This is a genomic window from Desulfuromonas acetexigens, assembly GCF_900111775.1.
In the GTDB taxonomy this organism is placed as follows: domain Bacteria; phylum Desulfobacterota; class Desulfuromonadia; order Desulfuromonadales; family Trichloromonadaceae; genus Trichloromonas; species Trichloromonas acetexigens.
Genome location: NZ_FOJJ01000012.1, coordinates 230,687 through 288,357, shown reverse-complemented (window position 1 = coordinate 288,357; position 57,671 = coordinate 230,687). Strand labels below are relative to the sequence as shown.

The window sequence follows — 57,671 nt, the reverse complement described above, 5'->3', positions numbered from 1 at the left end:
TCTACCGGAAAGAAGGTGCCAGTCTTGAGGTTCGTACTAAACGTGTAAGAGTAGCTGCCGTTGCCGTTGTCAACCAGGGTGCCGTTGCTTTCGGTGGTTGCCTGGATCGCCTTTTCATAGACCGGGGCACCACCGGGGCCGACATTATTCGGCTGTCCCCCCGAGGTGCCGGCGGCACTGGCGTCTTCAACCCGGTTGATATAGCTCTGCCAGAAGAAGGGATCTTGCGCATCTTGGGCCCCACTGATTAGATCCCCGGAAGGGACCAGTTGAGCGGCAATGAAGCTGAAGCCTGTCAATCCCGTCAGAGGGGCACCCGACTGGTCGGCCAAGGTGAAGTTGACCGTGAGCTTGCCGTCGTCAGCGACTGTTGCGTCGGCAATGTCCAACTGCGGCACAACAGCCCAATTGGTCCGGGCCACGGCGGAGTTCACCGGAACGGTCGGGGTGGGATCGTTAACGGCGGCGCTATCGTCTTCCACAGGGACAGAAACCGAGCTGCCACCGCCACCGCTGCTGCCGCACCCCCAAAGCATGATTGAGGAGCAGAACAGCGCTACAAGCAAAACAAGCATCCTTCGGTACATAAAGTGCCTCCTTTTTTCTTTCTCCATGAATGGTCCGGAAAGCGCTAGTGACATCTTCTGCACGTCTTACCGTTGCTGGCGTCATTAAGGCTGCCCTTGCGATCACCCCAGTCGTTACCATGGGGGTTGATTTTCAGTCCCCCGCGGGCACTGTGACACTTGAGACAGACATCACCATCGGGATGGCAGGCCTGGCAGGTCGCCAGTGAACGCCGGGCCTCGCGGGCATGCCCGATCGACCAGGTATGGTAACTAGGGGAGACGGAATCGGTCAGATGACAATCGTCACACATGGCTTCGGTAAAGTTCTCATGCCCGACAGCAACATCCAAACCCATGTCGAAAGTGCGCCGGTGCGAGGGGCTGCCGATGTCGCTGCCGCGCATCTGGAAGCGGTCGTGGCACTCGTTGCAGTAATTGGGCTCGTGACAGCTGGAGCAGAGGTTCTGGTCGGTGCGGGCGGCGATGGGGTGGGTGACGTGGAAGTCGCTGCGGTGCACGTTGACCATGTTGTTGCTGAAAGCGCCCTGCTCGTGGGAGAACCCGGCCTTGTGGCAGTCGAGGCAGTCGCTCTGCTCGTGGCAGGCATTGCAGTCGATGGCGTTGCCCTTGGCTTCGGCGCGGTGGTTGAGAGCCCAGAGCGGCCCGTGGGTCTTGGGCGCGGGCAAGCTGATGCCGCCGACTTCCTCTTGCCCGTGGCATTCGAGGCAGACGGCGATTTCGGGGATGATGGAAGGCGCGCCGGCAACGTGGCAGGCCGCGCAATCACCGCCGTCGACGTACTCCTTGACGTGAGCCTCGTGGTCGAAGCCCGCCGCCCAGGCCAGCAGCGCGCCGGCGGCCAGCATCGGGATCAGTGCGAATAATATTCTGCGGGTCATATGGGATGCTCCTTGTCAGAAGAGAAGGTTCAGGCGCAGGGTGCCACGATTGTAGTAATCCCACAGATCGCTATCCACCCGCTCGATCTTGCCTTCCAGGTTGAGCGTATCGGTCAGTCGCCAGGAGATGTCGGCCCAGTAGCGGCGGCTGGTGGTGTCGTCGGTATCGGTATCGCTGTCGAAGTAATCGATCTCCCGCTCGAGCACGTCGAGATTCAGGCCGAGCCCGGCCTCGATCGCCTTGGTGATGCGGTAGGCGCCGCGCACCTTGAAGCCCTTGAGATCCTGCCCGTCATCATCAATACGGTAAATGCCGGTGAGATAGCCGGAGAAGTTGCCGGTGCGCAGTTTCTCGATCCCCGCCTCGAAGACGTCGGCATCCTTGTACTCTTCGTAGATCTCCCGAACGTACCGGCCAAAGAGCTGGATATCGCGGCGGATGTTGTAGGTGACTTCGGCCAGCACTTCTTCGTACTCGGCGACAGCAAAGACCGAATAGATCGAGGTGGAGGAGAAGACCGGCAGGCTGTAGAGGTATTCGAGGCGGGCGGTCAGGGGGAAGTCGAAGCGGTATTTACCGCCGACCTGGGCATAGCTAAGCCGCTCGGAGAGGATGTCCCACTGCAGTTCGTTGTAGAGCCAGAGCTTGCCGTTCAGGTCGTAACTGGCGTCGAAGCCGAGCAGCTCCTGGCCGAGCAAACCTTCGTCCCACTTCTGCAGATAGCTCAGGGAGAGGTCGAGGCTGTCGAAAAAGTTGCCGGAAACTTCAACGCCGGTGACCACGTCCTTGGCGTTGTAACCCTGGTAGTAGCTGACGTCCCCGCCGCCGAAGACCTTGATCTGGTAATCGTCGAGCAGGGTGTAGTTGAGGGAAAGACCATCCATCAATGAGGCGCCGGCGGTGGTGGAGATGAACTGGCGACCGAGACGGAAATCGAAGCCCTCGAAGAGGTCTTTCTTTTCGAGATAAGCGTAATAGAGGCGGCTCTTGATATTCTCCTCGTCGTTCAGATCGTTGCCAAGCCGACCGTAGGCCTTGAAATTGTAGCCCTTGGCGCCGATATCCTTCGCGTTCAGTTGCAGGTACTGGTATACCGGCAGCGAGGTTTCCTCGTTGGCCGAGTCATACCATTCGAGCACGGTACTTGCCCGACCGGAAACCGAGGCTGCCGCCGCCGGATCAGCCGGCCACAGGGCCAGCGGCACCAACAGCACGCCCATCAAAAATCCTTGCCAGACTCTCATGCTACCTCCTGTCTACATGATTTCGTGAAAAACTCCGGGAGCGGAACCGGCCTCCCAACCAATCGCCGCCACCGATGCGAACCGACCTTACGATGCTACAAAAAAGAAAATCAGTTTTGAGCAGGATGCATTCCGCGCGCCAAAAGTGCATTCAGCTTGTTTTTTTCATCAACAATATCGATACATTAGCCCATCCTTTATCAACTATGCGGGATATTTTAATAATTGAATCAAAGCCCAACCGTCGGTTTTATCGACAATATTTCCAGTTTAAGCAAAATCCAATAGACAAGTCTTTCACTAAAGTTTCTTTCATCATTCCTCTAGAAGAACTCCCATTTATTTTCAGCGTTAAGAAATAGCTAGCAGACATTCGCCGAATGGCAAGCAAATGGCGGCACCAATTCCGTCAAAAAACCGGATCGATGACCAATTCGGAATCTACAGTCAAAAAAACCGGCAACCGGACCAGCTGGCAATCCGTCGATTCCCAGATATGCTTTAATGCACTGATGCCCCGGAGAGTGCTATCCCCGGGAGACGAATCATTCATTTCAGGAGGTGTCTACATGACCAAGGAAGAACTGGCAAAATTCGACGGCCGCGACGGTCGCAAAGCCTATGTGGCGGTAAACGAGAAGGTCTATGACGTGAGCGAGAGCCCCCTGTGGCAAGCGGGGAATCACCAGGGGATGCACCAGGCGGGGGCGGATCTGACCGAGGAACTGAAGTCGGCGCCCCATGTGCGGGCGGTGGTGGAACGTTTTCCGGTCGTAGGCCATCTGGAAGAGCCGGAGCCGCCGAAAAAGAAGAAGTGGGGGATTTTTTAAGGAAATGAAAAAGGGCGGTTCGCAGACCGCCCTTTTTTTATTCCTCCAGCATCGCCTTCATGTTGGCAAAAAAGTTCGTCGCCATCTTTTCCTGTTCGGGCTCGCCGGTGATGGGGGGGGTGTCGCCGGTCTTGCGGTCGAGAAGTTCGGCGGGAATCTCTTCGAGAAAGCGGCTCGGCACCCGGGGTTGGGGCTTGCCGTATTTCTTGCGGGCGGCGGCGTTCAGCAGCAGCAGATGATTGCGGGCGCGGGTGATGCCGACGTAGCAGAGGCGGCGCTCCTCTTCGATATCGAAACTTTCCTCGATCGACTTCTTGTGCGGCAGGTATTCCTCTTCCATCCCGACCATGAAAACCACGGGGAATTCCAGCCCCTTGCTCGAATGGAGGCTCATCAGGACAACAGCATCCTGTTGCAGTTTCTTCTCCTTGCCGTCACGGTTGGGCTGGTCCCGGTCGAGGAGCGACACCTTGTCGAGAAACCCGGCCAGGGTCGGTTTTTCCTCCCGCTCTTGGTAGGAGGCCATGGCGTTCACCACCTCTTCGACGTTGTCGGCGCGGCGGCGGGCCTTCACCGGATCATCGGTCCCCCGATAGATTTCATCCTCCAGTTTGATCTCGGCGAAGAGCTCCCGGGCGGTATGGGCCAGGTCGCGGGTACGGGCGAAGGATTTGCGGTAGCGTTCGAGCAGGGTGACGAATCCGGTCACCGCCTCGACCGTCTTATCGCCGAGATCGTTGACCCCGGCGGCGTCGGCCAACACCTCCCAGAGGGGCCGGTTCAGTTCGGCCGAGTGGCGGATCAGGCGGTCGGCGCTGGTTTCGCCGATGCCGCGCTTGGGGTAGTTGAGAATCCGCAGCAAATTGACCTCGTCCCGGGGATTAACGAGCACGCGCAAATAGGCGATGGCGTCCTTGACCTCCTTGCGGTCGAAGAACTGCTGCCCGCCGATGAGCACATAGGGAATATTCTCGTAGCGCAGCTGCTCCTCGAAAGCCCGCGACTGGACGTTGGTGCGGTAGAGAATGGCGAAGTCGCGATAGGCGAGGTTGTGCTTGAAGCGCTCGGCGTGGATGCGCTCCATCACCAGCCGCGCCTCGTCCTCCTCGTCCTCGCAGCGCAGATACTCGATGCGCCGCCCGGGCTCGCCCGAGGTCCACAGGGCCTTGTCCTTGCGCTTTTTGTTGTTGCGGATGACGGCGTTGGCGGCGGCCAGGATGTTGCCGGTGGAGCGGTAGTTCTGCTCCAGGCGGATGACCGCGGCGCCGGAAAAATCCTTCTCGAAATCAAGGATATTGCCAAGATCGGCGCCCCGCCAGCCGTAGATCGACTGATCGTCGTCGCCGACCACGCAGAGGTTGCGATGCTTGCCGGCGAGGAGCTTGAGCAGCAGGTACTGGGCGGCGTTGGTGTCCTGGTATTCGTCGACCATCAGGTAACGGAAGCGTTCCTGATACTTCTCCCGCACCTCGGGGAATTCTTGCAGCAGGCGCACGACAAGCATGATGAGGTCGTCGAAATCGACGGCGTTGAAGGCCTTGAGCGCCTTCTGATAACGGGGATAGAGTTCGGCGGCGAGGGTGGAGTATTCGTCCCGGTCGCGGGGGATGAAGCGCTCCGGCGGCACCAGGCGGTTCTTGGCGTCGGAGATGATCCACAACAGGCGTTCGGCATCGAACTTCTTGCCGTCGACCTGCAGCTGCTGCATCAGGTCGCGCACCAGTCGAGCCTGATCGGCGGTGGCGTAGATGGAAAAGTTCTTCTTGTAGCCGAGGCGTTCGATATCCTCTTTGAGCATGCGCACGCAAAGGGCATGGAAGGTGGCGACGACCATCCCCTTGGCCCGTTTGCGGCCGACCTCTTCCGTCACCCGCTCCTGCATCTCGCGAGCGGCCTTATTGGTGAAGGTGACGGCCAGAATCCGGTCCGGGGGAACGCCCCGCTCACCGACCAGATAGGCGATACGGCTGGTGATGACCCGGGTCTTGCCCGAGCCGGCCCCGGCCAGAAGGAGCAAAGGCCCCTGGTCATGGCGGACCGCCGCCTGCTGCTGGGGATTGAGCATAGATAGATTCATAAGGGCAGTGATTGGTGATTGGTGAACAGGGGCTGATGGTTGCGGAGCGGCAAACTACCATGAAAAGAAAAAAATGGGCAAGATGAGAATAAGGGAGCGATCTCCTCTTGATTCAGGCCAAGGCCTGGTGTAATGTTCGCGCCATGTTCAAGACCGTCGTCATCCTCATCAGCATCGTCTGGGCCTCGCTCCTCCTCATTTCCTGGGGCGGCGCCGGTACACCATCCCCTTCGCAGAACCCGGTCGCCTTTCAGGACAGCGTCAAGCCCTGAGTCTCGCCCCGTTCGCGTCCCCGGCCCGGATCACCCCGAGGCGTAGGGAATCGTCTATCCAAACAACTATTACAGATATTTAACGCCGTAGGGGCGCAGCATGCTGCGCCCTTTACCATATCCGCTCCCGGCGACAAGGGACGATCCCTGAATCGCCCTACGTCGGCCACCGTGATTTTGCGCCCTGCCGCGTATCGCGCCGCTCCAGCTCGGCGTCGATGGCATTGAGCACTTCCCATTTCTTCAGCGACCACAAAGGCGCCAGCAGCAGATCGCGGGGGCCGTCGCCGGTGAGGCGGTGGATGAAGGTTTCCGGGTGCAGTCGTTCGAGGAAGTCGACGGCCAATCCGACGTACTCTTCCTGGTCCAGCACCGGGATCATCCCTTCCTCGTAGAGCCCGCCCAGGGGCGTTCCTTTGAGCACATGCAGCAGGTGGATCTTGATGCCGTCGACGCGCAGCCGCGCCATCTCGTCGGCGGTGGCGAGCATCGCCGCGCGATCTTCCCCGGGCAGACCGAGAATGACGTGGGCGCAAACCTTCAGCCCACGTGCCTTGGCGCCTGCGTAAGCCTTGAGAAAAGCGGTATAATCGTGCCCGCGGCGAAGATAATCGAGAGTGGCGTCGTGGCGGCTCTGCACGCCGATCTCCAACCAGAAATCGGTGCGCCGGTGGTATTCGGTGAGCAGGTCGAGGACGTCGTCGGGCAGGCAGTCGGGGCGGGTGCCGACCGCCAGGCCGACGATGCCGGAAACGGCCAGGGCCTCGTCATAGAGAGCACGCAGGCGCGGCACAGGGGCGAAGGTGTTGGAAAAAGGCTGGAAGTAGGCGATGAAGCGTTTTGCCTTGTATTTGCGGACCATCACTTCCTTGCCCTGCTCAAGTTGTTCAGCCACGCTCAGGGCACGGTCGATGCCGACCGCCCCGGAGCCGCCGGGATCGCAGAAAAGGCAGCCGGCACCGGCCCGGTTCGAGGCGCGGTTGGGGCAGGAGAAACCGGCGTCGACGGAGATCTTGTGCACCCGTCCGCCGTACTCTTCTTTGAGGTATTCGGAAAAAACCCGATAGCGTTTAATGCTCATGTCGGGCACTATGCCATTGGTGCCGTTCCCGGGCAAGGGCATTCCCCGGAAACGGGCCTGGAAATCCCCAATGAGATTTAATCTTTCATTGCATTAGGCACTATTATTGATATAATTCGTTATATTTTTCTTGTCATGTCCCTTTGCCAAATCGCCAGGAGATCACGTGCCTTCAGGCTGCTGCTGGAACAAAGAAACCATATCTCCCGACGAGTGCCGTTTCCTGCGGCCCGGCGACGAAGAACTGCTCTTCAATCGTAAAAAACGGTTCCTGGTGCGCTGCCTCGAGTGCCCATTATTTCTCGAAGAGTTGCGACGCCTGAATGGCGACCCGGACGGCTTGCCCGCCTTCTTTTTCTACGCCATCGAAGAAATCCTGGCCCTGCGCGCCGAGATGCAGGGGCTGACCCAGCAGACCGAGGCCCGCACCCGGGAAATCCGTTTTCTGCATGAAGTCAGCCAGATCTTGCAGACTTCGGTCGCCATGGATGAAGTCCTCTCCCTGGCGCTGACCGCCATTACCGCCGGCAAGGGGTTTGGCCTGAATCGGGCGATTCTGCTGCTGGTCGACAAGGATCGCCAGCACCTCAAGGGACATATCGCCGTCGGTCCCCGCAACCGTGAAGAGGCCGGGCGTATCTGGCACGAAATCGAAAGCCACGACTATTCCCTGCAGGACATGGGACAGATTCTGCGGGAACAGAAGATGGTGGCGGAAAAGGAAAAATTCCGCGACCTGCTCGAAATCCTTTCGGTTCCCATGAACTGTGCCGAGCATCTCTTCATCGCCACCCTCAACGAACAGCGGACCCGGCACATTGTCAATCTCTGGGAAGAGCCGGGGATCGAGCGCCGCCAGACGGAAACCCTCGGCGTCGGCGAACTGCTGCTGGTGCCGCTGATCAGCAAGAACCGCCGCATCGGCCTGCTTCTCGCCGACAACATCATCAACGGCCGGCCGATCACGCCCGAGGACGTACAATCCCTGGAGACCTTCGCCCTGCCCGTCGCCTTCGCCATCGAGCGCGCTTCCCTCTACGAGCGCCTGCAGGAGGAATTGGGGAAGATCACCGAGGCCAACAACCGCCTGCGCGAGCAGCAGGAACTGATCGTGCGCATGGAGAAGATGGCCCTGGTCGGCAAGATCGCCTCGAACATCTCCCACACCATCCGCAACCCCCTGACGATTATCGGCGGGTTCGCCCGCAGCCTGCTCAAGCACACGCCGCCGGAAGACGCCAAACGCGGCCACATCGAATCGATCATCCGCGAATCCCGCCGCCTCGAAGAGGTGCTGCAGGAAGTGCTGAGCTACTCGGAGTCGCTGCATCCAACCTTCGACTGGTGGGACATCAACCAGCTGATCGCCGGGGTCTTCGCCGGCATGCGCGACGACCTGGAAATGAACCGCATCGCCTGCCGCTTCGATCTTGAACCGAATCTGCCCAAGGCCAAGCTCGACTTCAAGAAGATCTCCTACTGCCTGCGCGCTCTGGTCACCAACGCCATCGAGGCGATGCCCAGCGGCGGCGAGATCGTCGCCCGCAGCTCGCTGCACGACGAGCGCATCCACATCGAACTGACCGACAACGGCCCCGGCATGAGCGAGGAAACGATCCGCACCGTGACAGCCCCCTTCTTCTCCACCAAAGATTCAGGGAGCGGCCTGGGGCTGTCGCTCTGTACCCGGATTCTCGATGAACACGCGGCCCTGCTCGACATCGCCAGCGAACTCGGCCGCGGCACCACCATCACCATCAAACTCACTATCGCCAGGGAGGACGACCATGGCCCGCTTGCTGATCGTTGACGATGAACGGGATATCCGCCACCTCTACGCCGCCGAGCTCGAGGACGAAGGCTACGAGGTGGAAAGTGCCGGCAGCGGCGCCGAGGCGGCGGAGAAACTCAATCACCAGCACTTCGACCTGGTCGTGCTCGACATCCAGATGAAGGGGGAAAGCGGTCTCCAGCTCTTGCAGAAGATCGTCAAGGAGCGCACCGACCTGCCGGTCATCCTCTGCACCGCCTTTTCCTGCTACAAGGAAGACTTCTCCTCCTGGCTGGCCGACGGCTATGTGGTGAAGAGCTCCGATCTGTCCGAATTGAAGCGAGAAATCGACCGAGTCCTGAAGAAAAAACATTCCTAGAACGGCGGGAGGCCAATATTCATGAAAGCTGTCATCATGGCGGGAGGCTTCGGCACCCGCATTCATCCCCTGACCATCGACCTGCCCAAACCGATGATTCCCCTCTACAACCGGCCGATCATGCTGCACATCATCGAACTGCTGAAGAAGCACGGTATCGATGAGCTGGTCCTGCTCCTTTACCACCAGCCGATGGTCATCAAGAACTTCTTCGGCGACGGTAGCGAATTCGGCGTGCGCATCACCTATGTCACGCCGCTGGAAGACTTCGGCACCGCCGGCGCGGTGAAGATGGCGGCGAAACATCTCGACGAGCGCTTTATGATCATCAGCGGCGACCTCCTCACCGACTTCGACCTGTCGCAGGCCATCGCCTTTCATGAGGAGCACAAGGCGAAAGCGACGTTGACCCTGACCTCGGTGAAAGACCCCCTGCAGTTCGGCGTGGTCATCACCAACAAGGAAGGGAAAATCACCAAATTTCTGGAGAAACCGGGCTGGGGCGAGGTCTTTTCCGACACCATCAACACCGGCATCTACGTGCTTGAGCCGGAAGTTCTCGACATGATTCCCGAAGGGGAGAACCGCGACTGGTCCAAGGACGTCTTCCCGCAGATGCTCGACAACGACGATGCCCTCTACGGCTGCCATCTCGAGGGCTACTGGGCCGACATCGGCAACACCGACTCCTATCTGGAATCCTGCGAGGACATCGCCGAGGGGCGGGTCGAGATCAATCTCATGGAAAAACCGGTGACCCCGGCCCGGCAGGATGTCCGGCTCTTTCTCGGCGAAGAAGCGAGCTACGTCGATGACGAGAACACCTCCCTGAAGGGGATGGTCGTCCTCGGCGCCAACACCCAGGTGGTGGGCAAGGCCCGGCTGAGCAACTGCGTGGTCGGCCGCAACTGCATCATCGAGGACGGCGTCGAGCTGCGCAACGCCATCCTCTGGGACAACATCTACGTCAAGAAGAACAGCACCATCCACGGCGCGGTCCTCTGCGACAACGTGCGCGTCGGTCAGAAAGTCGTCATTGAGGAAGGCGCGGTGGTCGCCGAGGAGACGACTATCGGCGACGAGGCCCTGATCAAGAAGGATGTGAAGATCTGGCCGCGCAAGGTCATTGAAGGGGGGGCGACAGTCACCACCAACCTGATCTGGGGCGAGAAATGGCGCAAGAGCATCTTCGAGGGTGCGACCGTGCGCGGGCTGACCAACGTCGAGCTGACCCCCGAATTTGCCGCTAAACTCGGCGCCGCCTACGGCTCGATCCTGCCCAAGGATTCCTTCGTCCTCTCCGGCCGCGATTCGATCCGCTCGTCGCGCATGCTCAAGCGTTCTTTCGCCGGCGGGCTGCTCTCGGCGGGGATCAACGTCCGCGACACCAAGATGATCTCTCTGCCGGTGCTGCGCTACAAGCTCACCACCTTCGGCGAATCGGGGGGCATCCACTTCCGCCAGTCGCCGGACGATCCCATGGCCACCGACATTCTCTTCTACGATGCCGAAGGGATTGAAATTTCCTCGGCCACGGCCAAGAACATCGAGCGGATCTTCTTCAAGGAAAACTTCCGTCGGGTGCACTACACCGACCCCGGCGGCATCTCGGAGATCCCCCGCATCTACGACTATTACCACGAAGGCTTCCTCCATGCCCTCGACCGCAAGGCTATCGCCAAGGCGGCACCGAAGGTCGTGGTCGACCTCAACCATTCGTCGGCCGGCGAGGTGCTGCCGGCGCTCCTCAACGAACTGGGCTGCGAGGTCATCGAGCTCAACTCCCAGGTCACCGAGAACTGCACCGGCAAGGGCCCCGAGCAGGACGCCAAATCCATGGACCAGCTCTCGCGCATCGTCGTCACCCTCGGGGCCAAGGCCGGCTTCTGGATGGGACCGTCGGGGGAACGGCTGCTGCTGGTCGATGAGTGCGGCCAGGCCTTCTCCAACATCGAAGCGTTGACCACCCTGGCGGCGCTGGTCTGCAAGGCCGAACGGGAAGGGAGTCTGGTGGTGCCGGTTTCGGCGCCCTCGGCCATCGAACAGCTGGCGGCCGAGGCCGGCATGCAGGTGAAGCGGACCAAGACTGACCCCCGCTCCATCATCGAATCGGCCAAGGAGCGGCAGGTGCGTTTCGCCGCCTCGATGGACGGGCGCTTCGCCTTCCCCTCATTCCAGTACAATTTCGACGCCCTCCACACCGTCGCCAAGATCCTGGAGCTGCTGGTGCGCACCGGCCTGACCCTGGGCCAGACCCGGCAGATGCTGCCGCGACGCTTCTACGAGCATGTGGAAGTCTCCTGCTCCCAGGAGTTCAAGGGGGGGATCATGCGCAAGATGAGCGAGGATTCCGTCGACCAGGAAGCCTCCTTCATCGACGGGGTGCGTATCCAGATGAACCAGGACTGGGCACTGGTCCTTCCCGACCAGTACCGGCCGGTCACCCACATCATCGCCGAGTCGGCGGAACTTTCTACCGCCCGCCGGCTGGTGGAAAGCTACCGATTGAAAGTCGAAAGATGGAAACAGGAACTCCAGTAGGGGATCAGGCATGCCTGCCTCCGGGCAGGCTCCCCCACCCCCGACAAAGAGGATGCGCGGACCGGTCGACACCGGTCCGCGCCTGATCTTATGAAACCTTTGCGAGTCGCCATCCTCTGGCACATGCATCAGCCGGACTACCGGGATCCGATCACAGGCAAGACCCTCTTGCCTTGGACCTATCTGCACGCGGTGAAAGATTACGGCGAAATGCTCAAGACCGCCGCCGAGGTTCCGGGGGCGCGCATGACCTTCAACCTGGTGCCGACCATGCTCGAACAGCTGGCGCGCTATGTCGACGGCAGCGCCCGGGATCTGTGGATCGAGACGGCCGCCAAGCCCGCCGGTCAGTTGAGCGGCGAGGAACGGTCCCTGATTCTGCGCCAGTTTTTTTCGGTCCACACCGATCGCCACATCCAGCCCTTCCGCCGCTACCGGGAGCTGGCGCGGCGCCGGGGGACCACGCCCGACCCCGACATCCAGGCCTTTTCGGAACAGGATCTGCGCGATTTGCAGGTGTGGTTCCTGCTCGCCTGGTCCGGCCATCATCTGCGTCAGGAATCCGCCCTGGTCAAAGACCTGCTGGTCAAGGGCGAGCACTTCACCGAGGAGGAAAAAGCTCAGCTGCTGGCCCTTTACGACGAGGTGATCGGCGAAGTGAGCGACCTCTACCGGACGATGGAGGCGACCGGCGACATCGAAATTTCCGTCACCCCCTACGCCCACCCGATTCTGCCCCTGCTCTGCGGTACCGCCACCGCCCGCGAGGCGACGGCCGGCATCCAGCTGCCGACCGCGGCCTTCAAACATCCCGAGGACGCCCGGTTGCAGGTGCGCCTCGGGCTTGACTTTGTCAGCGAAAAACTCGGGAAAAAAGCACGGGGCATGTGGCCTTCGGAAGGCTCGGTGAGCGAGGAAACAGTCCGCATCCTCGCCGAGGAAGGGGCGGCCTGGGCCGCCTCCGACGAAGGCATCCTGGCGCGCAGCCTCCCCGGCGGCCTTTCCGACCGGCGCCGCCTCTACCGCCCTTACAGCTACGCCGGGCTCCCCCTGATCTTCCGCGACCGCGAACTCTCCGACCGCATCGGCTTCGTCTACGCCCACTGGAGTCCGGAGCGGGCCGCCGCCGACCTTATCGAGCAGCTCAAGCGGGTCGCCGGGCAAGCCCCAGACGGGTTGATTCCGCTGATCCTCGACGGGGAAAACTGCTGGGAGCGCTACCAGGACAACGGCCATCCCTTTCTCATTGCCCTCTACCAGGGGCTGTTGGCCGAGCCGAGTCTGCGCATGGTTACAGTCGGGGAGGCGCTGGCGGAAATGCGGCCGGAGCCGCTGCCGAAACTGGCGGCCGGCTCGTGGATCAATTCGGATTTCTGCATCTGGATCGGCCATCCCGAAGAAAACATCGCCTGGGACTGGCTGGAGCGAGCGCGGCGCGACGTGCTGGACGCCACCGGCCTGGAGGTGCCCGACGGCAGCGACGGCCAACCCTTGCCGGAAATTCTCAAGCATCTGCTCCGCGCCGAGGGGAGTGACTGGTTCTGGTGGTACGGCGACGACCATTCCACCGATCAGGCCGACATCTTCGACCTCCTCTTCCGCCGCCATCTCGAAGCCCTCTACCGGGAGGCGGGGCTGCCCGCACCCACCCAACTCTTTCAGCCGATCAAACCTGGCCGGGCAGCCAAGGCGGCGACGGAACCGACCGCTCTCTTCACCCCCCTGATCGACGGCCGCGTCAGCGACTATTTCGAATGGCTGGCCGCAGGCGCAGCCGACCTGGCGGCGACAGGCGCCATGCACACCGCCCATCATCGGGAATTTTCCGTACTGCACTATGGCTACGACCGCGAGCGTCTCTATCTGCGCCTCGACCCGGAAGAAGATCTCTGCGGACTGCTCGGTTCCGACGGGCGCCTGGAAATCCGCTTCGGCGCCGAGGCCGAACGCATCGCCCGACTCGTCCCCGGTGGTCATCTGCGGCTGAGCGACGGGAATGGCGCCGTCCTCGCCGAGGGGGTCGCGGCCTGCGGCCGCATCATCGAACTCGGTATCCCCCTGGCGCCCCTGGCCCTGGAAGCGGAAACGCCGCTGATCCTCTCCATCCATCTCTTCAAGGGTGAAAACGAGACCTCTCGCTGGCCCGCCGAAGGCCCGCTCCGTCTCCCTTACCGGGGGGAGAGCCTGGAGCTGGACGACTGGTTGATTTAACGCCCCTCCCGCCCGCGCTGCGGGCACCCTCTCCCGCTGGGCGAGGGAAGAACCTGTATTGAAAGGATCGCCCCTTGTCGGAATTACGCTGGGATCCCCTGAAAATGAGCTGGGTCGTTATCGCCAACGAGCGGGGTCGCCGCCCCCGGGATTTCATCCTCGAGCGGGAGACCGTACACTTGGCCGCCTGTCCCTTCTGCGCCGGTAACGAAGCCAAGACCCCCAGTGAACTCTTCGCCGTGCGCCCCGGTGGTGGAGCAGCGAACGGCCCGGGTTGGAAGGTGCGGGTCATCCCCAACAAATACCCGATCCTGCGTATCGAGGGGCAGCTCGACAAGAAGGGGGTGGGGCATTACGACACCATCAACGGCATCGGTGCCCATGAGGTGATCATCGAAACCCCCGACCACGACCGCCACCTCGCCGACCTGTCCGTAGCGGAGATCACCGATGTCCTGCGCGCCTATCGCGCACGGATGCTCGATCTGCGCCGGGACGGGCGTTTCCGCTATCTGCTGATTTTCAAGAACCACGGTCTCGAAGCGGGGGCCAACGTTCCCCATTCCCATTCCCAACTCATCGCTGTGCCTATCACGCCGACGGTGGTCGCCACCAAGCTCTCCGTCTGTCGCGAATACTACGAGCGCAAGGAACGCTGCCTGATCTGCGACCTGACCGACCAGGAAGTGGCGGACGGCCGGGGGGTGGTGCGCGACGACGGCGATTTTGTGGTCTTCGCCCCCTTCGCCTCCTGCCACCCCTTTGAACTGCGTATCGTTCCGCGCCGCCATGGTCATGACTTCGGCCTGCTCGACGACGGCGCCCTGGCGCTGCTGGCGGAAACCCTGAAAGACACCCTGATGCGGCTGCGTGCCGTGCTGCGCGACCCCGCTTACAACTTCGTGCTGCACAACGCGCCCCCCATGCACCCGCGACTCGGCAAACCCGACTACTGGAGTTCACTCCCTTACGACTATCATTGGCACATCGAACTGGTACCGCACCTGATCCGTCCCGCCGGCTTTGAACGGGGGACGGGCTTCTACATGAATCCGGCGCCGCCGGAAGCCGTCGCCCGTTTCCTGCGGGAAGCCGACCTTTCGGTTTCCCGTTAGGTTCGCCTGCAACCGCCGGCACCCTGCCCGGAGCCCTTGATCGTCGTCCGTTCAGAACGCCTTCATCACCCCGGCGCGAGCCGAAGATCGCTTCGCGCCGAGGATCAAAGGATCGACCATGACCCCAGGCAAGCCCCACCCCCCTTATTTCCCCCTGTCCCTGCAAGTCGCCGCCGAGGCCTGGCAGCGCCTGGAACTGAATCCGAAGAGCGTGCTCGCCGATGCCGAGCGCCGGCTCTTCCAGATTCGTCAGCTGGCCGAAGCCCTGCGCCGCCACGCGGCGCCGGAGCGTCCGCCCCGCGCCGGGGAACTCAACCTGCTGGCGCTGCTCAACCGCGCCCTGCGCCATGTCGCCGGGCGCTATCTGGAGCTGCGCGGTTGCCGCATCACCAGCACCCACATCGAGCTGGGAGGTGTTCCCAAACGACTGCCCAGCCTGCCGAAGACCCTGGGGCACCTGATCGAGCTCTTCCCGCCGGCGGCGGTCTGGCTCGGTGCCGACCCGAAACGCTACCTGAACGGTCCCCAGGGGGATGGACGCCGTCTCGAAAGCCTGATCGAACTCTTCATCCTGGCGGTGCAAAACGGCAACCTGGCAGCCCGGACCTACCGCCCCCTCTTCGCCGACGACGAACTGGCGCGGCGGGCTGCCTATCGGCAAGTCCTGGCGGAACTCGACAGCGAACTGGGAAAAATCGCCGTCCCGGGCGTCTTCGGCGGCACACTGCTCGACCTGCTCCTCGCCCCCCTCAAGGCCGCGCCCGACTCCCTGGCCGGACAGCTCGGCTTCATCCGCCAGCAATGGGCGGGTATCATCCCCGAAGAGATGCTGAACGAGTTGGAAGTGGCCTTCGCCATCATTCACGAGGAAGAGATGCAGCGGGGCTTCGTCGGCACGGGCGCCCCGCTGCCGGTACCGACTTTCGGCTGGGCGGCGGAGCACGAAGTGGAAGCGTTCTCCCCCGACACCGACTGGATGCCCAATGTGGTGCTGATCGCCAAGACCATCTACGTCTGGCTCGACCAACTGGGTAAACGCTACGACCGGCCGATTCACCGCCTCGACGACATCCCCGAGGAAGAACTCGACCGCCTCGCCCGCTGGGGCTTCAACGCCCTCTGGCTGATCGGCCTCTGGCAACGCTCCCCCGCCTCGCGGAAGATCAAGCGCATCTGCGGCAATCCCGAGGCCGAGGCCTCGGCCTACTCGCTCTTCGATTACGCCATCGCCGACGATCTCGGCGGCGACGAGGCTCTCGCCCGTCTGGAAGAACGCTGCCTGCGCCGGGGCATCCGCCTCGCCAGCGACATCGTTCCCAACCATACCGGGCTCGACTCCAAGTGGATGCGGGAGAAGCCCGACTGGTTCATCCAGCTCGACCATCCCCCCTACCCGGCCTACCAGTACCACGGCCCCGATCTCTACGACGACCCCGACGTCACCGTGCAGATCGAGGACGGCTACTACGATCACAGCGACGCGGCGGTCGTCTTCCGCCATCAGGATCACCGCACGGGCCGGGTGCGCTACATCTATCACGGCAACGACGGTACCCACATGCCATGGAACGACACCGCCCAGCTCAACTACCTGATCCCCGAAGTGCGCGAAGCGATGATCCGCACCATCCTCGGCATCGCCCGGCGTTTCCGGGTGATCCGCTTCGACGCCGCCATGACCCTGGCTAAGAAGCACTTCCAGCGCCTCTGGTTTCCGCAACCCGGCGGCGGCCAGGGAGTACCGTCCCGGGCCGAGCACTGGCTGGCCAGGGAGGCCTTCGACGCAGCCTTCCCGGTGGAGTTCTGGCGCGAGGTGGTCGACCGGGTCGCCGCCGAGGTGCCCGACACCCTGCTCATCGCCGAGGCCTTCTGGCTGATGGAGGGCTACTTTGTCCGCACCCTGGGGATGCACCGGGTCTACAACAGCGCCTTCATGAATATGCTCAAGCGCGAGGATAACGGCAAATACCGCCAGGTGCTGAGCAACATCCTCGAATTCGAGCCGGGCATTCTGCAGCGCTTCGTCAACTTCATGAACAACCCGGACGAAGACACCGCCGTCGCCCAGTTCGGCAAGGCGGATAAATATTTCGGCGTGGCGGTAATGCTCGCCACCCTCCCGGGTTTGCCCATGTTCGGCCACGGCCAGATCGAGGGTTTTGAAGAGAAGTACGGCATGGAGTACCGCCGCGCCTACTACGACGAGGTCGTGGACGAGGCCTTCGTCCGTCACCACGAGGCGCAGATCTTCCCCCTGCTGCGCCGCCGCCATCTCTTCAGCGGCGCCGAAAACTTTGAACTCTTCGACTTTTTCCAGGAAGGTCAGGTCAACGACAACGTCTTTGCCTACAGCAACGGCGTCGGCGACGAGCGGGCGCTGGTGCTCTACCACAACCATTACGGTGACTGTGAAGGCTGGCTGCACCAGGGTCTGCCCCGGCAACGGCCGGACAGCGATGTGCCCCGCGCCAATTCCTTGGCCGCGGCGCTCGGTATCCGTGCGGGAGAACGTTGGTACTGCCGTTTCCGCGAGCATCGCGCCGGCCTCGAATACCTGCGCACCGGGGATGAGCTGGCGGCAAACGGCCTCTTTTTCAGCCTCGGCCCCTACCAGTACCGGGTTTGCCTCGACTTCGTCGCCCTTTACGATGAAGACGGCGCCTGGGGCGAACTCTACCGGCGCATCGGCCACGCCCCGGTCGCCGATCTCGACCGGGAGCTGCGCAAGATCCGCTTCCGCCCCGTCGGCGACGCCTTCCGCGCCCTGCTCGAAGTCGCCCTGCGCCAACCCCTGGCGGCGATCCTCGCCCGGGAACCGGCGGAACTCGAGAAACATCCCGACTACCGGGAATTCCTGGCGCGCATGACGGGCTTCGTGGAAACCCTGGCCCATTTCGCCCAGCCTCTTCCCCCGGCCGAGGCGGTGCTCGCGGCCATTCGCCGCCAACTCGACGATCTGCGCCTGCTCAGCCGCTTGACCAGCAAGCGCCCCGGTGAAAATCTGGCCTTGGCCGGACTGCGACGGATCCTCACGGAAGGGCTGCCGAATCGTGTTATTCTCCCCTTTTTGCTGCTGCGGCAGATCGGTGGGCTCGCTCCCGGCAACGAGGCGAGTCGCCGCGGTGCCGCCTGGATCGAGGAATATCTCCTCGGCGACGCCCTGCAGGAGACGTTGGCCGACGCCGAGGCCCGCGCCACCCGACAACTGGTGACGGTGCTCGTGCGCCATCAGGGTTTCTGGCTCCCGGGCCGACAGCGCCAATCCTTCCGGGAACTGCTCGGCGACCCGGCGGTGCGGGAATACCTGCGGATCCACTGGCATGAAGGGATCGAGTGGTTCAACCAGGAACGCTGGGACAGCCTGCTCGACGGCCTGCTCGTCGCCGCCGCCTGCAGCGCCGTCCAGACCCTGAAAGAGGATCGGCCCGAGCTGTTGAACTGGCTGACCCGGCGCTTCGAGCAACACGCCGCCGCCCGCCAGTCGGCGCGGGAGGCGGGCTTCCAGCTGGCCGAACTGCTGCGCCTCAGCGCGCCTCAGACGGCCCCCGCCCCGGCGCGCAAACCGGGCAAGAAGCTGAAAGTTCTGATGATTGCGTCGGAGGTCACGCCCTTCGCCAAGAGCGGCGGGCTGGCCGACGTGGCCGGGTCCCTCCCCTGGGCACTGCGCGCCCTCGGGCACGACGTCCGCATCGTCATGCCCTATTATCGCACCATCGCCCAACGCGGCGATGCCGTCGCGATGGATCTGGCGAGCGCCATCGTCCCCCTCGACGGCACCCCGCTTCAGGTCACGCTCCATCAGGGAGATCTCGACGGAGTGCCGGTCTACTTTGTCGCGCAGGCCGCCCTCTTCGACCGCGACGGCCTCTACGGCGGCGCCGAGGGGGATTTCTGGGACAACGCCCAGCGCTTCGGCTTCTTCGACCGGGCAGTCCTGGCGCTGCTGCCGCGCCTCGGCTTCAAGCCCGACATCCTCCATCTCAACGACTGGCAGACCGGCCTGATCCCGGCGCTGCTGCGCACTGAGCATGACGACGACCCCTTCTATGCCGGCGCCGCCACGGTTCTGACCATCCACAACCTCGGCTACCAGGGGCTCTTCGCCGGCCAGCATCTGGAAACCCTCGACCTCGACCACCAGCTCTTCGGGGTCGACGGCCTCGAATATCACGGCATGCTCTCCTTCCTCAAAGCCGGACTGACCCAGAGCGATCTGCTGACCACCGTTTCGGAAACCTACTGCCGGGAAATCCAGACCTCGGAGATGGGGATCGGCTTCGACGGCATCCTGCGGGCGCGCAAGGACGACCTTTTCGGTATCGTCAACGGCCTCGATCCCGGGCAGTGGAATCCGGCCACCGATCCGGCCCTGCCCCAGCCCTACGACGCCGACCTCCTCGACGGAAAAGCCGTTTGCAAGGCGGCGCTGCAACGGGAACTGGGGCTGAGCGAAAGCCCGAAGACGCCGATCGTCGCCATGATTACCCGGCTGGCAACGCAGAAAGGGCTGGATATCGTCGAAGCGGCCTGGGAGGAAATGCTGCGCCGCCCGCTGCAGTTCGTGCTCCTCGGCACCGGCGAGAAGGAGCACATGGAGCGCTTCGAGCGCCTGCGCCACCGCCATCCGGGGCGGGTCTCCATCAACCTCTCCTTCGACGACGACCTGTCGCGGCGGATCTACGCGGGGAGCGATCTCTTTTTGATGCCGAGTCGCTACGAGCCCTGTGGCCTCGGCCAGCTCATCGCCCTGCGTTACGGGGTCATCCCCATCGCCCGCCGCACCGGCGGCCTAGCCGACACCATCGTCGATCCGGAACAGGACTGGACCCGCGCCAACGGCTACCTCTTCGACGCGCCCACGGCCGAGGCCCTGCTCCATGCTCTCGACCGCGCCTTGGGCCTGTATGCCCGCCCCGAGGACTGGAACAACATGGTCCGCGCCGGCATGCGCCAGGATTTTTCCTGGGAGCGCTCGGCCGAGCGTTATCTCGAGCTCTATCGGCGGGCACTGACGAAACGGCGGGAGAAAACCCCTGAATCGACCCTGCGGGATTGATTTTCATCCTCCGAAAAAGCTAACATTTAATCCATGAACGAAGAACAAATACCGGAATCCGGCAACGACAGGACATCCCCCACCAACGAAGGGGCGGAACCGACCCCATTGGCCGACCGCTTCCCCGAACTGGCCGAAATCGAACGGGAGGTGGCGGCGCGCATCAGGGACAATCAGCGTTTTCTCGAACGTTTCATGGATGAGGATTTCGCCGAGGAAGCAGAGGAGTCGGGGGAGGAAGATGGCGATTTCGAAGAACTTTAATTCGTGCGCCCACGGTCTCTCCCGCCGCCGCTGCCTGGCCCTGCTTGCGGCTCTGCCCGGCCTTGCCTGGTTGCCCGGCTGCAGCGCCTTTGGCATCGAGCCCCTGCGCATCGCCGCCCACGGCTGGCTCGGCTACGCCCCCCTCTTTCTGGCGCGGGATCTGGACTATCTGCCGAAAAACGACGTCCATCTGATGGAAAGCCTCTCCGCCGGCGATTCCATGGAGCTGCTGCGCGGCAAGGCCGTCCATGGCGCCGGTTTGACTCTCGATGAAGCCCTGCGGCTGCGGGACGAAGGGCTGGATCTGCGGATCGTCCTGATCTTCAACCAGTCCCTGGGGGCCGATGTCCTGCTGGCGCGGGGGAATATCCACACCCTAAGGGATCTGGCCGGGCGGCGGCTCGGCGCGGAAACGAACGCCGTCGGCATGCTCATCGTCGATACCGTGCTCAAGGCGGCGGGACTCGCCCCGGATCAGGTAACGCTGGTATCAATCGGAGCCGATGGCCACGAAGCCGCCTGGCGCTCCGGCGCGCTCGACGCCCTGGTGACCTACGAGCCGATCGTCAGCCGGATTCTCAACAGCGGCGGCGCCCACCGCCTCTTTGACAGCCGGCAAATGCCCGACACCATCTTCGATGTGCTGGTGGTCCGCGCCGACAGCCTCTCCCGCCATGAACGACACCTGAAACTGTTGCTGCGTGGCTACTTTCAAGGTCGGCGCCTGCTGCGCGACAACCCCATCGACGCCTCTTACCGCCTGACCAACTTTCTCCGCATCGACCCGGATGCGATTATCGCTGCCTACCGCTACCTCGAACTGCCCGATGCCGTCATCAACCGGCGCTACCTCACCCCGGGGAGCACCTCGCTGATCCCGGCAGCCGAGCGTCTGGCCCGCTGGATGACCGACACTGGACTGTTGCACCGGCCGCCGCGCCTGGACAACCTGCTCAGCGCCGCCTATCTCCCCCGGGAGTCCGGGTTATGAGCCGCACTTTCCTCTCCTGTCTCGGGGCTCTGCTGTTGCTGATCTTCGCAGCCGCGCCCCTGCCGGCCACCGAGGCCGAAAGGGAGGTGGAAACCCTCTCCCTGGCGATTACCGCCTACCGGGAAAAGCCCTATGTCGAAGAACAGTGGGCCCCTCTGGTGGATTATCTCAACCGCAACCTGCGCGGCTTTCGGGTGCACCTTGTGGCTCTCCCCCTGGAAGAGATGGTCGAGGCCATCGACCGCCACAAAGTCGACTTCGTCCTGACCCCTCCCACCCACTATATCCAGCTCTCCCACAGCCACGCCATCTCTTCGCCGCTGGTCACACTCATCAACACCGAGGACGGCAAACCGATTCGCGCCTTCGGCGGCGCTATCGTCACCCTGACCAAAAACCGCGACATCCACTCGCTCCGCGATCTCGTCGGCCGCCGGGTCGCCACGCCGAGCAGCAAATCCCTCGGCGCTTTCATGATGCAGAACTTCGAATGTCTGCGCCAGGGGATCGACCTCAACCGGGATGCCAAGATCCTGGAGACCGGCATGCCCCACGATCGAGCCATCGAGGCCTTGCTGCGCGGCGAGGCGGATGCGGCCATGATGCGGACCGGAGTTGTCGAAATGCTCATTCGGGAAGGGCAGATCCGCCCCGGGGAGTTGCGCATCATCAACGACCAGAACCTCCCCCACTTCCCCTTGGCTCTCTCCACCCGCCTCTACCCTGAATGGCCGCTGCTGGCCATGCCCCATGTGGGCGAACAGGCGGCCAACGCCATGACCGCCGCCCTGCTGCAGCTCCCTTTGAAAGGGGATGTGGCGCAGGCCATCGGTATCCACGGCTTTTCCATCCCCCTGAACTACACGCCGATCCGGGAACTTCTGGAAACCCTCCGCGAGCCCCCCTTCGACGTCCCCCCCCAGTTCACCGCCGGGGATGTCTGGCAAAAATACCGGCTGCCGGCGACGGTCGCCATCTTCATGAGCGCCCTGGTCTTGCAGCTGACCTTGCTGGTGATGCACAAAAATCGCCGGTTGCAGGTGGAAAAAGCCCGCGCCGAAGCCGGCGATGCCCTGCTGCGCAAGCTCTCGGCCCAGGTGCCGGGGATGATTTTTCAATCCCGGCTCTACCCCGACGGCCGCTTCACCCTGCCCTACGCCAGTGAGCGAATTCAGGAAATCTATGCCCTGAGTCCAGAACCTTTGCGGGAAAGCGCCGAGCCGATTTTTTCCGTGATTCACCCCGAAGATCTCGACGAGGTGAAAAAGAGTATCCAACGCTCTGCCGCCACCCTGGAGGTTTGGCGCAATGAGCATCGGGTGCTGTGGCCTGACGGCACCATCGGCTGGCGCGAAGGGGTTGCGTCTCCAGAAAAACTACCCGACGACAGCACACTCTGGCACGGTTTCATCACCGATATCTGTGGACGCAAGGCGATGGAAGCGGCACTGCGCGCCAGCGAAGAGCAGTTCAAAAGCCTCTTCAACGACCCGATGGTCTCCCTCATCCTTCACGATCCGGAAACGGGCGCCATCGTCGATGCCAACCCGGCGGCGATCGCCATGTATGGGCTCAACCATCTGGAAGAGCTGCAATCCTTCGATTTCTGGCTGGATCCCCCCTACTCCTTCGCCGATGCCCTGGTCTGGCTGCGCAAGGTGCGGGACGAAGGAGAACAGAGCTTCGAATGGCTCAACCGGCGGGTCAACGGCGAACTTTTCTGGGAACTGGTCCAGCTCAGCCCAATCAAGATCGGCGGTCAGGATCGGGTGCTCGCCACCTCCATCGACATCACCGACCGCAAGCGGGCCGAAGAAGCCCTGCGCACCCTCAACCGTAAGCTCGCTGACCAGACCCGGCGGGCCGAAGAAGCCAATGCCGCCAAGAGCCAGTTTCTGGCCAATATGAGCCACGAAATCCGCACCCCCATGAACGGCGTCGTCGGCATGGCCGAACTGCTTTTGGCCACGCCGCAGACCGAAGAGCAGCGACACTACACGGAAACGATTCGCGCCAGCGGCGACGCTCTGCTTGCCCTGCTCAACGACATTCTCGACCTCGCCCGCGTCGAAGCGGGCAAGCTCTCCCTGCGCAGCGAGGACTTCGATTTTCGTCAGCTGATTTTTGAGGTTTCGGCGGCGATCTCCGCCCGCGCCCAGCGCAAAGGGCTCAAATTCAGCGTCCAGGGAACGGCGGAAATCCCCGAGCGGCTGCGCGGCGATCGCGACCGGCTACGGCAGGTGCTCACCAACCTGCTCGACAACGCCGTCAAGTTCACCGATCAGGGGGAAATCAGCCTTGGCGTGACCCCGGATGCCACCACCGCCGGCGGCATCCTGCTGCGGTTTTCCGTGCGCGATACCGGCATCGGCATCCCCTCGGAACAACTGCCGCGCCTCTTCGACAAATTCATGCAGATTGACGGAAGCAACGTCCGCCGCCATCCCGGCAGCGGCCTGGGGTTGGCCATCTGTCGGGAGCTGGTCGAACTGATGCAGGGCTCCATCGGCGTGGTCAGTTCTCCCGGCAAGGGCTCGGAATTCTGGTTTACCGCCCGGCTGGCGGAACCGGCGCAATCGGCGGCAGAGCTTGCCGAGGGCGAACGTCCGACGGCGGATTCATTTACGCCGTGGCAGGGGCAGGCGAAAATTCTCCTCGCCGAGGACAACCCCACCAACCAGCGCGTCGCCCTGGGCCTGCTGCGCAACCTGGGGCTCGCCGCCGACGCCGTCGATAACGGTCGCGCGGCCCTGGCGGCCCTCGAACGGCAAGACTATGACCTGGTGCTGATGGACATTCAGATGCCGGGGATGGACGGCCTGGCGGCGACACGGGCGATCCGCGAACCCCAATCCAAGGTACGCAATCCAGTCGTGCCGATCATCGCCATGACCGCCCACGCCATGAGCGGTGACCGGGAGCGTTGCCTGGCCGCCGGAATGAACGACTACCTGACCAAACCGGTCTCCGGCCAGACTCTGGCCCAGGTGCTGCGCCGTTGGCTGCCGCCGAAACCGGAGACCGAGACCGCCCAAACGTCCCGGGAAAATGCCGCGCCCCCGACAGAGATTTTCAACCCGGCCGATCTCCTCGATCGCCTGATGGACGACCGCGAACTGGCCTGCTCAGTGCTGCACTGGTTCCTCGACGATGTCCCGAAGTGCCTGGACCATCTGCGCGAGGCGCTGCTCCGGGAGGATGTCGAAACCCTGGGGCGCCGCGCCCATTCCCTGAACGGCCTCGCCGCCAACGCCGGTGCACCGCGTCTGCGGGATCGAGCCGAGCAGCTCGAAACCGCCGCCAACGAACAGGAGTTGGACAAAATCGCTGCTCTCCTGCCGCAAGCCGAGGCCGCCGCCGAAGAAGCCTACGCCGTCATCCGCGCCTTTTTGGCCGAGACGGATGGCTGAGCCTCCTCAATCATCCCCCCATAAAAAACAGCGACGCCGCGCCCGAGATATTCGGTGCGCGGCGTCGCTGTTTCTGTATGAAAAACGAGGTCAGGGAAGGGCCAACCCGTCCGTGTGCCGACGCCCCCGGTCACTGAAAAGGGACTGAAGGCTGGCGATAAAGTTGCTGATCAACGGGTCCTCGCTGCGTGCGGCGAGATGGAAGGCCGCGCGGGAACGGACATGGGTGAAGTCTTTGACGTAGTGAGCGCGCAGTCGGTGGTCGAGGAGATAACCCCGCACCAGGCTGCGCGAAACGAAGGAGATGCCACAACCATCGAGGGCCGAACCGATGCACAGCCGCAGATCATCGGAAATCACCACCCGTTTGAAATCATTGATGTCATGCCCCAGATTGGCGAGATTCTGCCGCAGCAGGTTGCGCGAACTGCAGCCGTCGCGGCGGGCATAGATGGGAAATTCGAGCAGACGTTCGATTTCCATGGGCGTTTCGGGAAGGTCCATGGAAGGGGCACTGATAAAGACCAGCTCGTCATCAGGGAGGGGATAAACGACAAAGGATTCCGGCGGAATCCCGTCGCAATACTCGATCACCGCCAGGTCGTATTCCTTGTTTTGTACCCCGACTATCGCCTCAGCCGGCTGCTTGAAAATGAACTTGAGGTCATGAACGTCGGCGTTGCGCAGCACGAAATCGCTGAGAATGCGCGGCAGATAGGCCATGCCGAAGGTCGGCGTGCAGCAGATAGAAAGGCGCTTTTCTCCCTTGAAGGAGCTCAGACGATCGACCAGTTCCCGTTCTTTGGCGAGAATCTCCCTGGCCTTTTCCAGCACCAGCAGGCCGGCGCCGGTGGGCTCCAGCTGCGTCCCGCTGCGGTCGAAGAGCTGATGCCCGTAGTTTTCTTCGAGAAACTTGATGCGCTGGGAGACCGCCGACTGGGTAATATGCAACGACTCCGCGGCCTTGGAAAAACTTCCCGTTTCACAGACCTTGACCAAGGTCTGAAAGTAGCGTGTTTCCATCCTCTCCCCCACCTTTCTCATTTTCCATCTATATCGATGCGGACCGAATTATAAAGCAAAAGCCGTGCCCTATCCATAGATAAATAAGGATATATGAATAAAAGATAGAAGTCGCGCTAATAGGGGGCATAAGAAACATTCGCTTTACCGATAAAACCCCGCTGAGTATGGTGTTTCCGTTAAAAAATGCGAAATGAATAACGGAAAGGAGGAGGAGAACCCCTGGGAGAAAAAAGAGAAAAGAGGCGATTAACCAAATTGGTGCGAGATGCCAAGCCAAAAAGAGGAGTGAAAGGAGAACTCATGTCCAACACGTCGCGACACCATGCCCGATGGCTGCTGCGGCTGCTTCCCGTGTTGCTGTTGCTGGGGGCCTGTGCCACCGGTGCCATCCGCGAGAAGCTGCTGACTCTGCCGACCATCGAAGGCGCCACTTACGTCGGGGAAGAGACCTGCGTCGAGTGTCATGAAGACAAAGGCGCTTCCATGGCCCACAACATTCACGGACGCCTGGCCGATTTCGAGTACATGGGCGGCCAAAAAGGCTGCGAATCCTGCCACGGCCCCGGCAGCCTGCACGTCGACGGGGAGGGGGACACGGACAAGATCCTCAACCCGGCAACCCTCACCGCCGAGGAGTCGGCGGCAATCTGCGCCCTCTGCCACACCAGCGGCAAACTCATGGACTGGACCCACAGCGAACATGCCCTGGTCGACCTGAGCTGCAGCGACTGCCACACCATGCACGGCCATGAAAAACCGCTCAAAGCGAACTTGAAGCAGGAAGACCCGGCCCTCTGCTACAGCTGCCACCAGGAGCAGATGGCCCAGAGCAACTTCCCCTCGCACCATCCGATCAAAGAAGGGAAGATGAACTGCTCCAGCTGCCACAACGCCCACGGCGAGTTGCTCACCGACGAGCGCAAGAACGACCTCTGCCTCAACTGCCACAGCCGCTACCAGGGGCCCTTCGTCTTCGGGCATGCCCCGGTCGAGGACGACTGCACCATCTGCCACGATCCCCATGGTTCGGTCGCCAATAACCTGCTGGTGCAGAACGAGCCCTTCCTCTGCCTGCAGTGCCACGAAGGTCACTTCCACATCCTGCGGCAGTCCAACTACGATGCCAATCCGAACGACGCGACTTTGCCGTCGGCTACGGCCAACATCGTCAATGTGCATGGGCAGGAAGGTTTCCAGACATCCTTCGGCACCAAGTGCACCACCTGCCACAAAACGGTGCACGGCAGTGACTATCCGTCCCAGCCGCTCAGTGGCCACGGCCTGACCCGTTAACCCAAGGAGGAAGAAATGAGGCAACCCCAATCTTGGCTGCTTGCATTGCTGTCCGTCCTGGCCTTGATGTCGACCGCCGCCACGGCTTCCGCCGAAGAAAAAATCTTCGGCGGCCATGTGGAGGTCGGCGCCACCGGGATTAACACCAAGGACAACGCAGCCCGCGTCAACGAATATGTCCGAGGCCGCTCCGAAGACGGTCTCAGCTTCGCCCCCAAACTCTTTGTCGAAGGGGATCTGGGCGAGCATTCGGCCTTTGAACTCGAAGCGGACGCCAACGGCCCCCGCGACCAGCAATTCAACATGGAACTGGATGCCGGGCGGATCTTCCGGCTCGGCCTCGACTACCAGGTGCTGGAACACTGGAAGGACCACGAAACCCTCGACCAAATGGGCGCCACCGGCCGGGACGACACCGGCGGTTCCCAGCCGAGCGTCACTACAGACAAGATTTTCTCCAATCTTCCGGCCGGCGCAAGTGTCGGCGGCGGCACTTTGCCCGTGGGCTACGATCCCCTCCAGGCCTACACCGAGGAACTCTCCAACGACTATCTGGTGACCCGCCGTGAACTCAAGAGCGAAGCGGCCCTGGTCATCCCGGCCCTGCCCAACGTCATCTTCCATGCCGGCATGCGTATCGAAAAACGTCAAGGCATGGAGCAGGCTATCGGCATGACCAAGTGCGACAGCTGCCATGTCAGCGCCGTCGACAAGAAGATCGACGAAGTCACCGAAGACTACACCTTCGGCGCCACCGGCAAGTTCGGGCTGCTCACCGTCGACTACGAGTATCTGACCCGCACCTTCTCGGAAAGCGGCTCGACCCCTTTCCGCTACTACGAGGACGCCCAGAACGGTACTGCTTACAACATGCTGTATGAAAACGGTGACTACCCCTTCGGCCGTACACCCGATTCGGAAAAGGACAGCCACGCCCTCAAGGCTCGCATCGACCTGCCCAAGGACACGAGCCTGACCGCCAGCTACGTCAAATCGGACATCGAAAGCTCGAAGAGCCAGACGCAAGGGGAATATCTGCTTCTCGACGGCAGCACCCTGAAGAGCGAATACGAGTCTTTCGGCGGCAAACTGGCGACCAAGTTCGGCAAGAACCTGCGCCTCTCCCTGCGCGGTAGCATGTATGACATCGATGTCAACGGCAATGAAATGTATTACCCGGCCCGGGATGCCGCCAATGCGGCAGCCGCCTGGCCGGAAACCAATACCGACGCCTGGCATTCGGCGGAAGCTCGCAAGGTCAAGGAAGTCGGCGCCGACCTCGTCTATCGCCTGGCCCGGGGGACCACCTTACGCCTCGGCTACGAGTTCGAAGAGGTCGATCGGGACGTAGAAGAACTGCTGGAAACCGATACCCACACCTTGAAAGCGTCGGTCAAGACCCGGCTGAACAAGGCCCTCTCCGGCAACCTAAGCTACCAGTTCCAGAAGATCGACGATCCCCTGCCCGGCGCCCATGTCGGCATCGCCCAAGGCGACCCCCTGGCCATTCAGGATCCCCTTGGTTCGGGCTTGTGGTATTACAACACGGCGCTGATGAATACGCCTAACGATCAGCTGCCTGCGGCCACCCCCGACAATACCTGGTACTGGACCGACGTCTACCCCAACCGGCAGCTGACATCGACCATCCTTCCCGATGAAGTGCACGAGGCGAAGCTCTCCACCACCTGGGCGATCAGCGCCAACAAAGCGGCAACCTTCTTCGCCCGGGTGCGCCAGGCGGAAAACGACGAGGTGGAGTTCGAGCAGACCACCTATGTCCCCGGAGTCAGCCTCTGGTACGCGCCCAACGGCAAGATGAACCTGACCATGGCCTACACCTTCAACAAGCAGGAGACGGAGAACCAGATGTGCGTCGGCTGGTACCATGGCTGAGCGAACGACGTCTCGTCGGGCCAGTTTGGCTCGATCTGCAACACTGCTGAATACAATACCGACGTCCACACCCTCGCCCTCAACCTGGATTACCAGGCGACGGAAAAACTGAAGATGAATGCCGGCTTCACCTATAATCGCGCCAAGAGCAGCTGGGACTGGGATTTCACCGAACGCGCCCAGATGTTCCCGGAGAACAACCTGACCACGCCGCTGGCCGATACTGGCATCGAAGCGCCCGGGCCTTATGGCTCGGTCAACTACGACACCTGGGAAATGAACAACACCGTGGACGAGTATTCCGATCTCGCCTACCAGCAGTATCAGTTTACCCTGGGTGGTACCTATGAATTCACCGACGCCTTCTACACTTCGGCCTCGGCGACTTACGACATCTTCCGTTCGAAGGAAGCCTATGTCTACGGCGACGAAGACGGCAAGGCCTACTACGCCTATCTCGGCTTCGGCTACCGCTTCTAGAAACGATTCCTTTTCCATGTTTCATTCGGCCCGGCTGCACTCGCAGCCGGGCTTTTCTTTATCCCGAAGCAAAAAGCACGCGACTCTTGACATCATTCTTATATTCGCATATTGTTATGTCAAACAGACCAACAAGGAGGTCGCTATGAAGATTACCGAGAGCGCCCGCGAGGCGCTGCAAGAACTGTTGAACAAGAGCCCGGGCAAGGCCGTTCGGGTCGTTTTCCAGGGCTTTGGCTGAGGCGGGCCCCGTCTGGGGTTGGCTCTGGATGAGCCGAAAGAAAATGAAAAGAGCACCAAAGTCGGCAGCATCGAACTTTTTATGGAAGAGAGTATCGAGCCCTTCACCGAGGACCAGATGATCGACTATGTGGATAACTGGTCCGGCAAAGGCTTCGTCATCGCTCCCGAGTACGGTTCTTCCTGCTGCTGAGGAACCGATAAAACAGAAGAAAGCGGCGCGTTGTCCCCTGGTGGACACGCGCCGCTTTCATTTTCCCCTCCCCCGCCACCACACCTTTTCGTTTTGGCCTTTTGCCGCCGCCTTTGCTATGATGCCGTGATTTTAAGAGAAACTCACGGTTTTCATGAGCAGGGAGGACGCATGTCGGGCCGCATTTTCAAACCTTTTCCGGTGGGCGCATTTACCATCATCCCCGCCGGCTTTCCCACCCCCGACCCTTGCGGCATCCCGCTGATCCTCGGTCGCAAGGGAGCCTTCGGTTCCGGCGAGCACGAAACGACCGCCTCATGTCTGGAGCTGCTGACGACCATTCCCGATATCCAAGACTGTCGGGCCTTTGACCTTGGCACCGGCACCGGCATCCTCGCCCTCGCCGCAGCCCGCCTCGGCGCCGCCTCGATCGCGGCCCTCGACCTGGAATGGCCGGCGGCCCTCTCCTGCGCCGAGAACGCCCAGCTCAACGGCCTCGAAGACCGGGTTCTGACTATCTGCGGCGAGCTTTCCGCCATTGCTACGCACCCTTTCGATCTGGTCATGGCCAACATCTACGCCGACATCCTCTTGCCTTTGGCCGACCGGCTGGTGGAGCTGACCCGCCCCGGCGGCTATCTGCTTCTCTCCGGCATCCCCCTGCAAGACAAGTTCGACATCCAGCGCCGTTACACCCAGCTCGGCTGCACCGTCGCCGACAGCCGCATCATGGAGGATTACGCCAGCTTCCTGCTGCAAAAACCGGCGGCCCCGTAGCGTCACCGGTCTACTTCCACGCGACAAGGAGAACGATCATGAAGTTCAGAATCGTCCCGCTATTACTTCTGTTGACCTTGACCCTGAGCGGTTGCGCCGCCGACAGCATGCTCGCCGTCGGCGCCGGCGTCCTGCAGGCCACCACCCTCGACGAAAACAGCGTGCGCCAAACCTCAGCCCTGGCCGCCCAGGAAATGGACAGCAAGAATCAGGTCGCCCCGGCCAACAGCCCCTATAGCCAACGGCTCGACAACCTGACCCGCAACCTCACCAACTACGACGGCATGAACCTCAACTTTAAGGCCTACTTAGCTAAGGATATCAACGCCTTCGCCATGGCCGACGGTACCGTTCGGGTCTATTCGGGACTCATGGACGTCATGCCCGACGATCAAGTGCTGGCGGTCATCGCCCACGAAGTCGGGCATGTCAAGCTGAAGCATTCCTACAACCAGATGCGCGCTCAGATCCTCACCGACAGCGCTTTTCAAGGGCTGGTCTCGGCCGGCGGGGTGATCGGCAACGTCTCTTCTTCCCTGCTCGGAAAACTCGGCCAGACTGCCATCAGCGCCCATTTTTCCCAGCAGGACGAACTCGAAGCCGACGCCTACGCGGTCAAGGCGCTCAAGCGCTGGGGAAAAGACCCCTACGCCATGCGCCGCTCCATCGAAACCCTCGAAGGCATCCAGTCCGCCAAAGGCGGCTTCCTCAGCTCGCATCCCTCGAACAAAGCACGCCTGGACAATATCGATCAGGAAATCAAAAGATTGTAGAAAACCTGGCAGGATAGGAACAACAGGGGGGCGGCCGTTCAGCACAACGGACCGCCCCCTTTTTTAGTGCTCAGGGCATCGGCAGCGGCGGTTCGTTGAGCGCGGCGAGTTGTTCGCGGAGGTGGAGGATGTGTTCCCCCCAGTAGCGGATGGTGTTGAACCAGGGGAAGTGGACGGGAAAGGCGGGGTCGTCCCAGCGGCGGGCGAGCCAGGCGCTGTAATGGAGCATCCTCAGGCTGCGCAGGGCTTCGATCAGACGCAGCTCGGCGGGACGGAAGTCATTGAATTCGCCGTAGCCTTCGAGCAGTTCGGCGAGCTGGGCGGTCTGCCGGGGGCGATCGCCGGAGAGCATCATCCACAGATCCTGTACCGCCGGGGCCATGCGCGCATCGTCGAAGTCGACGAAGTGGGGCGCCTGGTCGCGCCAGAGGATATTGCCGACATGGCAGTCGCCGTGGGTGCGAATGCAGCGGGCGTCAACCTCGACTAACAGGGCGTCGACGACGTCGAGCAGGTCGGCGGTGATAGCCTGGTAGTTGGCGCGGTATTCCGGCGGCATGAAGCGCTCGGCGATGAGCGCCGCGCTCTCGCGACCAAAGCTTTGGCAGTCGAGACGCGGCCGCTCGGTGAAAGGGCGCAGGGCGCCGATGCGATGGATGCGGCCGAGCAGCCGACCGAGGATGAGCAGGTTGTCGAGATTGTCCAGCTCCGGGGCGTGCCCCCCTTTGCGCGGATAGAGGGAAAACCGAAAATCGGCGAAATGAAAGAGGCTCTCCCTCGCACCGTCGCGCCAGGGGGCGACCACCGGCAGTTCGTGCTCGGCCAGCTCGAAGCAGAACTGGTGTTCTTCGCGGATCTGCCCGTCGCTCCAGCGCTGGGGCCGGTAGAATTTGACGATCAGCGGCTGATCATCCTCGATGCCGACCTGATAGACGCGGTTTTCGTAGCTGTTGAGAGGGAAGGTGCGGTAGTCGCAACGAAAGCCGAGGCTTTCCACGGCATCCATGACCAGGCTGGGGGTGAGTTTTTGAAAGGGATGAAGATTCGTTTCCGGCATGAAGGCTCCACGAAAAGGGAGCCTGCAGCATAGCATTGATGGGGGTGTCCGGCCCAGGTAAAAGCTCGCCCGCGGCAAGGCGGACTTGCATTAATGTGATACTTTGGGGATGATAGGGACAGGTTCCCCGCTGCAATCTCCGGCTCATCAGTCGCCCAACCCCGAACAGGGCAGGTTCACGATGGAAATCATCCCCCCGGCCGCCGTCCCCCTGATGCCGCACGAAGTCCCGGCCGTCACCCCGGTCTCGCGGGAAGAGCGGCAGCACGACCTGCTGCTGCATCAGATGATCCGGGCGACGGTCGAGGAGGGGGGGCAGGAAAAGGCGCTGCTCAACTTCGGTGAGCGCAAGCTTTGGATGGAAACCGGCACCCCTTTGCGCACCGGGGATACGGTCACCCTGCAGGTGGTGGAAAACGATACCCGACTCGGCTTCCGCCTCATCCCTCCGAATCTGCTCGAACGCCTCGGCCAATCCCTGCACCTGCTCGACAAGCAACTCGACCCCATGGCCCTGCTACCCGCCCTGATCGAGGGACGGGAGCCGGGGGGTAAGAACCTCGACCAGAAGACCCGCGACGGCCTCGACCGCCTCTTCAGCCTGCTCCGCCGGGCGCCGAGCGAACTCGACGGCCAGGCCCTGCGGGAGATCCCCCGACGGCTGGGGCTGTTGCACGAAGCGCAACTCGGCTCCGGACAGACTGAGGCCGCCCGCGAAACGCTGAAAAACGCCCTCGGCCAACTGCAGCAGGGACGCGCCGAGCTGCGTCAGGCCTTGCGCGAGCACCTGGAACCGCTCTTCGCTTCCCTGCGCACCCTGCCGGAACAGTTGGCCGCAGCCCCAACCGCCGCCGGCCGCCCGGCGCCGCAAGCTCCCGCCCTGGCCGCCGTGCTGCAGCCGCTGCTGCGCCTGGCCCAATCCCTGCCGGAAGCGCCCGCCAGTCCCCAAACATCCACTCCGGCGCCGACGGCCCTCCTCGACACCGCCCGGTCCGCGGCCCTGGCCCGGGAATTCACCCAGGCGCTGGGGGATTATCTGCGTCCCTTCGCCGGGCAGACCGCCGCGCCCTTGCAACGCCTGGAAGAAGCCGCCCGCGCGCTGGCGGCGCCACCCGCCGAGGCCCCGGTGCTGCGGGAAGCCGCCCAGCAATTCTGGAACCGGCTGGCGGCCGCGCCGGCGAATGCTCCGGCCGCGCCCGAGGCCGGGCAAGCGTTGACCCGCCTGGCCGAACAACTGCTGCAACCGGCGTCGGCGATGGACGACAAGTTTTTCCGGGATCTTCCCCGGCAACTCGGCCTGACCAGCGAAGGGCGGGGAAACGCGGCCCTTGCCGACCGGCTCGACCGCCTCGCCCAAGGCCTCGGCCGACTGCCCGAAGCCCTGCACACGCCGGAGCGGATCGGGGCCTTTCTTGATCGCCAGCCCTCGGATCTGGCGGCGGTGCTGCGGCCGCTCTTCCGCTTCGCTGCATCCGGCCCGCCCACGGCACCGACAACAGCGGCGCCGGGCCTGCCCCCGGCAACCGCCGGCACGGCGCCGGCCGTGGGCCTCCCGATTCTGCCACCGGCCGAGATCACCGCCACCACCCAGGCTTTCGTCGAAGCGCTGCGCGACTACCTGCGCCCCTTCGCGGCAATCACTGACGCCTCACTGGAAAGGATCGCGGAGCAGTTGGCCTTGCTCCCCCAGATGCCCAGCGGTCCTTTCGATCAGGCCCTGGCGGCGCTCGGGCATAAGCCGACGGGCAAGGATCTGCTCGGCGCCCTCTTCCATCTGCTGCGCGGCACACCGGAGCGCCTCGCCGAAGGCTCGGCCGAGAACCTGGCCCGGCAACTCGCTGAGGCCTTGGGCAAAAGTCTCTACCAGGAACTCGACCGCGTCGAGCAGCGCCAGGAGGAAAGCCTGCGCCACCTGGAGCTCTGGCAACTCTGTCGCTCGCGCCTCGGCGAGAGCGACAGCACCTTCGTCCCCTTACCCCTGCCCTTTCTCGACAACGGTTATCTCGTCGCCCAGCGCCGGGAATCCGCCGAAGAAGGGGGTGCGGAAGGCAGGGACGAAACCTTCACCCTCTCACTCTATCTCGACCTGCGCAAACTCGGCTGTGTGCAGATCGATCTTCTCTATCAGCAGCAGGAGCTCTTCGTGCGCTTTCATTGCCAGGATTCGGGGGCGGCGCAGGCCTTTTCCACCGCCCGGGATGAACTCGGCGACAGCCTCGGCGGCATTCCCCTCGCTACCGTCGCCGTCGGCGTCGGGGCGGAAAGCCCCGATAAGGCCTTGATCCGCGAGATCATCCCCGCCGAGCGCAGCCTGCTCGATGCCCGCGCCTGATCCCCAGGGAGTCCCCCCATGCGCCACCTCTTTTTCCTCTTCACGACGGTCGTCATCCTCGCCCTGACCGCCCCCGCGCCCGTGACCGGCGACGACGGCCTCTACTGCCTGGGGGCCGACTATCTGGCCTATCAGCTGCACCAGCCGACGGAAACGAGCCGGCAACAGCTGACCGTGGTACGCCTCGACCCGCTCCTCGGGGTGGTCGAAACCCGGACCCATGAGATCGAGGCCTTTCCCGTTCTCGGCATCCGCTGCCTGAAGAAGGGCGTCGACCTGCTCGCCTGGGATCGCATCCGCCGCTTCGACCTGAAGGATGCCGACGCGGCGGAACCTTCGCGGGTGGAGCCCGACCCGGAAGACTCCCTGCTCCCCGATTTTTCCGAAGAATCACTTATAAGTACCGACGGATCGACCGGGGAAGTTCCCCTGAACATCGCCGAAGGCCGTTTTACCCTGGTGATCGCGAAGGATGGCCCGACACTGCGCCATGACCATCCTGGTGGCAGCCGGACCGAGATTCCCCTGCCCATCCCCTAGTCCCCATCGGCTCTTTGGAATTCGCTACTTGTCCATTTACAGCCGGGCCCCGAGGGGCTAAAATGTAAGCCTGTTGAATTTGCATGCCATACCATGGAGAGAGCACAACTCTTATCCCAGAGGAGGGAACCATGAAAGTATTGCCGTCGCTGCTGCTCTATCTGCTGCTGAGTACCGGCCTCGCCCAAGCGGGGATCGATAACGACCCGTTTGCAACCTTCGCCTTTGGCGAAGCGCCCCAGGGGGACATGCTCTGTACCGCCGGTCCCTGCGCCGCCGGGAAAACCGCTCTGACCCATCGCGCGCCGACCCAGGCGGTGGCCTACTACAAAAAGTCGAGCGACCTGACCCACATCGACGGGGTGGAGATTTCCGCCCCCGTTTACACCTATTACCAGGAAGAGCTCTTTCAGGTCTTTTTCAAGCTTCTCGGTCCGGCCGAAGAAGGGGAACAGCTGGTCGACGCCTTCATTGACCGCCTGCGGGAACGCAGTGCGGCGACCCTGCTCCATGACACATTCGCTGCCGCCCCCTCCGGCAAGGCCTACCACGACCAGGTCTACCTGCTGGATAACGGCTACCTGATCAGCGCCCGGCGCACCCAGGAAGACGGCCGCTGGCTGCCTCCCCATATCAGCCTTTATGAGCCTCGCCGCATGGATCAGGTGCGGCTGGCCTTTAACCCCGACTACCGCCCCCATGACGACTGAATCTTACGATTTTTCGCGCTGCAAGCTCTGCGGGGCGGCGGCCGCCGCCCCGCGCTACCGGCTCAAGACCACCACCATCCAGGTCTGCGCGGCCTGCGACTTTCATTTCATCAACCAACTCGATGTCATGCCCACCGAGCGACCGGAGGCGGAAGTCCGCACCCTCGACGTCGTCGCCTGGAATTTCATCGAAAAACAGCTCAAAAAAAATCGCCGCCTGCTTGAGCAGCGCTTGGCCCTGGTCGCCCGTCATCTCCCCCTGAACGAAACGGAATGCCTCGATATCGGCGCCGGGGTCGGGCTCTTCGGCCACTTGCTGCAAGAAGCGGGTGCGACGTCCTTCGGTATTGAACCGCAGCTGATTTTCCGTCAGTTCGCGGAGGAGAAATACCGCCTGCAACTGCGCGCTGAAACGATTGAACACCCCTTCTGGCAGGAGCGCCACGCGGGGCACTTCGCGGTCGTGACCCTCTGGGACACCCTGGAACACCTCAACTTTCCCGTGGAGACCCTGCGTGACGCCATTCAGGTCATGAAACCGGGCGGCCTCCTTTTTCTCGACACTCCCTCGCGGGATTCCTTCTACTACCGCATCAGCGAGTGGTCCTACCGCCTCAGCAACGGCGCCAATCCGCTCTTTCTCAACTCCCTCTACTCCCCCAAACCTTTCCGGCACAAACAGATCTTCACGGTGCAACAGCTGACAGATCTGATCGAACGACTCGGGTTGAAGGTCGTCGAACTAAACCGCTCGGGCCTCTTCGATTCCAGCAACAAAATCATGCTGGTAGCGCAAAAACCAGGCGACTCCGCCCGCTAAAACCGAAACTTCCAGCAACTGTGGCTACGCACGATCTTCCCGCCCCAGTCCGGCGAGATAGTCTTCCCATTCCATGGGCAACAGGTTCTTTTTCTTGTTGTTGCAGCTTTTACAAGCCGGCACGCAATTGGTCTTAGTGCTTTTACCCCCCCGGGAGACGGGGACGAGATGGTCGAGGGTCAGCTCTTTCGGCGCCACCTTCATCCCACAGTAATAACAGATGCCGGTGGCAATGCGGTTTTTCCACCAGCGGCTTTGGCGCAACTCCCGGGCCTTTTCCCGCTCGCGGCGTTCATCTTCTTCGGTTACCTCCAGAAACGGTTCCATCTTCACTCTCCTCGGCAAAAGAATCGGCGCATTGTAGCTGAAGGCGCCCCCCCGAACAATGTCTGTCTGGACAGGCGTTACAAGGCTTGCGCATTTTTGCGTTTTGTGCGATTTATCAGGCGTTTTGAGTCGCTCTTCAGAGAGCCATCTTCCACCAGGAAACGTGCAGTCCCATGAAAATTCTCATCGTCGGCGTCGGCCAGGTCGGCTACTTCCTTTGTGAACGCCTCTCCCTCGAAGGACACGAAGTCACCCTTATCGACCGCAGTCCGGAACACCTGGGCAAGGCGGCGGACCGGCTTAATGTCCTCGGCATCCACGGCAACGGCGCCAGCGCCGAGATTTTGGAGCAGGCGGGAATCAAAGACGCGGATATCTTCATCGCCGTCACCGATCTCGACGAGGTCAACATCCTCGCTTGCCTGCTCGCCCGGGAATACCAGGTGCCGACCCGTGTCGCCCGGGTCAAAAGCATCGAATACACCGGGCAGGGGGCGGTCCTTTCCAAAGAGAAGCTCGGCATCGACCTGCTCATCAATCCCGACGACGCCGTCGCCGAGGAGATTGTGCAGATCGCCTGCCGCGCCGGTGCCTTCGACGTGGCCGAATTTGCTGAAGGGCAGATCCAGTTTCTCGGCTACCGGATCAACGAGGACAGCCCCCTGCGCGACCTTTCCCTACGGGAACTGGGGGAGATTCGCGGCATCTACCGCTTTGTCATCACCGCCATCAGTCGTGCCGGGCAGACCATCATCCCTCGGGGGGACGATGTCATTCTGGCTGGCGACAGCATCTTCATCGTCGCCCACCGTAAAGATCTGCCGGCCATTCAATATCTGCTGCAACAGCAACAGGGGAAGAAACGCGGCGCCGCCCGGGCGTTCATTCTCGGCGGCGGCAATATCGGCCTGCACGTGGCCCTGGAGTTGGAAACCATGGGTTTTGCAGTGCGCCTCATCGATCAGGATGAAAAACGCTGCGAGCGCCTGAGCGCCAAGCTCAATCGCACCCTGGTCATCAACACCGACGGCACCGACATCCGCACCCTGCTCGACGAGGGGGTGGACGGCGCGGAGATCTTCATCGCCGTCACCGATAACGACGAAAGCAACATCCTCTGCTCGCTACTGGCCAAGCAGCACGGTGCCCGCCGCAGTCTGGCTCTGGTCAACAAGCCGGAATTGCTCAATCTCGCCCCCTCCCTCGGCATCGACGCCTGCGTCTCCCCCCGTCAGGCCGCCGCCGGTGCAATCCTCAAATACGTGCGGCGCGGCGGCGTCATTTCCCTGGCGGCCATCGAGGGGAGCAACGCCGAGGTCATGGAAATCCTCATCAAGCCGGACAGCGAAAAGATCGGCATCCCCCTGCGCAAACTGCACTTCCCGGCCGGAGCGATCATCGGCGCGGTGATGCACGGGGAAACGTACACCATCCCCACCGGGGACTGCCATCTGCAGGCGGGGGATCGGGTCGTGGTCTTCGCCCTGCCCGCTGCTCTGGGCAAAATCGAAAGGTTTTTCGAGTAGATGAACGCCCCCGCCACACTGCGCATCCTCGGCGCCCTGCTCATTTTCCTCGGTGGCGCCTTGTTGACGCCGATCCCTTTTTCCCTCTATTTCGCCGACGGCGCCGCCGGCGCCTTTCTCCTCTCCTCGGGGATTTCACTGACGGTCGGCCTGCTTCTCTTCAAGGGCTGCCGGGGCGGCATGGAATTCTCGGTACGGGAAGGCTTCGCCATCGTCACCTTCGGTTGGCTCTTCTACGCCCTCTTCGGCGCCCTTCCCTTTATCCTGAGTGGCGCCATTCCGGCGCCTTTGGATGCCGTCTTCGAGACGATGAGCGGCTTCACTACCACCGGCTCGACCATTCTCAGGGTGATCGAAGGGCTGCCCGAAAGCATCCTCTTCTGGCGGGCCCTCACCCACTGGCTCGGGGGGATGGGGATCATCGTCCTCTCCCTGGCGATCCTGCCTATGCTCGGCGTCGGCGGCATGCAGCTCTTCAAGGCCGAGGTTCCCGGCCCCACCGCCGACCGCCTCAAACCACGCATCCAGGATACGGCCAAGCTCCTCTGGGGAGTTTATCTCCTACTCACCGCCGTTGAAACCCTGTTGCTCATGCTCGGCGGGATGACCTTCTACGAAGCCCTCTGTCACGCCTTCGCCACTCTCGCAACCGGAGGCTTTTCCACCCGCAATGCCTCGGTGGCAGCCTATGACAGTGCCTATATCGACGGGGTGATCACCCTCTTCATGTTCCTCGCCGGGATCAACTTCTCCCTCCACTATCATGCCCTGCGCGGCCGCCCCCGGGAGTTTTTCCGCAACGAGGAGTTCCGCCTCTATCTCGCCATCACCCTCGGTGCCGTCGCCGCTCTGGTCTATTTCAACCAGGGAACGGTCTATACTTCGGTGACGGAGAACTTTCGCTACAGCGCTTTTCAGGTCACGTCGATTTTGACCACCACCGGCTTCGGCACCGCCGACTTTGAACTTTGGGCGTTACCCGCCCAGTTTCTATTGGTGCTGCTCATGTTCGTCGGCGGCTGCGCCGGCTCCACCGGCGGCGGCATGAAGGTCGCACGCATCCTGCTACTCTTCAAGCATGTGCGCAACCAGCTGTTCAAACTCATCCATCCCAAGGCGGTGCGCCTGGTCAAGCTCGGGGAAACGCCGGTGGACCGCGACGTCATGCAATCGATCCTCGGCTTTTTCGCCCTCTATATGGGCATTTTTGTCGCCGCCTCGCTGCTCATGACCGCCACCGGCATGGATCTGGTATCGGCGACGACTTCCGTCATCGCCACCCTGAGCAACATCGGCCCGGGGCTCGGCTCGGTCGGCCCGGTGGATAACTTCGCCCACGTTCCGGACTTCGGCAAAGGCGTCCTGACCTGCTGCATGCTCCTCGGCCGCCTGGAACTCTTCACCGTATTGGTGCTCCTCTTCCCCTCCTTCTGGAAAAAATAATCCAGCTGATGGAAAACACCCAGCCAGGGAAACGGCGCGGGTAATCGCGCACAAAAAAATGGCGCGCGACGTAAGTTGCCTTGCGTCGCGCGCCATCCCCTCCTGCAGATAACGCCATAACGGCCCGAAAGCCGATTTAATTCCGGATCATGCGGTGGCGCTGGGGAAGGGAGGCGGAAACTCCCTGGCCTTACCGCTGTATTCCGGACATCACAACTTTAAAATATTCCGCCTCTACAATGCAATCCGGTGAGTTGTGTATTTTTCTGTGGGGAATTCCCTGATTTTTCACTCAAGCGCTGGTCAATCCCTCGCGCACCGCGTATTTGACCAGATCGGCGAAGGATTTCAGTCCCAGCTTTTTCATGATCCGCGACCGATGGGTTTCGATCGTTTTCGGGCTGAGCCCAAGATGGTCAGCGATGTCCTTGGATGAGAAGCCATCCACCGCCAACCGCAGCACTTCTTCCTCCCGCCGGCTCAGCAGCAGTCCGGCGGCGGCGCCATCGGCGTGGGCCGGGGCGATCAATTCCTCGAGCATGACCGAGGTGATGCCGGGACTGAGGTACATTTTCCCCGAGGCGACCGCCTGAATCGCCTGGATCAGCTCGTTAAAGGCGGCATCCTTGACCACGTAGCCGCGAGCGCCGGCCTTGATCATGGCGAGCACGGTCTGCCGGTCGGTATAGCCGGAGAGGCCGATGATCCGGGCGCGAGGCTGGGTCGAGAGGATTTTTCGCGTCGCTTCGATGCCGTTGAGTCCGGGCAGGCGTACATCCATGACCACGACATCGGGGCGCAGCTCGGTGGCGAGGCGCACCGCCGTCTGGCCGTTGCTAGCGATGGCGAGAATCTGCATGTCGTTGCGCTGAGTGAACATCTGGCGCATACATTCATGAAAAATCTCATGATCGTCAACGTAGAGAATCCCTGTGCTCATAGATGGCTTCCCGGCATATTAGACTGTCGAACCGACATCATTCCCCCTCAGGGCAAGGCATGAAAGGGGAGAGGAACCGGCTCGCCGGTAGGCAGCAGGTCATCCTCCAGGGATAGACGGCCAGTAGCGTAACGACGGTAGAGGGTACAGCAGTGACAGAGCCCACCCTGACAGTAGAGTGCCACCAGATTTTTCCAGGTGCGGCTCGACCGATGGCCGTATTTGTCAAAAAACCCGCAACGCTCCACATAGGGACAGTGCTTCTCCATCGCCGCGTCTCCGAATGAGTATTTTAGTCATTTATTGTCCTTATCCTACCGCCGCGATCTGACAAATTTCTTACAGATGGGGGAATTCCTGCTTTTTCAGAAATTTCCGCGCTTTTCCGGCTGCGGAACCCACAGGGATTCGACGATGGCATCGATTTCATCCGGCTCGTAGTCGGCCCGAGCGAGGGCTTTACGGTACTGCTCCAACATGCGCCGGGCCGCTGTCGGTGCATTACCCCGGCTGTGCAGTTCATAGAGAGCCTTGACCAGGTCATGCTGGGTGGGATCGACGCGCAGGGCTTCGTTGTAAAGATCGAGGGCCTCGTCGTCGCGCCCGGCCGTGACCAGAAGCCCGCCCCAGGCCAGCACCCCCTGCAGGTAGAGGCGTTCCAGTTCGGAACGGCGCGCCAGAAGCTGCTCATCCTCAACCTCGACCTGGCTCAGGTAGCCTCCCCGCCAGAGGCGCAAACCCCGATAGAGGCGGTTTCCCGCCTGCCAGGGACGCCCCTGCCGGGCCAGCCGCAGGCCGCTGACGATCTCCGCGGAAAAATCCTCGTCCTCGGCATGGCAGTTGATCAGGGCCAGAACACCGCGCTTGAGTTCCAGGTAGTTTTTGGCGGAGAGGGGATGGCAGGCGGCATCGAGCACCCGCCGCGCCCGGGAGAGCAGGGTGTCGAAGCTGGCCCGGGATTTGTCCGCCGGGCTCTCCGGCCAGAGTCCCAGCTGCATCCGTTCCTGCGGCAGCGACCGCTCCTTTTCCGACAGAAGCAGCGCCCAGAAGGCCCGTTGCGCCGGGCTCCAGACCCCCTCCCGCAACTCCATACGCCGATCGAGGCTCATCACCAGCGGCCCGAGCGTCCGAATATGCAATCGGGGCAAGATCCGCCCCTTGTCGAGCAGGGCCAGGTCGAGCTGACGGGCGGCGATGGCACGGGCGGTCTCGACCTCGATGCCGAGACGGCCGGCGGCGGCCAGGAATTCCTGCAGCAGGGTCGGCGTGGCCAGGTAAAAATGGCGGAGATGATTGTTCTTGAGTCCGACCATGGCACCGCGGATGTCGGCGCCGGCCTCCTCAGTCCGTCCCAGGGAAAGGCGCAGCAGCCCACGAAAGGCTAGGGCGCCGATTCGGGTAAAGTGTTCGTCGAGATCTTCGCAAAGGCGAATGGCCTCTTCCAGCAAGCGCTCGGCCCGCTCCGGCTCACCGAGCCGGACACAGGCGGCGCCGAGAATCATGCGATTGATCGCCGTAAAGAGGCGCCCCCCGGCCTCGTTCCGCAGGGCCAGCGCCTCGTCCACCGCCGCCAGCGCTTCTGGGCGGCGGTCCGCCAGCGCCAGAAGAAAGGCCTGGTACTGGCGATACATGCCGCGCAGATGGGGGTTGCCGGCGGCGTAGCCCGAATCGAGGCCCATTCGGACAAAGGTCGCGGCCTCGTCAAGACGCCCCTCGGCAAGAGCGACGTCGATGTCGAGCACCCAGAAAAGCGGACCCAAGGTGGTCTTGACCAGCAGGTCGCGGCTGAAGATCTCCTCGATGACGGCGCGCTGCCGGTGATAGTTGACGAGATCCCCTTGCAAGCTCAAGAGGTTGAGCTGCATCAGCCGCAGGTACAAGCGATGCAAGGGGCTCACCCGGGGATTGGCGAGCAGTTCCTGGGCTTCTTCCGCCTTGGCGCGAAAGCTCTCCCAGTGCCCCCGCACCGCGTAGTGGTAGCCTTGAATGATGGTGATTCCGGCCAGCAGATTGTCGTAATCGTGCTGTTTCGCCAGTTCCCAGGCATGACCGGCGTAACGCGGCACGGCTTCGCCGTCGCCATAAATAAAATAGTGTCCCGCCGCCAAGGCATGATTGACCTGGATGAGCATGATCGGAGGGAGGGTCGATTCGAGTCCGGCCAGAAGCCTTTCGGCGCGACCCAGAAGCGGCGCGGCGAGATTGAAGCGACCGTCGATGAAGAGGTGAAAGAGGATCAGCTGCGCCGAGGCCAGCAGCTCTCCCCGCGCCATCCCGGTCTCGGCGAACCGGCCACGGGCCTGTTCCAGCAGGGCGTGGGCGCGTTCGGGACAGCTATCCATCAGGCTCATGCCGTAATAGAAGGCAAGGACGGCGTACTCGTCCATAACCGGTTCAGGAAGGGTTCCCAGGGCCGTTTCCAGGGTTTTCAGGCGGTTGCTTCCCAGCAAGGCCATGCCGAAATCCTTAAGCAGCGCCTCGCAAGCGGGATAATCCCGGGCTTCGGCCAGACAGGCCAGGGCTTCCTCGATCCGACCGTCCTCCAGGTACCAGCGCCCACCCCGCGCCAGCGCCCGCCGCCGCTCCTCCTCGGAAAGCTCCCGTAGCCCCAGGTTGCGCAGACTGTCGCGGAAAAGGTGATGGAAGCCGTAGGTACACCCCTCCTCATCGGCACGGACGAAGAGATTATGCCGGGAGAGTTCGGCGAGCAACTCCGGCACGCGTTCGTCCTCGCTGACCCGGGCGATGAGCGGCAAGGGCAAATCGTCGAAAAGGGCAAGCCGCAACAGGCCGTGCCGCATTTCCTCGTCGAGCCCGTCGAGAACCTCCTCGCCGAAGAACTCCTCAACCTGCTCTTGCCCCAGACTTTCCATGCCGTGCAAGCGGCTGCACACGGCATCCTCGCCGAAGCGGGCGAGGGCTCGGCCGATCAGCACCAGCCCCATGATCCAGCCTTCGCTACGGCGCACCGCCAGATCGAGCGTCTCCCCCGTCGGCGCCAGGTCGAAGAGCCGATCATAGAGCGCGACCGTCTCTTGCCGGTTCAGGGCCAGCGTCTCGTTATCGAGGATCAGTAGACATTTTTTTTCCAGGGATAGCGGCAGAGCCCAGCGGGAAAGACCCAGCACCCGGACGTCAACGGGCAGGAACTGCAACAGAGAGGAAAAAAAGGCGAGGCTGGCGGGGGACCCGTCGATCAGATGCAGGTCGTCGAACACGAGGAAGAAGGGTCCGGAAAGAAAAGCGGAGAGTTCGGTGGCGAGCAGTTCGGCGGCCCGCTCGGCATCCCCCGTGGCCAATTCCCCTTTGTCGAGCATGGCCTCCAGAAGCGGGGTGCGAAACCGTGCCAGCGGCCGCCGCAAGCCCTCAAGTAGCGCGGCACAGAAAAAGACCGGATCGCGGTCCTCCTCCCCCATCTGGTACCAGAGGAAGGGGGCGTCGCATTCCTGGAGAAATTCCCGCGCCAGGGTGGTCTTGCCCCGCCCGGCCTGGCCCCGGATCAGAAAGATTCGTCGACCGCGCGCCTCGGCCTGACGCAATATTTCGATCACCCGGGTACGGGGGAGATGGCGTTGCGGGTCGAGCACGGGCGGGCTGAACTTGCCGGCCGCGAAAGATCGCGCCGATGGCTTCTGCTCGGGCAAGGAGAACCTCTGTCTGCTCGCGGTGAATAAGAGCGGTCACAAACCGGCCGCATGCGGTTTTAATCTAATGCAGATCGACCCGATTGCACAATAAGGGAAAACAGGGATTTTTCTGTGGGGGAAATACTGAATCCGCCGACGCGCGCGGCGTCGGCGGAAATCGAATCAGGAGGGAGGGGGATCAACCGAGGAGAACAAAGCCCATCTGGCGGCCGGTTTTTCCGGCATCGCGGCGATAGGAGAAGAGCATTTCGCGATGGCAGCAGGTGCATTCCTCGGCCACGTCGACGGCGTCTTCCGGCACGCCCGCCTCGGCCAGTTGCAACTGGCAGGCGCGGCGCAAGTCGAGATGCCATTTGCCCAGATCAACCTCCGCGGCAATCGCTTCCCAATGACCGGCGCCGGCCCGGAAGGCCTCGCGGACCTGGCGGTCGACCTCGTATTTATGCGCGCCGATACCGGGACCGACAGCGGCCACAAGATCCGCCGCCCGACAGCCGAAACTGGCGGCCATGGCCTTCACCGCCTTGCCGAGAATCCCGGCGGCAGCCCCCCGCCAGCCGACATGAACGACGCCGGCGGCCTGCTTGAGCGGATCATGGAGGAGGACCGGAAAACAGTCGGCCACCAAGACACCGATCATCATGCCCGGCTGGTTGGTGATCACCGCGTCGCATTCCACCTGTAAAAAGTGGGAAAGATCGGGATTGGGCTGATCGACCACCAGCACGTCGGTGCCGTGCACCTGCTGTACCGTCAGCAGTTGATGGGGCTGCAGGTCGAACGCGCGAGCCAGGGTCGAACGATTGCCTTCCACATTGTAACGGGGGTCATCGGTATTGAAGCCGAGATTGAGCGAGTTGTAGGGGGCGCGGCTGACGCCGCCGTTGCGGGTGGTGAAACCGGCACGGATCCCGGCGGTCTCCCCCCAAGTGGGTTGCAGATAATGAAGTTTTCCCTGCTTGACGAGTTTCATGGTGAGGGGGATTCTCCGGAAGAAAGCGCCTGCTGCGCCGGGTCGGCGGGGAGGCGATATTTGTTGTCGAGATAGGCTACGAGGTCGGCGAGTTCCGCGGGGAGCGGACTTTGAAACTCCAGGTAGGCGCCGCTTTCCGGGTGGATGAAACCGAGTAGGCGGGCATGCAGGGCCTGGCGCCCCAAGGCCCGGACCATGGCGCGCAGCTCGGGATCGGCGAGGGCTTTGCCCCGCTGGCTGCCGCCGTAGACCGGATCGCCGACCACCGGCATGCGCGACTCGGAAAGATGCACGCGAATCTGGTGGGTGCGCCCCGTTTCCAGGGTCAGTTCCACCAGCGCCAGACCGTCGGCGGCATAGCGGCGCAACACCCGCCAGTGGGTGACAGCTCGTCGCCCGGCGCGGCTTTGTGTGCTCATCTTTTTACGCTGCACCGGGTGCCGACCAATGGGCAGGTCGATGGTTCCGGCCGCGGCGGTCGGCAGTCCGTGGATCAGGGCCAGATAACGGCGGGTAATGGAGTGGACTTTGAACTGGGCGGCCAGATGCTGGTGAGCGGCATCGTCCTTGGTCGCCACCATCACCCCCGAGGTGTCTTTGTCGAGGCGGTGGACGATCCCCGGCCGCAACTCCCCGCCGATCCCCGCCAGGTCACGGCAGTGGTGAAGTAGAGCGTTGACCAGCGTCCCCTCGCGATGGCCGGCGGCCGGATGTACCACCAGACCGGCCGGTTTGTCAACCACGATCAGGCGCGAATCCTCATAAAGAATCGTCAGGGGAAGATCCTGGGGCCGGGCGGTGGTAGGTTCCGGCGGCGGAATTTCGACCGTCACCGACTCTCCCCCCTTAAGGCGGAGGCTGGCTTTGACCTGCTGACCGTCGAGTCGAACCCGGCCGTCGTCGATGAGTATTTTCAACTGGGAGCGGGACAGTTCCGGCAACTGTTCCGCCAGGAAACGATCGAGGCGCTCGGTCGAGCGCCCGAAAGGAAAGAGCAGTTGGCGAGTGGACTCCATCTACCAGATGGGGCTTTCGATCTTGCCGGCCTGCTTGATCATGACATCGACGATGGCCCGGTCGAAAAGATGGTCGGGATTTTCCAGGTCGGGAACGATCCGGCTGCGGAAGTGCTCACGCCCCTCTTCGATCTCCTCGCCGAGCAGCTCGAAGATATTATCTTTCATGATGCCTTCGCGGACCTTGTCCTGGTTGTAGAGGGCGATGTCCGACACGATCGCCCGCGCCAGGCGGAAAGCCAACTCCGGATTGTCCACAAGCCTCGCCATGAATTCCTCCCAACCGTAAAACTAAAATTGAAATACCGTCGACTGTCACGCAACTCTTCGAAACACCAGCAGATTAGCCAAAAAAGCCGAGACTGTCAATGATCCCCGCTACCACTCAGGCGATCCACCACCCGGCACAACTCCGCCAGATCCCCCCGATAATCGGCGTTGAAGGCGCCCGCGCCCCGGTCGATCAGCCAGGTTTCCGCGAGAAAGGTCGGGACTCCGGCCGATCGGGCCGCCAGGTCATGCTCGGTGTCGTTGCCGATCATCAGACAGCGGGCCGGCTCCAGCCCCATATGGTCGAGGATATCGGTGAAATATCCGCGATGGGGCTTGCAGTAACGGCTGTTTTCGTAGGTGGTCACCAGTTCGAAGGGATAGTCGGCGAACCCGCCCCAGGCCATGCGCGCTTCGATGACGGCCCGGGGAAAGACCGGATTGGTCGCCAGCACCACCCGCAGTCCGGCCCGGCGGCAGTGCTCCAAAGCCGCCCGGGCCAGGGGATGGGGACGCACCAGCGGCGCCAGGGCGGCAAGCTCCGCATCGCAGTAGGCCGCCAGCCGCGCCTTGAAATCCTCCCCGTCGATGCCCAGGGGCGCCGTCACCCGCTCCAGAAAAAAAGTCTCATTGCTGCACGCTCCGTCCTCGCGGCGCAACAATTCCAGAGTCGCGGCCAGGAGCAGTTCGGCAAAACTCTCCGGCTCGGTCAGATCGGCGAAAGCGCCGGCCAGCCCTCGGGTGTAGGCCGGAATGAAGCGGCGCATTTCCACTTCAAGCAAGGTGCCGTCCAGGTCGAACCAGACCCCCGCAATTTGCCCATGATGAAAACCGCCCATCGTTCCCCCTCGCCGCTCGCGGGCGGCGACAATTTTCATCGAGGATAACACAAAGGTTAATTCGCCGGTCGGAAAAGATCCCCGCTCCGAACGAATAGTCCCCCCACAAAGCCCTTGACTTGCCGGCCGACACGGGGTAGAGACTTAAGAAAAACAGCGGGGTAGCGACCATGGAAAACATTCGGGAAGAGGTCAAGGAACTGCAGATCGGCTTCAAGGTTCGAAGATTGCGGCAGGAGCGGCGCATGACCTTGCAGGACCTGGCCGATGCCACCGGCCTCTCCAAGCCCCTGCTGTCGCAGATCGAAAATGAACAGGTCATCCCCCCGCTAGGCACCCTGTTACGTATCTCCAAGGCCTTCAAGGTCGGACTGCACTTCTTCTTCCAGGAAGAAGGACATAACGAAAAGTGCATCCTTACCCGCTCCGGTGAAAGCCGCCGCATGTACCGCCGCCCCGGCGAGGACGAAGCCCCGCCTCCCTACGCCTACCACTCCCTGGCTTTCGGCAAGAAGCATCGCAACATGGAGCCCTTCCTGGTCGAATTCGAACCCCGGCAAGAGGTCGACGGCTTGCAGGTCTGCCATGAAGGGGAGGAATTCCTTTTCGTGCTGGACGGCGCCCTCGAGTTCCATTATGGCGACCGGGTCATGACCCTGGCCCCCGGCGACTCGGTCTACTACGATTCCACCGAACCCCACGGCTATGTCGCCACCGCCGACTCCCCGACCCGGGCGGTGGCGGTCATCTATTCCAAGGGCGGCTAGTCCCCCCACGGCTTGACAATCCCCGCTCTTCCTCTACCCTTTGAGTTGGACGGCGGATCGTGGCGGGCGGAATGTATGTCTTCCCTCCCCAATCCGTGACGGCGTGGGCAACAAGCCACCCGGTCCTCCATCCACATCTCCCAAGAAGGCTTCGTCGCCGACCGCGCAGCGGCGGCAACGGGCCGCGACCCATTGATTTCGTTACAAGGAGGTTACAGATCATGGCGAAAATAGGCGTTATGCTTTCCGGCTGCGGGGTCTTCGACGGCAGCGAAATTTACGAGACGGTCATTACCCTGCTGGCCATCGACCGGTCCGGGGCCGAAGCGGTCTGCATGGCTCCAAACATGGAACAGATGCATGTCGTCAACCATCTCACCGGGGATGTCGCCGCCGGCGAAAAACGTAACGTCCTGGTCGAAGCGGCCCGCCTCGCCCGGGGCAAGATTCGCGATCTCAAAGACGTCAAGGCGGCGGAGATTGACGCCCTGATTCTCCCCGGCGGCTTCGGCGCCGCCAAAAACCTCAGCGACTTCGCCGTCAAAGGAGCCGAGTGCGAGGTCCATCCCGAAGTCACCCGTCTCATCCGCGAGATCATGACCGAGCGCAAACCCCTGGGCGCGATCTGCATCGCCCCGGCGGTGCTGGCCCGGGTGCTCGGCACCGACAAGGTCGCCCACAAGCTGACCATCGGCAATGACGAAGGGACCGCTCAGGCCCTCACCGCCATGGGCGCCGAGCATGTCAACTGCCCGGTCACCGACATCGTTATTGACAAGGAGAACAAACTCGTCTCCACCCCGGCCTACATGCTCGCCGGTCACATCAGCGAAGCGGCCGAAGGGATCGAGAAAGCCGTCAAAGCCCTGGTCAAGATGATCTGACCCACCTTAATCCGGAGGAGAAATCAATATGGCATCATACCGCTGCGTCATCTGTGGTTACATCTATGACCCCGCCGAAGGAGATCCCGGCAACGGCGTCCCCCCCGGCACCCCCTTTGCCGAACTGCCCGAGGACTGGGTCTGTCCCCAGTGCGGCGCCGGCAAAGAAGACTTCGAGCCCGCTTAAAAAGGAGGTCGACATGGCCAGAATCGCCTATGTGGATCAAGATGCCTGCATCAGCTGCAACCTCTGCGCGGACACCCTGCCCGATGTCTTTCGCATGAACGACGCGGGCCTCGCCGAGGTTTACGATCCCCGGGGCGCCTCGGAAGAAGCCATCCAGGAAACGATGGATGCTTGCCCGGTGGCTTGCATCCACTGGAAAAGCTGACCCCAAAGCGGTCGCCAGAACGAAAAAGGGCGGCGCCCGGCAGGAACCCTCCGCCGGGCGCCGCCTGAACGTCCGCCCCTCTTTCCCGCCAGGTTCCCCATCTCCATGCCTGCTCCCCCAACCCGCAAACCCGATTGGCTTAAGGTCCGCATCCCCGGCGGTCCCAACTACGCTCGTATCGACCGCTACCACCGGGAGGGCGGCTTGAATACCGTCTGCCGGGGGGCCGCCTGCCCCAATCAGGGGGAGTGCTGGAGCCAGGGGACCGCCAGTTTCATGATCCTCGGCAACCGCTGCACCCGGGGCTGCACCTTTTGCAATGTTGGCCGGGGAGAGCCCCTCCCCCCCGACCCCGAAGAAGCGGCCAAGGTCGCCGCCGCCATCGCCGAACTGGGCTTGAAACACGCCGTCGTCACCTCTGTCACCCGGGACGATCTGGCCGATGGCGGCGCCGAACAGTTCGTGATGCTGATCCATGAAGTCCGTCGCCAGGCGCCGGGCTGCCGGATCGAACTGCTGATTCCCGATTTCGCTGGCGACAGCGACGCCCTCGCCAGGGTGATCGCCGCCGTCCCCGACCTGCTCGGCCACAACCTCGAAACGGTCCCGCGCCTTTACGCCGATATCCGCCGAGGCGCCGACTACCGCCGTTCACTGCGACTGCTCGCCGAGGCCCGGCGACTCGCCCCCGGACTGCCGCTGAAATCGGGACTCATGGCGGGACTCGGCGAAACCGTCGAGGAACTGACAGCGGTCATGGCCGACCTGCGCGCCGCCGGCTGCTCCCTGCTGTCCCTCGGCCAGTACCTGGCCCCCAGCCGCCGCCATCACCCGGTTCGGCGCTACCTGCCGCCGGAAGAGTTCGCCGTCCTGCGGGAAAGGGCCCTGGACCTCGGTTTCGCCGAGGTCGCCGCCGGCCCGCTGGTGCGCTCATCCTATCATGCCGAGCGCCAGTTCAACGCCGCCTTCCCCACCGCCACCACCTGACCCCCCACCTTGCGCCCCTCCCCGCCCTTGCTATACTGGTGCAATCGTTTTTCTCTCATGAACTTAGGACCGGGAGAATCCCCGCCGTGAACTTCGCCGCCCAGATCAGTCCCGAAGCCCTCGATCATCTTTATCGCCAATGGCGCTCCGCGCCGGAGAGCCTGCCCGCCGACTGGCGCGCCTGGTTCGCCGGTTTCGAACTGGGGCAAGAGACCGCCGCGCCGGATACGGGCGAGCACGATCTCAAGCAGTCGGCGGTGCAATCCCTCATCTACCGCTACCGCGACATCGGTCATCTGCTCGCCCACACCGACCCGCTGAGTCCGCCCCCCAGCGGCCATCCCCAACTGGAACCGGCCGCCTTCGGCCTGGACGATACCGACCTCGACCATCCCTTCGCCCCCCGCAACTTCATCCGCCCCGGCGCCACCCTGCGCGAGATCCTCGCCATCCTGCGGAAAACCTACTGCGGCTCCATCGGCGTCGAGTTCATGCACATCCAGAACCCGGACGAACGCCAGTGGCTCAAGGAGCGCATGGAATCCACGGGCAACCGCGCCACCTTCAGCCTCGCCGAGAAGACCCGCATCCTCTGGAAGCTGAGCGCGGCGGCGCTCTTCGAGGCCTACCTGCACCGGCGTTTCGTGGGGCAGAAGCGCTTTTCCCTGGAAGGCGGGGAGATCCTCCTGCCGGTTCTCGACCATCTCCTCAACCGCGCCGCCGCCACGGGGGTTACGGATCTGATCCTGGGGATGCCGCACCGGGGACGGCTCAATGTGCTGGCCAACCTCTTCGGCAAGCCTTTTGCTACGATTTTCGCCGAATTCGAGGACAATCTCGAATACGCCTTCGTCGGCGAGGGGGACGTGAAATACCACAAGGGCTATTCCTGCGAGCGGGAAACCGATGGCGGCGGGACCATCCGCCTGACCCTGGCGGCCAACCCGAGCCATCTCGAAGCGGTCAATCCGGTGGTCGAAGGCAAGTGCCGGGCGCGCCAGGACCGCTACGGCGCCGCCGGCGAGACGCGGGTGCTGCCGGTGCTGCTGCACGGCGACGCCGCCTTCGCCGGCCAGGGGCTGGTGGCCGAGACCCTCAACCTGTCCCAACTCGAAGGCTACCGCACCGGCGGCACGGTCCATATCGTGGTCAACAACCAGATCGGCTTCACCACCGGGCCGGCCGACGCCCGCTCCACCCGCTATGCTACCGACGTCGCCAAGATGCTGGCGGTGCCGATCTTCCATGTCCATGGCGAGGATCCCGAGGCGGCTCTCCACGTCGCGGAACTGGCCCTGGCCTACCGGCAGGAATTTGGCCGCGACGTCATCATCGAACTGATCGGCTACCGCCGCCACGGCCATAACGAGGGGGATGAACCCTTCTTTACCCAACCGCTGATGTACGCGGCGATCCGCGAGCGGCAACCGGTCCACGAACTCTACGCCGACCGCCTCGCCGAAGAGGGGCTGCCGGCGGGGGAATTCGACAGGATGCGCACGGCGATCAACGCCTGCCTGGAGTTGGCCGCGAGCGGCGACGAAGCGGCCGTCGACCAGGGCTTTCTCGACCAGTGGCAAAGCATCGCCCGGGACTACACGGACGCGCCGGTGGCCACCGCCCTCCCCCGGGAAACCCTGATCGAGCTGGGCAAGATCGCCTGCGCCATCCCCGAGGGGTTCACTCCCCATGCGAAAATCGCTAAACTGATGGAAGCCCGCCGCGCCGCCCTCGTCGAGGATTCGGGCATCGACTGGGGGGGCGGCGAAGCGCTGGCCTACGCCGGTCTGCTGCACGAGGGGACAAGCGTGCGCCTGTCGGGACAGGACTGCCGACGAGGCACTTTCAACCACCGCCATGCCGCCCTCGTCGACGCCGCAAGCGGCACGACGGTCTTTCCCCTCGCTGGGGCGGCCCGCGACGGCGCCCGTTTCCAGGTCTACAACAGCCTCCTCTCCGAAGCGGCGGTGCTCGGCTTCGAGTACGGCTATTCCCTCGAAAGCCCCTTCGGCCTCACCCTCTGGGAAGCCCAGTTCGGCGATTTCGCCAACGGCGCCCAGGTCATCATCGACCAGTTCATCGCCTCCGGCGCTGCCAAATGGGATCGCGCCAGCGGCCTGGTCCTGCTCCTCCCCCATGGCTTCGAGGGGCAAGGGCCGGAGCATTCCAGCGCCCGCATCGAACGCTACCTGCAACTCTGCGCCCGGCACAACCTGCTCCTGGCCAACCCCACCACCCCGGCCCAGTTCTTCCACCTGCTGCGCCGTCAGGTGCGTCAGAGCTTCCGCCGCCCCCTCGTCGTCTTCACCCCCAAGGGCCTGCTGCGCCACCCCCGCTGCCGCTCCCGCCTCGCCGACTTCGCCGAAGGCGGGTTCGCCGAACTGTTCGTCGACGGCGCGCCGCCGGAAAGCTGCCGCGCGTTGCTGCTGTGCAGCGGACGCATCTACTATGAGCTGCTGGAAGAGATGGAAAAAGGGGAACGCCGGGAACTGACCCTGGTGCGCTTCGAACAGCTCTATCCCCTGAACGGGGAGCGTCTCGCCACCGCCCTGCGCCCCTATGCCGACGCCGAACGCATCGCCTGGGTGCAGGAAGAGCCCCGCAACAACGGCGCCTGGCCCCACCTGCGGCCGCTGCTGACGGAACTATTCGGCCGCGAGATCGACTACATCGGCCGCGACGAAGCCGCCTCGCCGGCGGTCGGCTCGCACAAAGCCCATCAGCAGGAACAGCGGGAAATCCTGGAGCAAGCCCTCAGACCCTGACACCCCTCATTTCGGGAGAGACCCCATGGAAATAAAAATTCCCGCCATCGGCGAATCGATCGTCGAAGCGACCATCGCCCAATGGCACAAGCAGAGCGGCGACCAGGTCGCCAAGGACGAACTGCTCTGTGAACTGGAAACGGACAAGATCACCCTGGAAATTCATGCCGAAGTCGCCGGTGTGCTGAAGATCGAAGCCGAGGAGGGGCAGACGGTCAAGGTCGGCGCGGTCATCGCCCGCTTGGAGGAAAGCGGCGCCCCCGCCGAGGCGACGCCCCCGCCGGAAAAACCCAAGGAAACTCCACCCAAGGTGAAGGCTTTTCCGAAAGAAGATGGGACGCCGGCGCCGGTCGCGAAAAACAAACCCGCTCCTCCGCCCCCCGTCAAAATGGACAAACCGGCGCCGCCACCTCCGCCGCAACCGGCGGCAGAAGAACCGGTAGGGCGCGTTACCCGTCGCCCGATGAGCCCGATCCGCCGCACCATCGCCGAACGTCTGCTCGCCGCGCGCCAGCAAACGGCGATGGCCACCACTTTCAGCGAAGCGGACCTCGGCCGGATCATGGAACTTCGGCGCAAACACGGGGAAAACTTCCAGCGACGGCACGGGGTCAAGCTCGGCCTGCTCCCCTTCTTCATCAAGGCCTGCGCCGAAGCCCTCCAGGAGTTCCCCGAAGTCAACGCCCGCATCGACGGCGGCGACATCGTCTATCAGCACTTTTATGATATCGGTATCGCCGTGGCCGCCGAAAAGGGGCTGTTGGTGCCGGTCATCCGCGAAGTGCCCTGCCGGGATTTCGCCGATCTGCAGAAAACCCTTGACGACTTCGCCGCCCGCGCCAAGGTCAGCCGCATTGAACTGGCGGAACTCGAAGGCGGCACCTTTTCCATCAGCAACGGCGGGGTCTACGGCTCGCTCCTCAGTACCCCGCTGCTCAATCCGCCACAGAGTGCGATTCTCGGCCTGCACGCCATCCAGGAACGACCGGTGGCGCGGGCCGGCCAGGTGGTCATCCGGCCGATGATGAATCTGGCCCTGAGCTACGACCATCGCTTGATCGACGGCCGCCAGGCGGTGGAATTTCTGCTGCGGATCAAGACGCTGGTGGAGGAACCGGAGGAGATGCTGCTGGAACTGTAGGGGCAATCGGTGAATTGCCCCTACAGGGAGGGGAGGATGTTCAGTTGGGGCCGAGGACGGGAGCCAGGGGAAGAGCCGCTTCCCGCCTCGGTTCGTAGCGCCGATAGTAGCCGGTGACTTCTTCCTGAATGCGGGTCGATTCCTTGATCTGGCGCAAAAGTTCGAGAAAGGCGTGGCGCTCCCAGTCGCCGCCGCTGTCGAGATTGATGCGCTGGGGATTCTTCTTGGTGGTCATGGCCCGGTTGCGCCCCTCGGCCACCAGCAGCAGCCAGGCATCGGCGATGCCCTGGTCGATGATCGTCTCGGGCCGGAGGTTGTCCCGGTCAACCAGAAGAATCCGCGCGTTGAAGAGCTCGGCCACCTGGCGGATCGCCGGACCGTGGGCGGCGAGCAGTTCGGCGGTGCGCCGCGCCTCGGTGGTATCGACAAAGAGCGCCACCTTGGCGCAACCAAAGCGTTCGTAATCGACCAGAGCCTGAGCCTGAAGCATCCCGTCACCTCCCCGTAAAATCCCAGCCAGCGCCGCAAGACTCCATGCTATCGCGATATTTTTCCGGCGCAAGCCGCGCGCGCGATTTTTCCCGCCTTCGGGGGCACGGGAAGTGCCCGTTCCGGCGACGAAAAATCGCGCAACGGAACTCAGTCGAGGCGTTGCAGGAACTCGACAACCTTGGGGGTGAATTTTTCCGGCTCGACGAGGAAGGAATCGTGGCCGTAATCGGATTCGATGAGGTGATAGGCGACCGGCTTGCCGAGTTTTCGCAGCACCGTTACCACCTCCTCGGTCTGGGAAGGGGTGTAGAGCCAGTCGGAGGTGAAGGCGAACCACAGGGAGGGACAACGCAGCTGGTCGAGGGCCTCTTCCAGGCTCTCGAAGTTCCAGGCGACGTCGTACAGGTCGAGGGCCTTGGCCAGGTAAAGGAAGGCGTTGGTGTCGAACCGGTCGACAAAGCTGGCGCCGTTGTAGTCAAGATAGCGCTCGATCTCGAACTGGCCGAAAAAATCGAACTGTCCGTGCCGCGCGGAAAAACGCCGGCCGAACTTAAGCTGCATGGAGACATCGGAAAGAAAAGAGATGTGCCCCACCGCCCGGCCCAAGGCGAGGCCGTCAGCGGGGGGATGCTCGGGCTTGTAGTTTCCCTTCTTCCACAGGGGATCGTTGAAGATCGCCTGCCGCGCCAGGGCGTTCAAGGCGATGGCCATGGGCGAGGTGCGGCCGGTACCGGCGATGGGGATGATCGAGCGAACCATCTCCGGATAAAGAATGCTCCATTCCAGGGCCTGCATCGCCCCCATGCTGCCGCCGATGACGGTCAGCAGCGAGTCGATGCCGAGCCGGTCGAGGAGCAGCTTCTGGGCGCGAACCATGTCGCGCACCATGAGCACGGGAAAGGTCAGGTTGTAAGGCTTGCCGGTGCGGGGGTTGGTGCTGGTCGGGCCGGTCGAGCCCTTACAGGAACCGATAACGTTGGAACAGAGGACAAAATAGCGGTCGGTGTCTAGAACCTTGCCGGGACCGATCATGTCGTCCCACCACCCCGGCTTGCGGTCGTCGGGAGTGTTCTTCCCGGCGGCATGAGCGTCGCCGGTCCAGGCGTGAGCGACCAGAATGACGTTGGAACGGTCGGCGTTGAGCTCGCCGTAGGTCTCGTAGGCGAGGGTCAGGGGACCGAGCAGACGGCCGCTCTCCAGGCGCAGTTCGACGTCGAACTCGGCGAACTGGGTTGTCACAATGCCCACGGAACCGCTCAAATCTACCCACCCTGGGCGGATGCCATCCGCCCCTACGAAACAAAAAAAGCCCCTGCCCGGCGACGGGTAGGGGCCTTCGAATGCGGGTCATCGCACCTCGTAGGCTCCGTCCCCATCTTTCCCGCCCTCGCAAAGACTCCGGCGGGAAGGATTTAGCACCTGACATCCGCCTTAGCTTTTGCTGCGGCGAACCGGTTGCTGTGGCTTCGCAGGGCCTTCTCCCTCCACCACTCTCGATAAAGACGTGTGCTATGCGCTTGTAGGGGGAAACTCTAATCAAAAGCCGTGACGTTGTCAAACGGATTTAAAGCGCCGCCGCCAGGTCCTCCCAGAGATCCTCCACGTCCTCGATGCCGACGGAGATACGCAGCAGGGTTTCGCGGATGCCGAGACGCAGCTTGGTTTCGGCGGGAATGGCGGCGTGGGACATGGACCAGCAGTGGGTGAGGATGGTCTCCACCCCGCCAAGGCTCGGGGCGATGATCGGCAGCTTGATCTGTTGCAGCAGCGGCGCGACCCGCGCCTGTTCCTTCAGTTCGAAGGAGAGCACCGCCCCGGCGCCGGACGCCTGGGAAAAATGCAGCTCGCGCCCGGCAAAATCGACAAGTCCCGGAAACCAGACCCGGGCCACCGCCGGATGGTCTTGCAGGCGTTCGGCCAGATCCTGGGCCGAGCGCTGGGCCGCCTCCAGACGCAGCTTGAGGGTCTTGATGCCGCGCGCCAGCAGAAAGGAATCGAAGGGGGCCAGCACCGCGCCGAAGGCGTTCTGGAAATATTTCAGACGCTTGGCCAACTGGGGGTCGGCGGTGGTAACCAGGCCGGCCATCAGGTCGCTGTGGCCGCCGAGGAACTTGGTGGCGCTGTGGATGACCACGTCCACCCCCAACTCCAGCGGCCGCTGCAGGAGCGGCGTCATGAAGGTGTTGTCGAGCAGGGTGAGCAGCCCCCGCTGTCGAGCGAGGGCGGTCACGGCGCGGATATCGGTGATGTTGAACAGGGGATTCGACGGCGTTTCCAGGAAAATCGCCTTGGTCGCCGGAGTGATGGCGGCTTCGATCCGGTTCAGGTCGGTGATGTCGACGAAGCTGGTGGTGATCCCCTGCTCGGGGAGGACGGTGCTCAGGTAGCGCCAGCTGCCGCCGTAGAGGTCGTTG

47 protein-coding genes and 1 riboswitch (2 of these 48 running past the window's edge) are annotated in these 57,671 nt (G+C 62.7%); of the genes, 29 read left to right on the top strand and 18 right to left on the bottom strand.

Annotated features, from left to right (window positions below; all coding sequences use genetic code 11):
* The 3 genes in view from BQ4888_RS07870 to BQ4888_RS07860 are tightly spaced (at most 44 nt apart) and all read right to left on the bottom strand, a layout consistent with a single transcriptional unit that may run on beyond the window.
* Window positions 1–587: the beginning of an OmcA/MtrC family decaheme c-type cytochrome gene (locus BQ4888_RS07870; protein ID WP_170232792.1), read on the bottom strand. Its footprint begins 1,864 nt before the window's first position; 587 of the gene's 2,451 nt are visible here — the first part of the coding sequence; the start codon lies at window positions 585–587; its stop codon lies off the left edge, out of view.
* 44 nt (window positions 588–631) lie between these two features.
* Window positions 632–1,468 (bottom strand): cytochrome C, encoded by an 837-nt coding sequence (locus BQ4888_RS07865; protein ID WP_092056094.1) that lies wholly within the window; start codon window positions 1,466–1,468, stop codon window positions 632–634.
* A gap of 15 nt (window positions 1,469–1,483) precedes the next feature.
* Window positions 1,484–2,713: a hypothetical protein gene (locus BQ4888_RS07860; RefSeq protein ID WP_140396617.1), complete on the bottom strand. Its 1,230-nt coding sequence runs from the start codon at window positions 2,711–2,713 to the stop codon at window positions 1,484–1,486.
* Between the two features lie 569 nt (window positions 2,714–3,282).
* On the opposite strand from BQ4888_RS07860, the gene BQ4888_RS07855 reads away from it, so the two are divergent.
* On the top strand, window positions 3,283–3,543 hold the full coding sequence (locus BQ4888_RS07855) for a cytochrome b5 domain-containing protein (protein WP_092056087.1): 261 nt from the start codon (window positions 3,283–3,285) through the stop codon (window positions 3,541–3,543).
* Window positions 3,544–3,580: 37 nt separating this feature from the next.
* Here the strand turns inward: BQ4888_RS07855 and BQ4888_RS07850 are convergent, their stop codons facing one another.
* Window positions 3,581–5,608: an ATP-dependent helicase gene (locus BQ4888_RS07850; RefSeq protein WP_240746309.1), complete on the bottom strand. Its 2,028-nt coding sequence runs from the start codon at window positions 5,606–5,608 to the stop codon at window positions 3,581–3,583.
* Window positions 5,609–5,727: 119 nt separating this feature from the next.
* Between BQ4888_RS07850 and BQ4888_RS17540 the strand changes: the two genes are divergently transcribed.
* Entirely contained in the window at window positions 5,728–5,892 is a 165-nt protein-coding gene (locus BQ4888_RS17540) for a hypothetical protein (protein ID WP_170232791.1), read from the top strand.
* 157 nt (window positions 5,893–6,049) lie between these two features.
* Here the strand turns inward: BQ4888_RS17540 and mnmL are convergent, their stop codons facing one another.
* Complete coding sequence (mnmL, locus tag BQ4888_RS07845) at window positions 6,050–6,973, bottom strand: tRNA modification radical SAM protein MnmL/YtqA (RefSeq protein WP_092056394.1); 924 nt, start codon at window positions 6,971–6,973, stop codon at window positions 6,050–6,052.
* Between the two features lie 166 nt (window positions 6,974–7,139).
* Between mnmL and BQ4888_RS07840 the strand changes: the two genes are divergently transcribed.
* From BQ4888_RS07840 to BQ4888_RS07800, 9 genes are all read left to right on the top strand, one after another.
* Window positions 7,140–8,783 (top strand): GAF domain-containing sensor histidine kinase, encoded by a 1,644-nt coding sequence (locus BQ4888_RS07840; protein WP_092056081.1) that lies wholly within the window; start codon window positions 7,140–7,142, stop codon window positions 8,781–8,783.
* Entirely contained in the window at window positions 8,761–9,123 is a 363-nt protein-coding gene (locus BQ4888_RS07835; protein ID WP_092056079.1) for a response regulator, read from the top strand. Before BQ4888_RS07840 ends, BQ4888_RS07835 begins: the two co-directional genes overlap by 23 nt.
* Window positions 9,124–9,144: 21 nt before the next feature.
* Complete coding sequence (locus BQ4888_RS07830) at window positions 9,145–11,664, top strand: mannose-1-phosphate guanyltransferase (RefSeq protein WP_092056076.1); 2,520 nt, start codon at window positions 9,145–9,147, stop codon at window positions 11,662–11,664.
* A 90-nt stretch (window positions 11,665–11,754) separates the two neighbouring features.
* A complete protein-coding gene (locus tag BQ4888_RS07825) occupies window positions 11,755–13,875 on the top strand; it encodes a glycoside hydrolase family 57 protein (RefSeq protein WP_092056072.1) in 2,121 nt (706 codons plus the stop codon).
* A gap of 74 nt (window positions 13,876–13,949) precedes the next feature.
* Complete coding sequence (locus tag BQ4888_RS07820; protein WP_092056069.1) at window positions 13,950–14,990, top strand: galactose-1-phosphate uridylyltransferase; 1,041 nt, start codon at window positions 13,950–13,952, stop codon at window positions 14,988–14,990.
* A gap of 118 nt (window positions 14,991–15,108) precedes the next feature.
* Window positions 15,109–20,046, top strand: coding sequence for a glycogen synthase GlgA (gene glgA / locus BQ4888_RS07815; RefSeq protein ID WP_092056066.1), 4,938 nt, complete (start codon window positions 15,109–15,111; stop codon window positions 20,044–20,046).
* Between the two features lie 33 nt (window positions 20,047–20,079).
* Complete coding sequence (locus tag BQ4888_RS07810) at window positions 20,080–20,310, top strand: hypothetical protein (protein ID WP_092056062.1); 231 nt, start codon at window positions 20,080–20,082, stop codon at window positions 20,308–20,310.
* Complete coding sequence (locus BQ4888_RS07805; protein WP_170232790.1) at window positions 20,288–21,301, top strand: ABC transporter substrate-binding protein; 1,014 nt, start codon at window positions 20,288–20,290, stop codon at window positions 21,299–21,301. Before BQ4888_RS07810 ends, BQ4888_RS07805 begins: the two co-directional genes overlap by 23 nt.
* A complete protein-coding gene (locus BQ4888_RS07800) occupies window positions 21,298–24,711 on the top strand; it encodes a PhnD/SsuA/transferrin family substrate-binding protein (protein WP_092056057.1) in 3,414 nt (1,137 codons plus the stop codon). Before BQ4888_RS07805 ends, BQ4888_RS07800 begins: the two co-directional genes overlap by 4 nt.
* Window positions 24,712–24,801: 90 nt before the next feature.
* Here BQ4888_RS07800 and BQ4888_RS07795 read toward each other — a convergent pair whose 3' ends face one another.
* Complete coding sequence (locus tag BQ4888_RS07795; RefSeq protein WP_170232789.1) at window positions 24,802–25,734, bottom strand: LysR family transcriptional regulator; 933 nt, start codon at window positions 25,732–25,734, stop codon at window positions 24,802–24,804.
* A 303-nt stretch (window positions 25,735–26,037) separates the two neighbouring features.
* On the opposite strand from BQ4888_RS07795, the gene BQ4888_RS07790 reads away from it, so the two are divergent.
* From BQ4888_RS07790 to BQ4888_RS07770, 5 genes are all read left to right on the top strand, one after another.
* The gene (locus tag BQ4888_RS07790; RefSeq protein WP_092056049.1) at window positions 26,038–27,030 is read left to right on the top strand and encodes a GSU2203 family decaheme c-type cytochrome; all 993 of its coding nucleotides are present in this window, start codon (window positions 26,038–26,040) and stop codon (window positions 27,028–27,030) included.
* A gap of 15 nt (window positions 27,031–27,045) precedes the next feature.
* Window positions 27,046–29,406 (top strand): GSU2204 family CXXCH-containing (seleno)protein, encoded by a 2,361-nt coding sequence (locus BQ4888_RS07785; RefSeq protein WP_254884770.1) that lies wholly within the window; start codon window positions 27,046–27,048, stop codon window positions 29,404–29,406.
* Window positions 29,407–29,551: 145 nt separating this feature from the next.
* Window positions 29,552–29,839, top strand: a complete 288-nt coding sequence (locus BQ4888_RS17905) for a HesB-like (seleno)protein (protein WP_338084863.1) — start codon at window positions 29,552–29,554, stop codon at window positions 29,837–29,839.
* Between the two features lie 171 nt (window positions 29,840–30,010).
* On the top strand, window positions 30,011–30,616 hold the full coding sequence (locus BQ4888_RS07775) for a 50S ribosomal protein L11 methyltransferase (protein ID WP_092056034.1): 606 nt from the start codon (window positions 30,011–30,013) through the stop codon (window positions 30,614–30,616).
* Window positions 30,617–30,654: 38 nt separating this feature from the next.
* Window positions 30,655–31,389 (top strand): M48 family metallopeptidase, encoded by a 735-nt coding sequence (locus BQ4888_RS07770; RefSeq protein ID WP_092056030.1) that lies wholly within the window; start codon window positions 30,655–30,657, stop codon window positions 31,387–31,389.
* Window positions 31,390–31,459: 70 nt separating this feature from the next.
* Here the strand turns inward: BQ4888_RS07770 and BQ4888_RS07765 are convergent, their stop codons facing one another.
* Complete coding sequence (locus BQ4888_RS07765; protein ID WP_092056027.1) at window positions 31,460–32,446, bottom strand: serine/threonine protein kinase; 987 nt, start codon at window positions 32,444–32,446, stop codon at window positions 31,460–31,462.
* Between the two features lie 181 nt (window positions 32,447–32,627).
* Here BQ4888_RS07765 and BQ4888_RS07760 point away from each other — a divergent pair, with 181 nt between their 5' ends.
* The 4 genes from BQ4888_RS07760 (at window position 32,628) to BQ4888_RS07745 (ending at window position 36,848) form a co-directional block, all read left to right on the top strand.
* Window positions 32,628–34,778, top strand: coding sequence for a hypothetical protein (locus tag BQ4888_RS07760; protein ID WP_092056025.1), 2,151 nt, complete (start codon window positions 32,628–32,630; stop codon window positions 34,776–34,778).
* Between the two features lie 18 nt (window positions 34,779–34,796).
* Window positions 34,797–35,318, top strand: coding sequence for a hypothetical protein (locus tag BQ4888_RS07755; protein WP_092056022.1), 522 nt, complete (start codon window positions 34,797–34,799; stop codon window positions 35,316–35,318).
* Between the two features lie 131 nt (window positions 35,319–35,449).
* Window positions 35,450–36,028 carry a hypothetical protein gene (locus BQ4888_RS07750; protein WP_092056020.1) on the top strand — a complete coding sequence of 193 codons (579 nt, stop codon included), beginning with the start codon at window positions 35,450–35,452 and terminating at the stop codon, window positions 36,026–36,028.
* Window positions 36,018–36,848 carry a class I SAM-dependent methyltransferase gene (locus BQ4888_RS07745; protein WP_170232787.1) on the top strand — a complete coding sequence of 277 codons (831 nt, stop codon included), beginning with the start codon at window positions 36,018–36,020 and terminating at the stop codon, window positions 36,846–36,848. Before BQ4888_RS07750 ends, BQ4888_RS07745 begins: the two co-directional genes overlap by 11 nt.
* 24 nt (window positions 36,849–36,872) lie before the next feature.
* Here BQ4888_RS07745 and BQ4888_RS07740 read toward each other — a convergent pair whose 3' ends face one another.
* Window positions 36,873–37,175: an HNH endonuclease gene (locus tag BQ4888_RS07740; protein WP_092056015.1), complete on the bottom strand. Its 303-nt coding sequence runs from the start codon at window positions 37,173–37,175 to the stop codon at window positions 36,873–36,875.
* A 173-nt stretch (window positions 37,176–37,348) separates the two neighbouring features.
* On the opposite strand from BQ4888_RS07740, the gene trkA reads away from it, so the two are divergent.
* Window positions 37,349–38,701, top strand: coding sequence for a Trk system potassium transporter TrkA (trkA, locus tag BQ4888_RS07735; RefSeq protein ID WP_092056011.1), 1,353 nt, complete (start codon window positions 37,349–37,351; stop codon window positions 38,699–38,701).
* Window positions 38,702–40,144, top strand: a complete 1,443-nt coding sequence (locus BQ4888_RS07730) for a TrkH family potassium uptake protein (protein WP_092056007.1) — start codon at window positions 38,702–38,704, stop codon at window positions 40,142–40,144.
* 292 nt (window positions 40,145–40,436) lie between these two features.
* Here the strand turns inward: BQ4888_RS07730 and BQ4888_RS07725 are convergent, their stop codons facing one another.
* The 7 genes from BQ4888_RS07725 to BQ4888_RS07700 all read right to left on the bottom strand — a co-directional run bounded on the left by BQ4888_RS07725 (window position 40,437) and on the right by BQ4888_RS07700 (window position 47,868).
* Window positions 40,437–41,084, bottom strand: a complete 648-nt coding sequence (locus tag BQ4888_RS07725; protein WP_092056005.1) for a response regulator — start codon at window positions 41,082–41,084, stop codon at window positions 40,437–40,439.
* A gap of 47 nt (window positions 41,085–41,131) precedes the next feature.
* On the bottom strand, window positions 41,132–41,353 hold the full coding sequence (locus BQ4888_RS17330) for a hypothetical protein (protein ID WP_140396616.1): 222 nt from the start codon (window positions 41,351–41,353) through the stop codon (window positions 41,132–41,134).
* A 96-nt stretch (window positions 41,354–41,449) separates the two neighbouring features.
* Window positions 41,450–44,728 (bottom strand): winged helix-turn-helix domain-containing protein, encoded by a 3,279-nt coding sequence (locus BQ4888_RS07720; protein WP_092056002.1) that lies wholly within the window; start codon window positions 44,726–44,728, stop codon window positions 41,450–41,452.
* Window positions 44,729–44,909: 181 nt separating this feature from the next.
* Entirely contained in the window at window positions 44,910–45,704 is a 795-nt protein-coding gene (gene pgeF, locus BQ4888_RS07715; RefSeq protein ID WP_092055999.1) for a peptidoglycan editing factor PgeF, read from the bottom strand.
* Window positions 45,701–46,720: an RluA family pseudouridine synthase gene (locus BQ4888_RS07710; protein ID WP_092055997.1), complete on the bottom strand. Its 1,020-nt coding sequence runs from the start codon at window positions 46,718–46,720 to the stop codon at window positions 45,701–45,703. The genes pgeF and BQ4888_RS07710 overlap by 4 nt, the downstream gene beginning before the upstream one ends.
* A complete protein-coding gene (locus tag BQ4888_RS07705; RefSeq protein WP_092055994.1) occupies window positions 46,721–46,990 on the bottom strand; it encodes a hypothetical protein in 270 nt (89 codons plus the stop codon).
* A gap of 95 nt (window positions 46,991–47,085) precedes the next feature.
* Window positions 47,086–47,868 carry an HAD family hydrolase gene (locus tag BQ4888_RS07700; protein WP_092055993.1) on the bottom strand — a complete coding sequence of 261 codons (783 nt, stop codon included), beginning with the start codon at window positions 47,866–47,868 and terminating at the stop codon, window positions 47,086–47,088.
* A gap of 131 nt (window positions 47,869–47,999) precedes the next feature.
* Between BQ4888_RS07700 and BQ4888_RS07695 the strand changes: the two genes are divergently transcribed.
* The 7 genes from BQ4888_RS07695 to BQ4888_RS07665 all read left to right on the top strand — a co-directional run bounded on the left by BQ4888_RS07695 (window position 48,000) and on the right by BQ4888_RS07665 (window position 54,765).
* Entirely contained in the window at window positions 48,000–48,596 is a 597-nt protein-coding gene (locus BQ4888_RS07695) for a helix-turn-helix domain-containing protein (RefSeq protein ID WP_092055990.1), read from the top strand.
* Window positions 48,597–48,817: 221 nt separating this feature from the next.
* Window positions 48,818–49,480 carry an isoprenoid biosynthesis glyoxalase ElbB gene (elbB, locus tag BQ4888_RS07690; protein ID WP_092055987.1) on the top strand — a complete coding sequence of 221 codons (663 nt, stop codon included), beginning with the start codon at window positions 48,818–48,820 and terminating at the stop codon, window positions 49,478–49,480.
* 28 nt (window positions 49,481–49,508) lie between these two features.
* Window positions 49,509–49,667: a rubredoxin gene (gene rd, locus BQ4888_RS07685; protein ID WP_092055984.1), complete on the top strand. Its 159-nt coding sequence runs from the start codon at window positions 49,509–49,511 to the stop codon at window positions 49,665–49,667.
* A 13-nt stretch (window positions 49,668–49,680) separates the two neighbouring features.
* Window positions 49,681–49,872 carry a ferredoxin gene (locus BQ4888_RS07680; RefSeq protein WP_092055982.1) on the top strand — a complete coding sequence of 64 codons (192 nt, stop codon included), beginning with the start codon at window positions 49,681–49,683 and terminating at the stop codon, window positions 49,870–49,872.
* A gap of 105 nt (window positions 49,873–49,977) precedes the next feature.
* Window positions 49,978–50,859: a lipoyl synthase gene (gene lipA / locus BQ4888_RS07675; RefSeq protein ID WP_092055979.1), complete on the top strand. Its 882-nt coding sequence runs from the start codon at window positions 49,978–49,980 to the stop codon at window positions 50,857–50,859.
* A gap of 86 nt (window positions 50,860–50,945) precedes the next feature.
* The gene (locus BQ4888_RS07670; RefSeq protein WP_092055976.1) at window positions 50,946–53,624 is read left to right on the top strand and encodes a 2-oxoglutarate dehydrogenase E1 component; all 2,679 of its coding nucleotides are present in this window, start codon (window positions 50,946–50,948) and stop codon (window positions 53,622–53,624) included.
* Window positions 53,625–53,649: 25 nt separating this feature from the next.
* Window positions 53,650–54,765: a 2-oxo acid dehydrogenase subunit E2 gene (locus tag BQ4888_RS07665; protein ID WP_092055974.1), complete on the top strand. Its 1,116-nt coding sequence runs from the start codon at window positions 53,650–53,652 to the stop codon at window positions 54,763–54,765.
* Between the two features lie 40 nt (window positions 54,766–54,805).
* Here BQ4888_RS07665 and BQ4888_RS07660 read toward each other — a convergent pair whose 3' ends face one another.
* From BQ4888_RS07660 to BQ4888_RS07650, 3 genes are all read right to left on the bottom strand, one after another.
* Window positions 54,806–55,255, bottom strand: a complete 450-nt coding sequence (locus tag BQ4888_RS07660; RefSeq protein WP_092055971.1) for a hypothetical protein — start codon at window positions 55,253–55,255, stop codon at window positions 54,806–54,808.
* Window positions 55,256–55,404: 149 nt separating this feature from the next.
* Entirely contained in the window at window positions 55,405–56,517 is a 1,113-nt protein-coding gene (metX, locus tag BQ4888_RS07655; RefSeq protein WP_092055967.1) for a homoserine O-acetyltransferase MetX, read from the bottom strand.
* Window positions 56,518–56,626: 109 nt separating this feature from the next.
* Window positions 56,627–56,760, bottom strand: a riboswitch (SAM riboswitch).
* A 61-nt stretch (window positions 56,761–56,821) separates the two neighbouring features.
* Window positions 56,822–57,671, bottom strand: the 3' portion of a protein-coding gene (locus BQ4888_RS07650; protein WP_092055964.1) for a trans-sulfuration enzyme family protein. It continues 293 nt past the right edge of the window; only the last 850 of its 1,143 coding nucleotides appear in the window; its start codon lies beyond the right edge, outside the window; the stop codon is at window positions 56,822–56,824.

What these genes read in the sequence shown, in the direction of transcription:
- BQ4888_RS07865 (WP_092056094.1), bottom strand. Translation starts at nt 1,468, where the DNA reads ATGACCCGCAGAATATTATTCGCACTGATCCCGATGCTGGCCGCCGGC.
- BQ4888_RS07860 (WP_140396617.1), bottom strand. Translation starts at nt 2,713, where the DNA reads ATGAGAGTCTGGCAAGGATTTTTGATGGGCGTGCTGTTGGTGCCGCTG.
- BQ4888_RS07855 (WP_092056087.1), top strand. Translation starts at nt 3,283, where the DNA reads ATGACCAAGGAAGAACTGGCAAAATTCGACGGCCGCGACGGTCGCAAA.
- BQ4888_RS07850 (WP_240746309.1), bottom strand. Translation starts at nt 5,608, where the DNA reads ATGCTCAATCCCCAGCAGCAGGCGGCGGTCCGCCATGACCAGGGGCCT.
- mnmL (WP_092056394.1), bottom strand. Translation starts at nt 6,973, where the DNA reads ATGAGCATTAAACGCTATCGGGTTTTTTCCGAATACCTCAAAGAAGAG.
- BQ4888_RS07835 (WP_092056079.1), top strand. Translation starts at nt 8,761, where the DNA reads ATGGCCCGCTTGCTGATCGTTGACGATGAACGGGATATCCGCCACCTC.
- BQ4888_RS07830 (WP_092056076.1), top strand. Translation starts at nt 9,145, where the DNA reads ATGAAAGCTGTCATCATGGCGGGAGGCTTCGGCACCCGCATTCATCCC.
- BQ4888_RS07825 (WP_092056072.1), top strand. Translation starts at nt 11,755, where the DNA reads ATGAAACCTTTGCGAGTCGCCATCCTCTGGCACATGCATCAGCCGGAC.
- glgA (WP_092056066.1), top strand. Translation starts at nt 15,109, where the DNA reads ATGACCCCAGGCAAGCCCCACCCCCCTTATTTCCCCCTGTCCCTGCAA.
- BQ4888_RS07810 (WP_092056062.1), top strand. Translation starts at nt 20,080, where the DNA reads ATGAACGAAGAACAAATACCGGAATCCGGCAACGACAGGACATCCCCC.
- BQ4888_RS07805 (WP_170232790.1), top strand. Translation starts at nt 20,288, where the DNA reads ATGGCGATTTCGAAGAACTTTAATTCGTGCGCCCACGGTCTCTCCCGC.
- BQ4888_RS07800 (WP_092056057.1), top strand. Translation starts at nt 21,298, where the DNA reads ATGAGCCGCACTTTCCTCTCCTGTCTCGGGGCTCTGCTGTTGCTGATC.
- BQ4888_RS07795 (WP_170232789.1), bottom strand. Translation starts at nt 25,734, where the DNA reads ATGGAAACACGCTACTTTCAGACCTTGGTCAAGGTCTGTGAAACGGGA.
- BQ4888_RS07790 (WP_092056049.1), top strand. Translation starts at nt 26,038, where the DNA reads ATGTCCAACACGTCGCGACACCATGCCCGATGGCTGCTGCGGCTGCTT.
- BQ4888_RS07775 (WP_092056034.1), top strand. Translation starts at nt 30,011, where the DNA reads ATGTCGGGCCGCATTTTCAAACCTTTTCCGGTGGGCGCATTTACCATC.
- BQ4888_RS07770 (WP_092056030.1), top strand. Translation starts at nt 30,655, where the DNA reads ATGAAGTTCAGAATCGTCCCGCTATTACTTCTGTTGACCTTGACCCTG.
- BQ4888_RS07765 (WP_092056027.1), bottom strand. Translation starts at nt 32,446, where the DNA reads ATGCCGGAAACGAATCTTCATCCCTTTCAAAAACTCACCCCCAGCCTG.
- BQ4888_RS07760 (WP_092056025.1), top strand. Translation starts at nt 32,628, where the DNA reads ATGGAAATCATCCCCCCGGCCGCCGTCCCCCTGATGCCGCACGAAGTC.
- BQ4888_RS07755 (WP_092056022.1), top strand. Translation starts at nt 34,797, where the DNA reads ATGCGCCACCTCTTTTTCCTCTTCACGACGGTCGTCATCCTCGCCCTG.
- BQ4888_RS07750 (WP_092056020.1), top strand. Translation starts at nt 35,450, where the DNA reads ATGAAAGTATTGCCGTCGCTGCTGCTCTATCTGCTGCTGAGTACCGGC.
- BQ4888_RS07745 (WP_170232787.1), top strand. Translation starts at nt 36,018, where the DNA reads ATGACGACTGAATCTTACGATTTTTCGCGCTGCAAGCTCTGCGGGGCG.
- BQ4888_RS07740 (WP_092056015.1), bottom strand. Translation starts at nt 37,175, where the DNA reads ATGGAACCGTTTCTGGAGGTAACCGAAGAAGATGAACGCCGCGAGCGG.
- trkA (WP_092056011.1), top strand. Translation starts at nt 37,349, where the DNA reads ATGAAAATTCTCATCGTCGGCGTCGGCCAGGTCGGCTACTTCCTTTGT.
- BQ4888_RS07730 (WP_092056007.1), top strand. Translation starts at nt 38,702, where the DNA reads ATGAACGCCCCCGCCACACTGCGCATCCTCGGCGCCCTGCTCATTTTC.
- BQ4888_RS07725 (WP_092056005.1), bottom strand. Translation starts at nt 41,084, where the DNA reads ATGAGCACAGGGATTCTCTACGTTGACGATCATGAGATTTTTCATGAA.
- BQ4888_RS17330 (WP_140396616.1), bottom strand. Translation starts at nt 41,353, where the DNA reads ATGGAGAAGCACTGTCCCTATGTGGAGCGTTGCGGGTTTTTTGACAAA.
- pgeF (WP_092055999.1), bottom strand. Translation starts at nt 45,704, where the DNA reads ATGAAACTCGTCAAGCAGGGAAAACTTCATTATCTGCAACCCACTTGG.
- BQ4888_RS07710 (WP_092055997.1), bottom strand. Translation starts at nt 46,720, where the DNA reads ATGGAGTCCACTCGCCAACTGCTCTTTCCTTTCGGGCGCTCGACCGAG.
- BQ4888_RS07705 (WP_092055994.1), bottom strand. Translation starts at nt 46,990, where the DNA reads ATGGCGAGGCTTGTGGACAATCCGGAGTTGGCTTTCCGCCTGGCGCGG.
- BQ4888_RS07700 (WP_092055993.1), bottom strand. Translation starts at nt 47,868, where the DNA reads ATGAAAATTGTCGCCGCCCGCGAGCGGCGAGGGGGAACGATGGGCGGT.
- BQ4888_RS07695 (WP_092055990.1), top strand. Translation starts at nt 48,000, where the DNA reads ATGGAAAACATTCGGGAAGAGGTCAAGGAACTGCAGATCGGCTTCAAG.
- elbB (WP_092055987.1), top strand. Translation starts at nt 48,818, where the DNA reads ATGGCGAAAATAGGCGTTATGCTTTCCGGCTGCGGGGTCTTCGACGGC.
- rd (WP_092055984.1), top strand. Translation starts at nt 49,509, where the DNA reads ATGGCATCATACCGCTGCGTCATCTGTGGTTACATCTATGACCCCGCC.
- BQ4888_RS07680 (WP_092055982.1), top strand. Translation starts at nt 49,681, where the DNA reads ATGGCCAGAATCGCCTATGTGGATCAAGATGCCTGCATCAGCTGCAAC.
- lipA (WP_092055979.1), top strand. Translation starts at nt 49,978, where the DNA reads ATGCCTGCTCCCCCAACCCGCAAACCCGATTGGCTTAAGGTCCGCATC.
- BQ4888_RS07665 (WP_092055974.1), top strand. Translation starts at nt 53,650, where the DNA reads ATGGAAATAAAAATTCCCGCCATCGGCGAATCGATCGTCGAAGCGACC.
- BQ4888_RS07660 (WP_092055971.1), bottom strand. Translation starts at nt 55,255, where the DNA reads ATGCTTCAGGCTCAGGCTCTGGTCGATTACGAACGCTTTGGTTGCGCC.